Origin of the sequence: Enterococcus sp. FSL R5-0957, assembly GCF_038008005.1 — a bacterium.
GTDB lineage: Bacteria > Bacillota > Bacilli > Lactobacillales > Enterococcaceae > Enterococcus_B > Enterococcus_B faecium.
Window position 1 is genome coordinate 1 of record NZ_JBBOYG010000002.1, and the last position, 57671, is coordinate 57671.

The 57671-nt window shown below is 35.8% G+C and carries 58 protein-coding genes and 8 pseudogenes (1 of these 66 running past the window's edge); 59 read left to right on the forward strand and 7 right to left on the reverse strand.

What is annotated here, in order from left to right; genetic code table 11:
• From MKX69_RS12455 to MKX69_RS12655, 41 genes and pseudogenes are all read left to right on the forward strand, one after another.
• Complete coding sequence (locus MKX69_RS12455) at positions 1–1041, forward strand: replication initiator protein A (protein ID WP_149484509.1); 1041 nt, start codon at positions 1–3, stop codon at positions 1039–1041.
• Positions 1042–1880: 839 nt separating this feature from the next.
• Positions 1881–2213: a type IV conjugative transfer system protein TraE gene (gene traE / locus MKX69_RS12460; RefSeq protein ID WP_016177599.1), complete on the forward strand. Its 333-nt coding sequence runs from the start codon at positions 1881–1883 to the stop codon at positions 2211–2213.
• A 618-nt stretch (positions 2214–2831) separates the two neighbouring features.
• Positions 2832–3173 (forward strand): annotated as a pseudogene (locus MKX69_RS12465) (DUF5406 family protein).
• A gap of 18 nt (positions 3174–3191) precedes the next feature.
• Positions 3192–3314: a hypothetical protein gene (locus MKX69_RS12470; RefSeq protein WP_002293478.1), complete on the forward strand. Its 123-nt coding sequence runs from the start codon at positions 3192–3194 to the stop codon at positions 3312–3314.
• A 25-nt stretch (positions 3315–3339) separates the two neighbouring features.
• Positions 3340–3579: a hypothetical protein gene (locus MKX69_RS12475; protein WP_002347362.1), complete on the forward strand. Its 240-nt coding sequence runs from the start codon at positions 3340–3342 to the stop codon at positions 3577–3579.
• A gap of 65 nt (positions 3580–3644) precedes the next feature.
• On the forward strand, positions 3645–3884 hold the full coding sequence (locus MKX69_RS12480) for a hypothetical protein (RefSeq protein WP_002322851.1): 240 nt from the start codon (positions 3645–3647) through the stop codon (positions 3882–3884).
• A 354-nt stretch (positions 3885–4238) separates the two neighbouring features.
• Positions 4239–4888 (forward strand): annotated as a pseudogene (locus MKX69_RS12485) (EpaQ family protein).
• A gap of 81 nt (positions 4889–4969) precedes the next feature.
• A complete protein-coding gene (locus tag MKX69_RS12490) occupies positions 4970–5641 on the forward strand; it encodes a class A sortase (protein WP_016177598.1) in 672 nt (223 codons plus the stop codon).
• A gap of 52 nt (positions 5642–5693) precedes the next feature.
• On the forward strand, positions 5694–7670 hold the full coding sequence (locus MKX69_RS12495; protein WP_341010545.1) for a pilin N-terminal domain-containing protein: 1977 nt from the start codon (positions 5694–5696) through the stop codon (positions 7668–7670).
• Between the two features lie 14 nt (positions 7671–7684).
• Positions 7685–8437, forward strand: coding sequence for a class C sortase (locus MKX69_RS12500; protein ID WP_114634640.1), 753 nt, complete (start codon positions 7685–7687; stop codon positions 8435–8437).
• A gap of 15 nt (positions 8438–8452) precedes the next feature.
• On the forward strand, positions 8453–9208 hold the full coding sequence (locus tag MKX69_RS12505) for a pilin N-terminal domain-containing protein (RefSeq protein WP_073460891.1): 756 nt from the start codon (positions 8453–8455) through the stop codon (positions 9206–9208).
• 12 nt (positions 9209–9220) lie between these two features.
• A complete protein-coding gene (locus MKX69_RS12510; RefSeq protein WP_002314405.1) occupies positions 9221–9481 on the forward strand; it encodes a hypothetical protein in 261 nt (86 codons plus the stop codon).
• A complete protein-coding gene (locus tag MKX69_RS12515; RefSeq protein ID WP_002305225.1) occupies positions 9478–11568 on the forward strand; it encodes an isopeptide-forming domain-containing fimbrial protein in 2091 nt (696 codons plus the stop codon). The genes MKX69_RS12510 and MKX69_RS12515 overlap by 4 nt, the downstream gene beginning before the upstream one ends.
• Positions 11569–11594: 26 nt before the next feature.
• Positions 11595–12059, forward strand: coding sequence for a hypothetical protein (locus MKX69_RS12520; protein WP_002310966.1), 465 nt, complete (start codon positions 11595–11597; stop codon positions 12057–12059).
• Positions 12056–12298, forward strand: a complete 243-nt coding sequence (locus MKX69_RS12525) for a DUF5415 family protein (protein ID WP_070628995.1) — start codon at positions 12056–12058, stop codon at positions 12296–12298. The genes MKX69_RS12520 and MKX69_RS12525 overlap by 4 nt, the downstream gene beginning before the upstream one ends.
• A gap of 17 nt (positions 12299–12315) precedes the next feature.
• The gene (locus MKX69_RS12530; RefSeq protein WP_002295662.1) at positions 12316–12618 is read left to right on the forward strand and encodes a hypothetical protein; all 303 of its coding nucleotides are present in this window, start codon (positions 12316–12318) and stop codon (positions 12616–12618) included.
• A 69-nt stretch (positions 12619–12687) separates the two neighbouring features.
• Positions 12688–14751: a hypothetical protein gene (locus MKX69_RS12535; protein ID WP_172885899.1), complete on the forward strand. Its 2064-nt coding sequence runs from the start codon at positions 12688–12690 to the stop codon at positions 14749–14751.
• On the forward strand, positions 14751–17360 hold the full coding sequence (locus MKX69_RS12540; RefSeq protein WP_002331344.1) for a VirD4-like conjugal transfer protein, CD1115 family: 2610 nt from the start codon (positions 14751–14753) through the stop codon (positions 17358–17360). Before MKX69_RS12535 ends, MKX69_RS12540 begins: the two co-directional genes overlap by 1 nt.
• A complete protein-coding gene (locus tag MKX69_RS12545; protein ID WP_341010546.1) occupies positions 17357–19723 on the forward strand; it encodes a pLS20_p028 family conjugation system transmembrane protein in 2367 nt (788 codons plus the stop codon). Before MKX69_RS12540 ends, MKX69_RS12545 begins: the two co-directional genes overlap by 4 nt.
• Positions 19724–19774: 51 nt before the next feature.
• Positions 19775–20107 (forward strand): hypothetical protein, encoded by a 333-nt coding sequence (locus MKX69_RS12550; RefSeq protein WP_002295656.1) that lies wholly within the window; start codon positions 19775–19777, stop codon positions 20105–20107.
• Entirely contained in the window at positions 20108–20701 is a 594-nt protein-coding gene (locus MKX69_RS12555; protein WP_002318309.1) for a hypothetical protein, read from the forward strand. It abuts the gene before it with no gap.
• A gap of 162 nt (positions 20702–20863) precedes the next feature.
• On the forward strand, positions 20864–22888 hold the full coding sequence (locus MKX69_RS12560; protein ID WP_341010547.1) for a VirB4 family type IV secretion system protein: 2025 nt from the start codon (positions 20864–20866) through the stop codon (positions 22886–22888).
• A pseudogene (locus MKX69_RS12565) lies at positions 22888–24094 on the forward strand (glucosaminidase domain-containing protein). The gene MKX69_RS12560 and the pseudogene MKX69_RS12565 overlap by 1 nt, the downstream one beginning before the upstream one ends.
• A gap of 15 nt (positions 24095–24109) precedes the next feature.
• Positions 24110–24754 (forward strand): hypothetical protein, encoded by a 645-nt coding sequence (locus tag MKX69_RS12570; RefSeq protein ID WP_002321287.1) that lies wholly within the window; start codon positions 24110–24112, stop codon positions 24752–24754.
• A gap of 10 nt (positions 24755–24764) precedes the next feature.
• Positions 24765–25571 carry a hypothetical protein gene (locus MKX69_RS12575; RefSeq protein WP_010730954.1) on the forward strand — a complete coding sequence of 269 codons (807 nt, stop codon included), beginning with the start codon at positions 24765–24767 and terminating at the stop codon, positions 25569–25571.
• Between the two features lie 22 nt (positions 25572–25593).
• Complete coding sequence (locus tag MKX69_RS12580) at positions 25594–25824, forward strand: hypothetical protein (protein ID WP_002316063.1); 231 nt, start codon at positions 25594–25596, stop codon at positions 25822–25824.
• A 19-nt stretch (positions 25825–25843) separates the two neighbouring features.
• Positions 25844–26923: pseudogene (locus MKX69_RS12585) on the forward strand (hypothetical protein).
• A gap of 5 nt (positions 26924–26928) precedes the next feature.
• Positions 26929–27105 carry a hypothetical protein gene (locus MKX69_RS12590; protein WP_225851790.1) on the forward strand — a complete coding sequence of 59 codons (177 nt, stop codon included), beginning with the start codon at positions 26929–26931 and terminating at the stop codon, positions 27103–27105.
• Positions 27106–27396: 291 nt separating this feature from the next.
• Positions 27397–27693: a hypothetical protein gene (locus tag MKX69_RS12595; protein WP_002293513.1), complete on the forward strand. Its 297-nt coding sequence runs from the start codon at positions 27397–27399 to the stop codon at positions 27691–27693.
• Position 27694: 1 nt separating this feature from the next.
• The gene (locus MKX69_RS12600) at positions 27695–28117 is read left to right on the forward strand and encodes a hypothetical protein (RefSeq protein WP_002295642.1); all 423 of its coding nucleotides are present in this window, start codon (positions 27695–27697) and stop codon (positions 28115–28117) included.
• Between the two features lie 18 nt (positions 28118–28135).
• A complete protein-coding gene (gene mobP2 / locus MKX69_RS12605) occupies positions 28136–29728 on the forward strand; it encodes a MobP2 family relaxase (protein WP_002295641.1) in 1593 nt (530 codons plus the stop codon).
• Between the two features lie 11 nt (positions 29729–29739).
• A complete protein-coding gene (locus MKX69_RS12610; RefSeq protein ID WP_002295640.1) occupies positions 29740–30075 on the forward strand; it encodes a hypothetical protein in 336 nt (111 codons plus the stop codon).
• A 139-nt stretch (positions 30076–30214) separates the two neighbouring features.
• Positions 30215–30409, forward strand: coding sequence for a hypothetical protein (locus tag MKX69_RS12615; protein ID WP_002295639.1), 195 nt, complete (start codon positions 30215–30217; stop codon positions 30407–30409).
• A gap of 12 nt (positions 30410–30421) precedes the next feature.
• The gene (locus tag MKX69_RS12620) at positions 30422–32794 is read left to right on the forward strand and encodes an ArdC-like ssDNA-binding domain-containing protein (protein WP_139914323.1); all 2373 of its coding nucleotides are present in this window, start codon (positions 30422–30424) and stop codon (positions 32792–32794) included.
• A gap of 60 nt (positions 32795–32854) precedes the next feature.
• Entirely contained in the window at positions 32855–34324 is a 1470-nt protein-coding gene (locus MKX69_RS12625) for a toprim domain-containing protein (protein WP_002307527.1), read from the forward strand.
• 10 nt (positions 34325–34334) lie between these two features.
• Positions 34335–36539, forward strand: a complete 2205-nt coding sequence (locus tag MKX69_RS12630) for a type IA DNA topoisomerase (RefSeq protein ID WP_341010548.1) — start codon at positions 34335–34337, stop codon at positions 36537–36539.
• 15 nt (positions 36540–36554) lie between these two features.
• Positions 36555–36704, forward strand: coding sequence for a hypothetical protein (locus MKX69_RS12635; protein WP_002295632.1), 150 nt, complete (start codon positions 36555–36557; stop codon positions 36702–36704).
• A gap of 80 nt (positions 36705–36784) precedes the next feature.
• Complete coding sequence (locus tag MKX69_RS12640) at positions 36785–37381, forward strand: type IV toxin-antitoxin system AbiEi family antitoxin domain-containing protein (protein ID WP_002295629.1); 597 nt, start codon at positions 36785–36787, stop codon at positions 37379–37381.
• 12 nt (positions 37382–37393) lie between these two features.
• Entirely contained in the window at positions 37394–38293 is a 900-nt protein-coding gene (locus tag MKX69_RS12645) for a nucleotidyl transferase AbiEii/AbiGii toxin family protein (RefSeq protein ID WP_317548663.1), read from the forward strand.
• A gap of 2 nt (positions 38294–38295) precedes the next feature.
• Complete coding sequence (gene ssb, locus MKX69_RS12650; protein ID WP_002295626.1) at positions 38296–38781, forward strand: single-stranded DNA-binding protein; 486 nt, start codon at positions 38296–38298, stop codon at positions 38779–38781.
• 21 nt (positions 38782–38802) lie between these two features.
• On the forward strand, positions 38803–39060 hold the full coding sequence (locus MKX69_RS12655) for a hypothetical protein (protein ID WP_341010549.1): 258 nt from the start codon (positions 38803–38805) through the stop codon (positions 39058–39060).
• 158 nt (positions 39061–39218) lie between these two features.
• Here MKX69_RS12655 and MKX69_RS12660 read toward each other — a convergent pair whose 3' ends face one another.
• Positions 39219–39341: a putative holin-like toxin gene (locus MKX69_RS12660; RefSeq protein WP_002295624.1), complete on the reverse strand. Its 123-nt coding sequence runs from the start codon at positions 39339–39341 to the stop codon at positions 39219–39221.
• A gap of 153 nt (positions 39342–39494) precedes the next feature.
• Here MKX69_RS12660 and MKX69_RS12665 point away from each other — a divergent pair, with 153 nt between their 5' ends.
• From MKX69_RS12665 to MKX69_RS12685, 5 genes are all read left to right on the forward strand, one after another.
• Positions 39495–39755, forward strand: a complete 261-nt coding sequence (locus MKX69_RS12665) for a hypothetical protein (protein ID WP_002295623.1) — start codon at positions 39495–39497, stop codon at positions 39753–39755.
• Positions 39756–40203: 448 nt separating this feature from the next.
• Positions 40204–40410 carry a hypothetical protein gene (locus MKX69_RS12670; protein WP_002330430.1) on the forward strand — a complete coding sequence of 69 codons (207 nt, stop codon included), beginning with the start codon at positions 40204–40206 and terminating at the stop codon, positions 40408–40410.
• Complete coding sequence (locus MKX69_RS12675; protein WP_341010550.1) at positions 40410–40661, forward strand: hypothetical protein; 252 nt, start codon at positions 40410–40412, stop codon at positions 40659–40661. Before MKX69_RS12670 ends, MKX69_RS12675 begins: the two co-directional genes overlap by 1 nt.
• A 15-nt stretch (positions 40662–40676) precedes the next feature.
• Positions 40677–40808, forward strand: coding sequence for a hypothetical protein (locus MKX69_RS12680; RefSeq protein ID WP_341010551.1), 132 nt, complete (start codon positions 40677–40679; stop codon positions 40806–40808).
• 32 nt (positions 40809–40840) lie between these two features.
• Positions 40841–41113, forward strand: coding sequence for a hypothetical protein (locus MKX69_RS12685; RefSeq protein WP_341010579.1), 273 nt, complete (start codon positions 40841–40843; stop codon positions 41111–41113).
• Between the two features lie 290 nt (positions 41114–41403).
• On the opposite strand, the gene MKX69_RS12690 is transcribed toward MKX69_RS12685, so the two are convergent.
• Positions 41404–42530, reverse strand: a protein-coding gene (locus MKX69_RS12690; protein ID WP_094850654.1) for an IS3 family transposase whose coding sequence is annotated in 2 segments (ribosomal slippage) — positions 41404–42302 and positions 42302–42530 — 1128 coding nt in all. Because the reading frame shifts where the segments join, the coding sequence is not laid out codon by codon here.
• Between the two features lie 155 nt (positions 42531–42685).
• Here MKX69_RS12690 and MKX69_RS14105 point away from each other — a divergent pair.
• The gene (locus MKX69_RS14105) at positions 42686–42748 is read left to right on the forward strand and encodes a hypothetical protein (protein WP_225362175.1); all 63 of its coding nucleotides are present in this window, start codon (positions 42686–42688) and stop codon (positions 42746–42748) included.
• A gap of 117 nt (positions 42749–42865) precedes the next feature.
• Here MKX69_RS14105 and MKX69_RS12695 read toward each other — a convergent pair whose 3' ends face one another.
• Positions 42866–44107, reverse strand: coding sequence for an L-lactate MFS transporter (locus tag MKX69_RS12695; protein ID WP_002334583.1), 1242 nt, complete (start codon positions 44105–44107; stop codon positions 42866–42868).
• Positions 44108–44392: 285 nt separating this feature from the next.
• Between MKX69_RS12695 and MKX69_RS12700 the strand changes: the two are divergent.
• The 3 genes and pseudogenes from MKX69_RS12700 (at position 44393) to MKX69_RS12710 (ending at position 45823) form a co-directional block, all read left to right on the forward strand.
• Positions 44393–44927 (forward strand): annotated as a pseudogene (locus MKX69_RS12700) (transposase).
• The gene (locus MKX69_RS12705) at positions 44924–45712 is read left to right on the forward strand and encodes an IS3 family transposase (RefSeq protein ID WP_341010580.1); all 789 of its coding nucleotides are present in this window, start codon (positions 44924–44926) and stop codon (positions 45710–45712) included. The pseudogene MKX69_RS12700 and the gene MKX69_RS12705 overlap by 4 nt, the downstream one beginning before the upstream one ends.
• Before the next feature lie 48 nt (positions 45713–45760).
• Positions 45761–45823, forward strand: a complete 63-nt coding sequence (locus tag MKX69_RS12710) for a hypothetical protein (protein WP_225362175.1) — start codon at positions 45761–45763, stop codon at positions 45821–45823.
• Between the two features lie 62 nt (positions 45824–45885).
• Here the strand turns inward: MKX69_RS12710 and MKX69_RS12715 are convergent, their stop codons facing one another.
• On the reverse strand, positions 45886–48153 hold the full coding sequence (locus MKX69_RS12715; protein WP_341010552.1) for an excinuclease ABC subunit UvrA: 2268 nt from the start codon (positions 48151–48153) through the stop codon (positions 45886–45888).
• 276 nt (positions 48154–48429) lie between these two features.
• Positions 48430–49389, reverse strand: coding sequence for an IS30-like element IS6770 family transposase (locus tag MKX69_RS12720; RefSeq protein ID WP_002293280.1), 960 nt, complete (start codon positions 49387–49389; stop codon positions 48430–48432).
• Positions 49390–49506: 117 nt separating this feature from the next.
• Between MKX69_RS12720 and MKX69_RS12725 the strand changes: the two genes are divergently transcribed.
• From MKX69_RS12725 to MKX69_RS12765, 9 genes and pseudogenes are all read left to right on the forward strand, one after another.
• A complete protein-coding gene (locus MKX69_RS12725) occupies positions 49507–50130 on the forward strand; it encodes a recombinase family protein (RefSeq protein ID WP_341010553.1) in 624 nt (207 codons plus the stop codon).
• A complete protein-coding gene (locus tag MKX69_RS12730) occupies positions 50123–51475 on the forward strand; it encodes a nucleotidyltransferase (RefSeq protein ID WP_341010581.1) in 1353 nt (450 codons plus the stop codon). The genes MKX69_RS12725 and MKX69_RS12730 overlap by 8 nt, the downstream gene beginning before the upstream one ends.
• 1 nt (position 51476) lies before the next feature.
• Entirely contained in the window at positions 51477–52400 is a 924-nt protein-coding gene (locus MKX69_RS12735) for an SMODS-associated NUDIX domain-containing protein (RefSeq protein WP_025481241.1), read from the forward strand.
• Positions 52401–52498: 98 nt separating this feature from the next.
• On the forward strand, positions 52499–53458 hold the full coding sequence (locus MKX69_RS12740) for an IS30 family transposase (protein WP_000222573.1): 960 nt from the start codon (positions 52499–52501) through the stop codon (positions 53456–53458).
• A gap of 298 nt (positions 53459–53756) precedes the next feature.
• Positions 53757–54140, forward strand: a pseudogene (locus tag MKX69_RS12745) (recombinase family protein); the annotation flags it as partial.
• 72 nt (positions 54141–54212) lie between these two features.
• Positions 54213–54599 carry a hypothetical protein gene (locus tag MKX69_RS12750; RefSeq protein ID WP_341010554.1) on the forward strand — a complete coding sequence of 129 codons (387 nt, stop codon included), beginning with the start codon at positions 54213–54215 and terminating at the stop codon, positions 54597–54599.
• A 305-nt stretch (positions 54600–54904) separates the two neighbouring features.
• A complete protein-coding gene (locus MKX69_RS12755) occupies positions 54905–55177 on the forward strand; it encodes a hypothetical protein (protein ID WP_161843059.1) in 273 nt (90 codons plus the stop codon).
• 38 nt (positions 55178–55215) lie between these two features.
• Positions 55216–56093 (forward strand): annotated as a pseudogene (locus tag MKX69_RS12760) (DNA topoisomerase); the annotation flags it as partial.
• Positions 56087–56209, forward strand: a pseudogene (locus MKX69_RS12765) (zeta toxin family protein); the annotation flags it as partial. The pseudogenes MKX69_RS12760 and MKX69_RS12765, both read left to right, overlap by 7 nt.
• 668 nt (positions 56210–56877) lie before the next feature.
• Here the strand turns inward: MKX69_RS12765 and MKX69_RS12770 are convergent.
• Positions 56878–57279 (reverse strand): HAD family hydrolase, encoded by a 402-nt coding sequence (locus tag MKX69_RS12770; protein WP_341010555.1) that lies wholly within the window; start codon positions 57277–57279, stop codon positions 56878–56880.
• A gap of 4 nt (positions 57280–57283) precedes the next feature.
• A protein-coding gene (locus tag MKX69_RS12775) for a DeoR/GlpR family DNA-binding transcription regulator (protein ID WP_002345826.1) crosses the window boundary here: on the reverse strand, positions 57284–57671 show its 3' portion. 380 nt of this gene lie beyond the right edge of the window; only the last 388 of its 768 coding nucleotides appear in the window; its start codon lies beyond the right edge, outside the window — the gene reads right to left on this strand; it ends in the stop codon at positions 57284–57286.

Genomic DNA, 57671 nt, shown 5'->3' on the forward strand with positions numbered 1-57671 from the left:
ATGACTGATTTTAATTTTTTTAAGGCGGATAGAGTTTACAACGAGTTATTTTATCAATTTCCAAAAGTCTTTATTGTTTCTGACGAATACAAAAAAATGAAAGATTCAACTAAGATTGCCTATATGCTTTTAAAAGCAAGATTAGAGATCGCAATCAGCAAACGGCAAATCGATGAAGAAGGTAATGTTTATTTTACTTATACGACAAATGAACTATGTAGCGTATTAAACTGCCAAAAACAAAAAGCGATAGCAATCAAAAAAGAGTTGGAATCCTTTGGTTTATTATTACAAAAGCAGATGGGATTTAACAAACAGTTAGGGAAAAATAATCCTAATAGACTATATCTAGCAGAATTAAAAGTCTCAGAAAATGATATCTACTTACTCGAAAAATTTGATAGAGAGAATAGGGAAAACGTTGATAAATCAGAGGGTATGAAAATCATACCCACCCTCGACGAAAAATCAGACGCTGAATCCCTTGGGGCTCAAGAGGGTATGAAAATCATACCGTGCCAAAACGTTGATAAATCAGAGGGTATGAAAATCATACCAGAACTTAATAATAATATATTAGACACTAATAGACACAATATAGACACTGAAAAAGACCGCCTACAAGATCAATTGTTGTTAGACAATTTTGAGACAATTATGACAAACGATAGCATTGCTACGTTTGTCCCTGAACGAGTATTAAATTTGATAAAAACATTTTCTTCAAGTTACAGTGAAGCTCAAAAAACCGTCCAGACTATTCATAATGCAAAGAAAAAAGCTGAAATAGAAAGTGGTATTTCGATAGTTTTTGAAGAACTCGATAGTTATTATGTCAATGCAGAACAAGAATTATACACGACACTGTTAAAAGCCTATCAAAAATTAAAAACCGAAAAAGTCGAAAATATCCAGAACCTGATTTTTGTCTATGTAAAAAATTGGTTTATCGAAAAACCAATAGCTGCTAAAGTATCAAGTGAAAAACGTTTGAATTCTGAAAGCTTCCCAAAAACTATTACGAAAGACTGGTTAGAGTGAAATATTACTGACAAAGTGATTGTTGCTTCATGGAGTAGCATTAAAATTAAAAATTTTTTATTATTCTAATTATATTACAAATGTTACAAAGAAATAGCTATTTTAATAGAATTTATGAGTTAAAATATTATGATAAAAATCACAAACGTAGCTTTTTACGTCATAAGTGTTAATAGTTAATAATTAATTTCCAACACAAAAAAGAGAACAAACGTTTGCATGTTGCTGTTTTTTAGTTATAATAATACGCGAAGAGAGGTAATTTCATTTTTTAAAAAAGCTAAAAACCTTGATATTACTTCTTTTCAGGCAATACGAATATTATTCGCTTACATTTTTTTGTATAAATTTAGTTGTTTTAAATTTAATTGTCTGCTATGCTTGTGATGAATTGATTTTCGTTCTGCACTTTTGGACGATAAATTTGGACAATTGAAAATACAAAAAAAAGAAAGGCGGTATGAACTCGGAAGGCTGGTAACCTTCGTCAGCGTTCATACACGGCATTAAGATTTGGCCCTTAATGCGTTAACCTTTCAGTGTTACGGTATTACCCGCAACGGATTTAGTATAACAGATATTCAAAAGTGATACCACTTTTTTTGGCTGTGTTAAGGTTAAAAATACGTGATATTACGATGAATCTATGCCTAAGCATAATGTTATAAAAATGTCCGTGTGGCTCTTTGCCGTATGACGAACGCTGAAATTAGAGGGAACGCATGTTTGGATGCGTTCCCTCTTTTTTGTTTGTCATGAACGAAAATCAATTCTCTATTTTTGAAAAATAACAAGAAAAACTTGTTAAAAATATTTAAAGAAATTGGGTGGTTTATTTTATGTCATATACAGGAATTTTGAGTCTCAAAGATATTTGTCACTACGGTAAACGGTGTACCGCTACAGAGAAAATCACGAAGAAACTATCAACTGGCCAAAGTAAAACCGTTGTGCAGTGTAAGAAATATATAATCCAGAAAGACAAAGTCTCAGAGGAAATGATTTATTACATTGGGAAACAAAAGCAAATAATTTTAAAAGATCCTATCCCCTTAAAAGAGCTATATCCAACAATCAAACATGTTTATGACCAAAACGGTGTACTGATTGGTCGAAGAAAAAATGGAGTCTTGCGTTGTACCGCAAAAGGGATGGGGCTTTTGATCAGCTGAATTGATCATTCTCATAACTTGTATTTTATCGTTTTTCGCTTGCTTGAAAATATTGTCGAGACTTCTAAAGGAACTTAGAGTCACTAGAAAAATAAGGAGTAGACTTGATCTATCAACAATTCCCTTCGGGGAGTGACGGGGTAGGTTTTAACGATTGGTAACGTAAAAAATTGGTCAATCGAGTAAATGCGCTTGTTTGGATAGTGGTGAAATGAATTTGTGTAAATAATAAGCGCAGAGTAAACAAGAGGGAATTTAGAAGTTAGACAAGTTAGAATAGCGTCTAGATTAATCATGAGCAGCTACTAAGGGATCTAGACTTTAACGCAAACTCATGGAATAAGGAGTAGGTCTTCTCGTAATGGGGAGGACGCACAAGAAATTGTGTCGTGTGCTGCAGTACATGTAGATACTTGCGAGGACGTTGATTATTGGATCAATCGAGCATTTACCGCTGTCTACTAGGGTTTCTCGTTTCGGACGCCATAAACGAGTCGAAATTTTTTATGTATTTTTAAGTAAACGAAAAACGATAAAATATGAACAAGTCCTGAATAAAGTGAAAAAATTGATATAAAACATAGAGAAAATGAAATTTACGTAATGGAGGAATGACAAATGAAAAATTATGATCCGAATATACGATTGGGCACACATACTATTAAGGTTTCTTTCCAACGTTGGGATTACAAAGGATTTGTGACGTTTAGAAGAGGCGGAAATTGTAAAGGATTAGATGTTTTAGCATTAGACGAGGATGATTTATACGATTAAACATTGACTGATAATCCAATTGGATTCGGCTTGCTACCTGAAGATGATGAAGGCGATGAGTGGTTTAAAATGACGCTTACGAACGACAAAGGAGACGAATTGTCTGTAGAAGATACCTGGTCATATTTGAGTGATTATATTGTCAGTGTTGAAATCATTGACTTTGTAGCGGATAAAGAAGAATAAAAATTGGAGGAATAGATCATGAAATTTTTCGAAGTAAAATCACCATGCTATTATGCGTTAATCGCAGAAAATAATGAAGAAGAATGTGCAGAAATTACGACGAATAATAAAAAGCTAGTATTATCATTAGACATCGAGTAAAGAATTTATTTAGGAGGCAAATTAGATGGCGCGACCAGTTTTAGATGCGATGGATATGGATACTTTGACAAAAGGAAGGTATGTACAGCTGTTAGCTCGTGGTTATTCACCTAAAGATGTATTTAAAGCCTTATCCAAAGGAACAGATATGGAAAAAGAAAGATTACGAAAAGAGTTTGATTATTGGAGAACCTATAATGGAATCAAGGATTTGAAACCAGCAAGGCCAGTAGTTAAAAGAAAGAAAAAGATAACCCAAGAGTGAAGTGTAGAGCGTATGTGATCATAGGCTTTTTTATTTTTATCAAAACAAGGAAGGTAGGAAAACTCATGAATTGTAAAGAAATCGAAAATAGAAAAAAAGTGTCGAAAGAAATGGAAGAAAAGTTACTAAAAACGATGAAACAAAAACACCTTAAAAGGTTATCTGTCATGCAATATATCAGTGACATGCAGATAACAGGAAAGGAGAAAGCCTGTCTATTGGGATCAATGAAAAATTTTGAACAGTTGAGACGAACTTATGTGAAAATAAGTTCTAATTGCCAACTATTATTAGAAGTTTCTTGACGATTATGATATGAAAATGATCAATTATGATGTGGCATTGTTATTGAATAAAAAGAATAGTAAAATTTAACGTGGTTTATCTTGGTTAGATGTAGTTAAATTAATTCAAATATAGAAGGTAGATAGATGAATAAAAACAATAAAACTTTATTTAATCCTTACGTGGGCGTAATCATTGTTTTTCTCCTTTTTAGTTATTTTGCTTATCAAGGTTATCTAAAGGACAAAATCGCTGAAAAAGTAGATGGTGTAACAAAAACAATCCATATTCAGGAACAAGCTAAAACCTATCAAGATAATTTAACCAGTTTAACGGATATTTGGATCAATACAAATACGATAGGTAGTTCTTTAATGACATTAGCCCTTCTTATCACAGGATTTGCTAGTTCATTTGGAAAATGGTACATGCGATTGCTATCATTACCAGCGTTGATTCTTGCTGGGGCAACGATTTGGGTTTGCCAATCGAAAGCAGCATTATACGCGCTTGTTATCTTCGTTATCCTAGAAATTTTACCTAAGAAGATTTTTCGAAACACACACTTGTCCTTTTGGATGTATGCAGCAGTTTCGGTTCTAGCTTTACCGATTTCTTATTTTGCTGCAATGTCAGACAAAGTTCATTTATTTACAGGACGAGAAGAAATTTGGCGCAAATTCTATGAAACATTAGGCGAAAAAACAGGACAAATATTTGTAGAGATGAACCTTTCTTTTTCCATATAGGAAATCAGATTCTAGGTAATCATAATACGTATCACGCACTCGTCAATCACTATGGATTGATTGGTTTTGCTCTATCGATTATTCTTTTGCTTAGTTTTTTATGGTTGCTCGTAAGAAAATGTGAGCTGACAAACGGACAACTAACATTCTTGTGGGCTTTTTTAGCGATCATGTGTCAATCATTCATGGAAGAAACATTAACTACAATCAGTTGGGTGCCAATTGTATTCTTAATGTTAGCAATGGCTACACACCAATATAAAACCACCAGATAAATGAAATAGAATAGTAATAAGAGAAAACACTTTTTCGTTGTGAAAAAGTGTTTTTTGTTTTGTCTGAAAGGAGGCAGATGGATGAAAAAATGGTTATTTGGTTTTTTAGGAGTCGCTTTAATCGTCTTTTGCAGTGTGTTTGGCTATGTTAGCTACCAAAAACATGAAGGAGAGGTGTTTAAGCAAAATATAGAAAAAAAGATGCCCGTAGATCAAATCAATGCACACGCAAAGAGTTATAAGGAGGATGCAACGAACGTCAATAATGATATGTCTTTGGGGCAAATGTTGTCCATACAAAAAGAAGCAATCAAAATGGGCGTCAATAAACAAGTATTTGCACAAATTCAGATTCCTGCACTTGGTTTAGCATTGCCAATTTTTAAAGGGGCAAATCAATACACTTTGTGTCTTGGAGCGGCTACTTATTTTTATGAAGATGCCGAAATGGGCAAAGGAAACTATGTCCTAGCAGGTCATAACATGGAAATGCCAGGGGTTTTATTTTCTGATATTCAAAAGTTGTCATTAGGGGAGGTGATGGACTTAGTTAGTAACGATGGCGTCTATCGTTACAAGGTAACGCGTAAATTTATCGTACCTGAGTACTTTAAATTAATCGATGGCGTTCCTGAAGAGAACTCTTTCTTGTCTTTGCCAAAGAAAGGAGAGAAACCCTTATTAACGTTGTTTACTTGTGTTTATACGTCACAAGGAAAAGAAAGATACGTGGTACAGGGAGAGCTACAATAACAAGGTTTTAATCAACGCTAGTCGTTGAAATATGAAATGAGGAGATAAAAAAATGGCAATAAATCGGTATGTAAAAAAAGCTGGAATGCTTGTTGGAATGTTAGGAATCATTGCAAGCTGCTTTCAGGGGTATCAAGCATATGCAGAAGATGTCACACAAAAAACGCCACCAGAGAAGGTCAATATCACGGTTCATAAATTAATGTACGATCAAGGAACGCAATTGAATGTTGATATTGACGGGATCAAAAACGATGGTTATACGCACGATCAATATCCTACAGGTGTAACGAAATACAACAAGGCAGATTATGGTGATGTTGAGTTTACGTTAGGAAATATTACGGATCAAGTATTACTGACTGAAGATTCTGATCTAACCAACGCGAAAGTGGACGAAATCGTTAAAGATGTAGAAGACAAGGGATCTAACAGTGAGTACGTCAAGAATGCAACCAATAAAATTACTTCAGCTGTAGATGAAAATGGTGAGATCACTTTTGCTGATCAACCAGCCTATGTCAATTCCAAAGGGAATGTATATGTGGTTTATGAAAGTAAATCCGCTGCTGGATTAGTCACACAAAAAGCAAAACCAATGGTTGTGATTGCGCCAATGACTGATAATACAGGTTCAGGTTTTTTAAAAGACATTCACTTATATCCTAAAAATATTGTTTCTAAGTTGAGTTTTGAATTAACGAAATTTGGTGACGATGGCACAGCTCAAAGCAAACAAACACCTTTAAAAGGGGCAAAATTTGAGTTATACAAGGGCGAACCTGGAAAAGGAACAAAATTAGGAGATCTTGTATCGGATGATCAAGGAAAGCTGACTGCTACTGATTTGACGTTAGGAAAATACTATTTTGTGGAAGTTCCTTCAGAAGTTGTAGTGGGATCAGATAAAGAACCAACAGCAGATCAATATTTATTATGCGCAGACGCTCGCAACGATGCGCACAATAAATTAACCTTTGAAATTACGAATGATGGCGTGACAAGTGACTTAAAAGCTTCATACGTAAACTATAAAGCACCAGTGATCGATAAAACAGTAACAAATGGAACAGGACAAGAACATTCTTTCCAAATTGGTGACGCAGTAAATTATCAAGGAACGATTCATATCCCAACAGACATTGCAGGCGGAGCAGACGGTATCACAGTAAACGGAGTGAAAAGCGAAACTTCTCCTTACAGTGTATTTAAATGGGGGGATACAGCAGGACAAGGACTTTCTTATGTCGCTGCTAAAGCAAATATCAAAGTAACAAATAAAGATGGATCTGTGGTATTAAAAGAAAATACAGATTATAAAATCCAAAATTCAGAAAATGGCTTTGTGATCGATTTTATCGTGAATAATGGCCAAGTAAGTGATACTGTAGCAAGTTTACACGGACAAGATCTTCAAATGACTTATAACATGTATGTAAACGACAGCGCAGCTGTTGCCAATCCATTAACAAATAGCGTGGATTTCGTTTATAACAACAATCCATTTAATCAGGAAGAACACCACGAAAAAACGAAAGCTGACGTTGTGACTTATGGTGCAAAATTCTTAAAAGTCGATAGCGGACTATTTGGAACAGGAATCAAAGCAACACCGCTTGAAGGCGCAGAATTTGCTGCTAAAAACGCAGAAGGAAAATATTATGGTGGATTAGTTGATACGGATAAAGACGGTGTCAAAGAAGCAGTATGGGTAGACGATGTAGCAAATGCAGCGATCCTAAAATCAGATAAAGAAGGTCACTTTGAAATCACTGGTTTAACTGAAGGTGAATATTCACTGGAAGAAACAAAAGCGCCTGAAAACTATCAAAAATTAACGAAAGAGATCTCTTTCAAAGTAGACAAAGATTCATACAAAGAAGAAAACCGAATCACGATCAAAAACAATCAAAAAGCTTCCGTACCAATGACCGGTAGCAACGGTTTTCAAACGTATGTATTAATCTCTTGCTTGTTGCTAGGAGCAGGGGCACTTTCTGCAGTTGTTTACTTTAAGAAGAAAGCCTAGAAGGATCAAAACCAATGATTATCAGGAAGCCTAAGAAAAAGCGAATCATGGGTAAATGGATCATTGCTTTCTGGTTACTTTCAGCTGTAGGTGTCTTACTTTTGATGCCTGCTGAAGCGAGCGTGGCGAAATACCAACAAAATCAGCAGATTGCCGCAATCTATCGAACAGGAACGGCAGCAGAAACGGATTCTTCTTTGGATATTGCTAAGATTGAGTTAGGCGATCCTGTTGGTATTCTTACAATTCCAAGTATTTCTTTAAAACTACCAATTTATGACGGAACGTCCGACAAAATTTTAGAAAATGGTGTAGGTATTACGGAAGGAACTGGTGATATTACAGGAGGAAACGGTAAAAATCCTTTAATCGCAGGTCATAGTGGACTTTATAAAGATAATCTTTTTGATGATTTACCTTCAGTAAAAAAGGGAGAAAAGTTTTATATCAAAGTTGATGGTGAGCAGCACGCTTATCAAATCGATCGGATTGAGGAAGTGCAAAAAGACGAACTACAAAGAAATTTTGTCACTTACTTAGAACCAAATCCCAATGAAGATCGAGTAACGCTAATGACATGTACGCCTAAGGGGATCAACACACACCGTTTTCTAGTGTATGGGAAGCGAGTAACCTTTACAAAATCAGAATTAAAAGATGAAGAAAATAAGAAACAAAAATTATCTTGGAAATGGCTTTTAGGAAGTACTGTTTTTCTTTCAGTCATGATCATTGGTTCGCTATTTGTTTATAAAAAGAAAAAATAAAGGAGGGTAACCAACATGAGAAATAGAAAATGGCTATTTGTTTGTGCAGCCGCTCTTTTTTCTTTCACTGCCTACACACAGTTGACGTTTGCAGACAGACAAGAAAGCACGGATAGCACAGAACAAACAATCCAAACGTCAGATAGCAGCACGATTCAAAGCAGCGATGAAACCGTCGATTCGTCAACAGTTGATTCTTCAGAAGAACCTAAAATTGCTGAAGACGGTCAAATAGTCAAACAGACCATTCACGTTCAAAAGATTATTTCTTCAGAACAATTAGACAACCAGGGGCATGAAAAACAAGAAGGAGTAAATGGCGCGAAGTTTTCTGTTTATGATGTATCGGACATTTTACAAAAGATGGATGTTAAGGATCTCACTACTGACCAAATTGAATCCCAATTAAAAGATCGAGTGAAAAAACTATCCAGTGATCAATTGAAGCTAGTTTCTAATGGAGAAACAAAGACAATTGATCAACAAACAGGTGTCTTTGAATTCTCGGTAGAAGTACAGGCAAATCAGAAACAAGCTTATTATATTGTCAATGAATCAAGTCCTGAAAACATTTCTAATAGCGAGGATATTTTGCTATTAACACCTGTTTCTGATAAAAACGGTGAATTCTTAAAGGATGTGTGGATCTATCCTAAATCAGAAGCTTCGCAACCTAAAGAAGAAGTAAAAAAAATCGTTTCTACTGGCGTAAAGAAAAACTTCTTTGAGAATTGTTGGGATTTTGTTACTCACTTGTTTTCTAGAGATTAAGGAAGAAATAAAATGAAACTGATCAAATTATTATTATTCAATCTTTCTTGTTTAACCGCAGTCTTTTTGTACTGCGGTTTATTATTTTCTAAACTATCTATTTTGCCAAGCTACCAACTATACCTAATGAGGATTTTAAACATACCAGCTGCTTCCATGCCGCTAGATATTATGGAAAAGCTCATTAGGAATCCATTATTTACTACGATCAATTTGATCGTTATTGTCGGAATTTCACTAGTCATTTATAAAAAAGAGGGGATGAAGGGATGAATTTTAAACACTCGTGGACAAGACGGTTAAAATATGTTTTTCCCATAATGATGATGTTAGGTACATTGTTTGGGTTAAAAACAGCCAATGTCTTTGCTGAAAAAGTTATTGTCGATCCGTCAAATCCAATCCAGAACGTAAAGAATAATTTTATTATTCCAAAAGATGTTCCTAATGCAAAAACAAATATTACTGTAAACGGAGCGTCAAAAGTTTACAAATATCATGTTGATGCCAACAAAGGTGGTTTTACAGACGACTACGTAGGATTAGTGGAGGGAAACAAAAATATACGCTATCCTTCTTTCCAAAAAGAATACGGTGAAACAAACCTTGTTTTAGAAGGCGTAACAACCAACACCAAAGTCAATATTGACTATGGAAAAATCGGTACGTATAACGGGAAAAAAGTCAATATCAAGCTAGTTCTATCTAATATTCACTTATACTCGGATACGTTGCCGTGGAATCTACTAGATAACAACTATACAAAAACTCATTTTCGAGACGATGGCTATAAAAATACGAATGGTGCAATGAGTAAATCTAAAAAAAGAACAGTACTTTGGATCTCAGACAATCTTTTCTCAGGAATTGTTTACCATTCAACACAAATGAATGTGCAGCTAGTAGCCACATATGAGGACGGTAGCCCCGTTCAATTTTCAGGAGATACATTTATCAGTTTTAACTCTTTGAACCCTGCAGGAGGAAAAAGCACGGATCTTAAAGGAGAATATGCCCACTATGACAAAATGAATACGACAGATTGGTATGTCAGAAAAGATACGGTTCTTTCAGAATTTAAATCTTTCTACAACAATCTGAACGTGGTAGGTGGCCACCCAGGAGGAAGCTCTAAGCTGACACAAGCGGATAATGATTTCAATAATTTGCATGATAAATTAGGAGATCCGAAGTTTGGTCAAGGTACTGTGTCCTTTAAAATATCTGAAGCAAATCCGACGTTTGTGATTGGTTCTTCTAATGTTCAAACCTGGTTTACTTTATCTTCTGCGACAATCTTTAGTGTTGTTCCTGATCAACCTGAAAAAACAGGGGTTGATAAAAATGGAAATAACGTGAACGATAAAATGTTGCAAGTAGGAGACACGATTCAATATCGAATCAAACAGAAGGTGAATCGATTAGGAGTGGATTTACTAGCGGTTTACGATCGATTTGAGTTAATCGATAATTTACCAAAAGAAGTAAATTACGTCGATGCACACGTTGAAAGTGGTACAAATAAAAAATTCGATGTATCTGGTGAAGTGACCTATGACAAAACAAAACACCAGGTAAAATATGCAGCGAAAGCTGATACATTAAAAAATCGAATGAAGTATAACGGCGAAACTTACGAATTAGTGATCAATGTAAAAGTCAATGAATTGGCCAATCAAAATAGTGTAGCCAAAAATCAGGGAACGTCGATCATTAATAAAGTAGAAAAGGATACAAATATCATTACCGTTTATTTCCCTAAAATTCCAGTGAAAGAAGTACAACAAAATGGAAAAGATGTAAACGGACGAAATGACGGTAAGAAGGGTACGCCGACAGCTCCTTTAAACGCAGGATCTGAAGTACAATATCTAGTCACACAAAAATGGCACACAAAAGGCGTAGACGCTGCGTCAGATCACTACAAACAATTTAGTATTCAAGATCCAATTGAAGCTCGTTTGACATATAAAGAAGGTTCTGCGCAAGTAATAGATAAGAGTAAAGGAAAAGATATTACTTCTGAAGGCACACTAACCTATGATAGCAATTCAAGAACGCTGAAGTGGGAAGCTTCCGCTGACTTCTTAAGTAACAATCTTTTAGATGGACGAGAAATTCAGCTGATATTTACAGCTAAAACTCCATTACAATCAGAAAAAAATATTGATAACCAAGCCGTAGTAGCAGTAGATAATGTTTCTAATAAAACAAATGTTGTGACAATTGGGGTTGATCCTAACTTGCCACAGGTCATTGTTCCTAAAACAGGTTCTACACATTTAGTAACGATTTCAGCGGTCAGCTTACTATTACTTGTGTTAGCAACTTTTAGTTATGCGGTTCTGAGATACATTTAAAATAAAAAAACGAAAGAATGAATAAAATGAAAAAGTTAATAATAGTAGTTACTTCCTTGATTGCCATGATTGTTATTTTAGTCGGATGTAGTAATGAAAAAAATAAACAAACTAATCAAGATAATGGCGTATTGAAATCAGGAACTATGTGGAAAGAAGAAGTAGGTGGTCTTGTTTATAATTTGAAAATTATAGACGAGACTACCTGGGAATACTCTGAGAGTGTATGGCATCCAGATCCTGTACAAATAACAGTCAAGAGGCAAAAAGACTATAAAGGTTTAGAAAGATACAAAATAGTAGATTCAGCTGGTGTTAGGGAATTTATAAACAAATCTGATTCTTTATTTATTGTTGTTCCCTATGAGAAGAATGGCGTAAAAAAAATAATTTTTCTTGGATCTAGCAAGGATGAAAAGCGAACGAAAGAGAAATTGATTCACGATGGATCACAATCCAATAAATATAAGTTACAAAAGACTAGCGAGTGATTGCTAGTCTTTTTATTTGTCCTGAAGGAGGAATCACAGTGGCAAAAGCTAAAATGCCATTTGAAAAAGCCGCGTCTAAAATCTTAGAACGCCGCGGTGTATCTGAAACACAGTGGAAACAAGAAGTCCTTGAAAAAGCACAATTTGACCTATTACGGGGAAAAGACAAGGACTTAGAAGGATATATCTATCAACGTGAACGTGAAAAGCTTGTTTTCGACGAAATTATTAAACACTAAAAGGAGCGAACAATTTTATGTTTGAATCAATTACAATGAATTTTTTAACACAACCGAAAGTAGTAGCTGCGGTTGATATTTTTAGAGCATTACAAACTGCCGCAACTAGTTTAAAAAACAATCTGATGATTTTTGCTGCTGCTGCGGCCGTTGCTTCCATTGTTATTGGGGGTCTTTTCTTCCTATTTGGACGAAGAGGAGCTGAAAATGGGAAGATGCACGTAGGCTATGTATTGATGGGGGTAGGAGTTATTTTAGCAGCAGCTTCTATTGTGGTTTCGTTATTTGGATTGTTTGGACAAACACCTCAAGGATTATAAGAAAGTAAAAAAGTAGGAGTAAGAAGTAGTCGATACTTTTTACTCCTTTTTTATGAAAGGAGAATACTCATGTACTTTACGATTGCAGGCAATACCAAAACAGATAAAGAGTTAATAAAAAAAGCAACGAAGGAAGTAGGAAAGCGTACTTCTTTTTTACCGAAAACAATTAAATATTCTGTCATTGAAACGGAAGAACAGCTACATGTGTTAGGGAAAGTACTGGAACACGAAAGTCGATCTTCTGTTAAGTTGACTCTCACGTTACATGACACAGAAGGAAAAATAGAGAAAGCTGGTACAGAATACGTTTTTGGCCCACTGGATTATCAAATTTCAGAAGGTTTCTATCCTACATTGATGGATTTAATCCGCCTTGATGTGTTTAAAGAAACGGATGAAACTATGAGTGTGGAAGAGTCTTATCGAAACGAAAAACTTTTACAAGTTTTAGAAGAAGAGTTAGAGAGCGACCAAAGAAAAGTGAATCAAGGGAGTGAAGTCGAAGTAAATGAAGAAGTACCATGGGAACGACCAATATTTCCAAAGAAGGAGTCAAAAGAAAAAGAGACAGTCTATGTTGACGAACAAGCTGATATTCCGACTCAGAAATCGATATTTGAGGAAGAGAACGATGTGATGGGTCAATTGGAGGTAGATCCCTTTGAAGAAACAATGGAGGATGAAGAGACGGCCGAAGTAGAAGTTGATCCAGTTGAAGCTAATGAAGAGTCAACATGGACTGAAGGGGATTCTCAGGAATATATTGAACCACTTATCAGTGAAGAAGTAGAAAAAAACGAAATAGAGATACAAAAGGCAACTGTATTTGATTATATTTTGGATCAATATCCGCCAGAGCATGAATGGATGAAAGAAAAAAACAAATTATTTTTAAATGAGCTTTATTCGAAATATCAATTACCCCAAACCTATCAAGCATTTTTAGAGAGTAAAGAAGAATTAATCTCACAGGGTAAAGGCACACTTTTAGAACAGTTAGAGTCTGTCCAATCAACAAATTGGCATGAGCTTGCACAAGAAGATTTATTAGCCACCTTTGAAGAACGTCAACAAGAAACAGATCAAGAAATTAATGAGTATGCGACGGAACAGTCGTCTAATTGGGAGAAAGCAAAAGAGGAACTAAATAAAGAAGAACAGCGAGTGATTGAAGAAGAAGTACAAAAAATTAAAGAGCGATACGAAAAGAAACGCGACAATGCGTATTCCTTGTGTGTAGCAAAGATCAATAATTTTACTCAGACGAATCAAGAAGCGTTATCGAAAGAAAAAGAAAACTTGTTAAAAGAACGTATTAAAGAACGAAAAGAAGAATTTTACCGAGGTTTGCGTACAGATAAGCTAAAGATTAGCAAAGAATTAAATGAACAACTGAATAAGCTATATCAAACAACGACTGAAGTTCTTATGGAAAAACACGAACAGATCCAGCAAGAATTACAAGTACAAATTCCAAAATGGAAAAAAGAGTATGAAATTCAACAACAAGAATTGAAAGAACAAGAAGAAAAACAACGGCAAAAAGAAAAAGAGCGCGAACAATTAGAACTAAAAAAACGTGAACAGGATCTTGCGGAACAACAAATGGCAATAGAAAAACAACGGTTAAACCAAGAAAAGGAAAAAGAAGCAGCTGCTCGTAAGGAACGTCAAGAACAAATGGATACATTGCGACAAGCTCAGTTAAATTATCTAGCACAACCTCAACCAACGCCTTCAGTAGCTGCTGTTCAAACCCCAATGAACAACCAAACAAATCTAACTCCTTCACCACAGCGTTCCTTTAACGGATGGATGGTGGGATGTATTGCAAGTTTAAGCTTACTTCTAGGTGGAGGGACAGTATTTGCTTTTAATCATATCAATCAATCTTCACAGGCTGATTCTGTAGCCACAACGGCGTCAATCAAGGAAGAAGCCCAAGAACAAGCAAGAAAAGAGTATGAACAACAATTGGAAGAATTATTGAATCGTACCAATCAGTCAACAACAGAGTCAAGTATGGAAAATAGCAAAGAGAGTGATCCTAGTAAGGCTAAAGAAGGATCAAGCGATTCAACTGTACAATCAAACACTTCCGAAAGTTCAGAATCAAATGAGGTGAAATAATGCGTGTTAGAGAAACAACGAGACGAAAAGACAAACGATTCAATTTAGAAAAGAATAGGTATCTTTCTCATTTCTATCGCTATACTCCTTCAGGAGAAGAGCTACCAGAAAAACATGACAAACGTATTTCTCAAAAGATTTTTTATAGTGGATTAGCTTATCTTCCTTTAAACTATGTTGTTACAAGAATACCAGAAGCATTTCATCGATTTGAGATTATTCCAGGAAGTTTACAAGGAGTGAATATTTTTCAGTTACAAGAAATGCCGCAGTTATTCCATTTTGATTCAACTGGTTTTTGGAATCCTTTGACCCCAACAACAAGTTTAGGCACACGTTTAGTTGTTTCTACGATTTGTGTTGTTCCAGCTATACTTATGGGATTGAAAATGGACATGTGGTTTCGTCCTCTAGCAGATGGGCAAAAAGGAGATAACCGATTAAAAACGTTAAAGGAAATCCAACAAATTTATCCGCAAATACCAGAATCAAAGGGAGGTTTTCCTGGTTATGGCGGAATACCAATTACTCATTATAAAAAGTACTGGTATATTCAGACGGATACAGTAAATACTTGTATTGTTGGTACTTCCCGTTCAGGGAAAGGACAGATAGAAGTTTTAGCAACCATTGACAATTTGTCTCGTGCAGAAAGACAAAGTTCAATGGTTGTTAATGATCCAAAAACAGAATTATATGTTGCTAGTAAAGATGAACTAGAAGCTAGAGGGTATGATGTGTATGCATTTAATATCACCGATCCACTGCAATCAATGAGTGATAATCCATTGGCACTCATCGTGAAATACTGGAAGCGAGGAGACATAGATACTGCAACGCAGTTAACCAATACTTTTACGAATACGATTTATTATGATGCCAATGCTTCAGACAACAAATACTTTAACGAAAATGCGCAGAAAGCTGTAAATGCGCTTATTTTTGCGTTGTTAGAACAAGCCGATCAAACAGGGGATTACTCCAAATTAACACCCAATAATCTTGTTGAGCTTCTTTCTGAAATTGGCGGTTTTAATTATCAAGATCCTGAGAATGATTACAAACAACTCAATGCCTTAGATGAATTCATGAATCAGTTACCACCTGGAAACATAGCAAAAAAACAATATGGGGCAACAAAAATTGGTTCTGATAAAGCAAAAGGGAATATTTTATCGACGGCAATCACAGGATTGAATCCATTTACCCTAACGAAAATTGCGAAAATGACTTCTCAATCAACCATTGATTATAAGTCCATTGGTTTTCCGAAGTATTTGGATCTCAAACTACACGAGAGTCTGTTAAATCAGCGAATTGTTGTAGAGTTTTATCATCAAGGAAAAAAATTTCATGAGGAACGTGTCAAAGTAGGTTATAGAGGTTTTTGTGAAATCAACTTTGATTGTCATTTAGAGCAGGGAGATCATGTTTGCTTAAAATACGATCATCAAGGAAAAGAATATGTTGCTTGGTATGAGTTTTCTCAAAGAGTATTGAAAGACGAAGAGGGAAATATCGTTTATCGAAAAAAACGAGGAGAAACCCATTTACCAGAATTAGAAAAAGAAGCTGTTCTAACATTAGATGAGGATAAAAGTAACTTATTAGTAGAGTCTATTCGGATGCACTATACCGATAAACCAATGGCTATTTTTATGCTCACACCTGATTATGATCCATCTAACCATATCATTGTTAGTATTTTTCTTAGTCAGTTGTATAAAGAATTATCTACGCAATGTGTTAAGACTAAAGGAGATAAATGTCACCGTAGGATTCATTTTATTTTAGATGAATTTGGGAATATGCCACCAATGGATAATATGGAAGGAATCATGACAGTCACAGCTGGTAGAAACATGTTGTGGGATCTGTTTATTCAATCCTATCAGCAACTTTATGCGAAGTATGGGGAACAAAACGCAGCGATTATCAAAGAAAATTGTCAGACACATATTTATATTATGTCGACAGACGATAATACCATCGAAGAATTTTCCAAAAAAGTGGGGAATAAGACGGTTGAACAAGAGAACAGTACCACCAATTCATTAGGTATGAATACTCATATCAATCGCAATGTTGATTCAGATCGTATCTTAACTCCTGAAAGAATTTCTACTTTTTTAGAAGGTGAAACGATTGTACTCGCTCCTTTAAAACGACAAGATTTGAAGGGTCATAAAATACGGCCGTATCCTATTTTTAATCATGGGGAAACGAATCTTCCTTATGCTTATCAATATATTGAAGATTTCAATCCATCGTGGGATATCAATGATATAGACATACATTGTACACATGCGGACTTGGATCTTAAGGCTTTACAAATTGATTACGATTATTTTCTACCTGATATCTATGCACGTCGACTTTATCACAATATGCACGATCAAATAGAAGAGGAAGCTAAAGAAAACATTTTTATTAAAATCGTTCAATCTTTAGACAACTCAACGGCACAAAAGTTACTTATTCAATTTTATGAAGAGAAGCAAATAGATCGTTTGCAAGAATACCTTGAAAAATTGCATCAAAATGAAGAAATTACAGAGGTTATAAGGAAACGACTTTTGCTAGAAGCTGAAAAGGCGGTGAAAGAATGATCATTGGAGGAATATTTTCCGGCATTGCCGACTGGTGGTCAGGCTTATTTGGGGATGGGGATGCAGATCCCAAAACCGTAACGAAAGTCTTACAAGATTATGGTAATTATCTGCAGTATCAAGATGTATTCAGTTGGATTTGTAATACTTTTTTATGGGGTTTGATTAAAGGGTTATATAATCTCAATACTTTACTAGAAAAAACAATTTATCAAAGCTTTGATTTAAAAGACTTATTGAACGCTGCTGGTGTTAATGAACTGTTTCAAAGTTTGATTAGCAAGGTATTGGCTCTTTTTTGTGTCGTCACATTAATTTATTTAGGCTTAAAATTTTTTATGAGTAAACATCCACCAAAAATCAAAAATATCTTGGTTAATCTATTTATGGCCATGATTTTGATTTTTGGTGGTAGTTCTTTAATCGATGAAGGGCTAAATATTAGTAAAAACTTTTACGGAGACGTGACTGCAGCAAATAAAGCAGATAAAACTGGATCACCTGCTTTTCAAATTATTCAAAATAATGTGATCGATGTGAGTACGCTACTAGAAACTGATCCGAATAAAGTAGAATCCCTACCAACAGATAAAAGAAATGCTCTCACGGCGAAAAACTTTAAGACAGCAAATATTAATTCAGTGATTATTCCTAAGGAAGCCGCTAAGATGGCGGATGAAGATAAGAGTGGTCTATCAGATATACAAAAGGATCGGCTAAGAGCGTTACAATACCGACTGGAACTGGATGATAATGGAAAAGAAATCCCTGTAGAGATTAGTGATGAGGGGTTAGCAAAATATGTGTATACTTCAGGCTATCGCCGATACATTAGTAGTCCAGGGATTATTTTAGCTGGTGAATCTTCTTTGTCGGTTGCCTATTTATTTATCTTGTTTACGATTGTAACTTGCATTATTGAGCTGGTATTTAAAAAATTCTATTTAGTAATTGCCGCGTCAACGGACTTTGAGACAGGACAACGGATGAAAAGTGCTATAGAAGATATTTCTCAATCCTTCTTGTTATTGGCGTTTACGATTTTAGAATTACGAATCTATACATTAATGCTGTCAGGTATCGGTGATTTGCACGCAGCAGGCAAGATCAACGGATTTTTGTATGTTGTCGCTTTAATTGTACTAACCATTGCGCTATTCAAAGGCTCTCAATCTGTTACGAAGATTTTCGGTGTTGATACAAGTCTGAAAAACGGCAGCAATTCTCTTCTTAGCATGTTTGCCTTAGGAAATATTGCGAAAAATGTGGGTAGTGGGGCTAAAAACCTTGCAAGTGCTGGTAAGAGTGGTTTAAGCAATTTAAATGATATTCGTAAAAATGGATTTGGCAATCGAAAAGATGTTACCCCTGATAACGGGGAAGAACAATCAGACGATAAAGCTACAACTGTACCTAATAGTAAGAAAACAGTTTCCGAAATGTTCGGGAAAGCGAAAAATGGTGTTTCTAAAGCCGCAGAAGGTCTTGGTTACGTCAATGAACGTGGGTTAAAAGGAACAGCTGAAGATCTTACAGAAAAAGCCAAAGACACCTTAGAAGAGAAATTAGACGGCACGAGAGCTAAAGAATTGGCTGAAGCTGTGAAGAATCCATCCGAAGCACTAGAAAAACAAAAAGAAAAAGCTTCAGAAGTCAAAGAAGGACTAAAAGGTGCGTATGGTGAAGGACAAGTCAATGCAGCAGTAAAAGCTAATACAACAACCGAAAAAGAAAATCAAGAAGGTGCAGCGATTCCTTCAGCCAAAGATTACCAAGATGAGTTGGATTCTAACGAAAATTCAGAAGAAGGACAAAATGGTCAATTACCAAAAACAGATCCAGAACAATATCGTTATAAATCTAACATTAATTCTGAAAATGAAAAGCGCATTTCAGATTTACCAAAACGAAATCAAGAAGTACAAACGGATGATGATTCCATCGATCTGCCAAATGATAATGGAGTCGAAGTTGGAACTGAAAAATCAACGAAAATTGGTTTACCTAAGGCACAAAATTTACCAATGAAAGATAGTCGTTTGAATCAATTCAAGGAGAATGATCAAAGTTTTGTTCATCAATCAACTGCAGGTACTGTTCAAATGAAACCAAGTCGTTTGCCTGAAAATGGAAATCTGACAACTGTTTCTTACAATTTATCTGAAAGTGGTGAGACAGGGAATGCGTCCGTTCAAAATGTTGTGACAAGAGAAGCTGCACCAGAACCTATTCAAAAAGTTCACACAGGTTACAAACCAGCAAATGTGGCATTTACTGCACCAACAAAAATAAATGTAACAAGAGAAACTAAAAACAGGAACAATGAATTGAAAGAACAATTATTGAAGGATATCAAATCATAAAAGGCCTACGAGTTAGGCCTTTTTTCTATGTATGAAAAGGGGAAATCATTTATGGATAAATATATTAACATGAAAAATCCTCCAAGATTTAGTGGGGAATGGAAGTTTTTCGCATTTTTCTTTTTAGATCTATTAACGCTTGGTGGTTGCTTTTTTTGGGCGAAAATAGTCAATAATCTTGTCCACTTACCACTCTTTTTTGCACTCTTGAATTATGGCTTATGGATTGCGATAGCTTTAGTGATTGTTTGGCGCCCCTATAATAACCCTGGTCAACGCCAGATTTTTGCGATTATCGAATCTATTTTCTTTACGGATAAGAACCATTATCATGCGTTAGATCCTAACCGAAATTATCATGGCACGTATAAGGAGGATGAATAAATGCGAGTCAAAGGACAAAATTCAGTTGATAAGAAATCCATTTTTCAGTTTGGAAAACCAGAAGAACGATCTATCTTGGATTTATTTCCTTATAAATCCTGTACAGAAGAGGGAGTCTTAGTTACTAAAGAAGATCATTTTCAACGTTATTATCGTGTAGTTTCTACAGACGTGGAAGGATTAAATGAACAAGAGAAACTAGAACGAATGAATCAGTTGACCACCGTCATGCGTACGTATGTGCCAACAATTAAGTTAGTTAATTTGACCACAGAGACGGATCTAACGGAACAAATCGTGCAAAAGCGGCAGTTATTAGATAAAAATCGTATGGAACAATCCTTAGGAAGAAATCTACAGCGATTAAGAAAATATGAAAAGAAATTAGTAGAGGAAATCCAGGAATTGAAACGAGCAGAACAAGAACGTCCTGACTTAAGCTTCTTTTTCATCATTGAAGGAAAGACAATCAAGGATTTACAAACCAGAAACCGTCAGTTAATGCGATCTAGTGGCATTTTAGGGTTAAAACCACTCTACAAAAAAGAATTGATCAAGATTCTTTATCGAATGAATAATATGAATGATGAGTAGGAATGGAGAAGAGAGAATGAAATATCCGTTGATATGGTTAGAAAAAGATGTTCCGAAGGAAGAGACCACTAGAAAATTTCCTCACACTTTAAGCCTGAGTAAGTTGGGAAAAGGGCAATCTTTTCACCAAGTAAAGAATCAAACAAGAAGAGGTGACTGTACATGTTAGAAGCGATTAAAACAGCTTTTTCACCACAAAATGATCAAAAAGTACTTGATCCATTAAAGCAACTAGGAAATCGGGAAATCGAAATTTTAAAATCCAAAGGGTATGATTTAGATTTTTTAAAACAAGTGATGCCACAAGGTGGATTAAATTTCGATGAAGAGTATGTGACCTATGGAAATGGTTATTCACGGTGTGTGACAGTTTATCACTACACAAAAAATCCAACGCTTTTTTGGTTGGCCAATCTCATGAACAATCCTCATACAGTGGCCACACTCGATGTTAGCACAGATGAAAAGCAAAAAGTGATTGATCAAATCAATCGTGCCTTAGATGAATTAAATGATCGATCAGATAACGAACGAAAAGCGACTGACCGAAATAAAAGCGCAGAAGAATACCTGGAACTAGCGGAATATGCCCGAAAATTGACTTCTAATGGTGAAATTTCTAAACAAGTCAAAGTGAGAGTACATGTTTACGGAAACACGATTCAAGAAGTAGATGAACGAGCGCAGGAACTGATTGAAAATCTCAAAGGGATGGATTATCGTGCGGTGACCTATCTGCATAAAACCAAACGAGATTGGCAATCGATGTTTACCATGTTCGATGAACAAGCTGAATGGTTCGGAAATATCAAAGGGCAATCACTACCATCGTTAAACATTGGCGGAGGTTTCCCGTTCCACCACCAAACGCTAAAAGATCCAGGAGGGACACAATATGGGGAAACCATGACAGGCGGCCCATTTGTCTGGAATGCGACGTATAAAAATAGTGTACGGTTGTCTACTAATACCTTGCTTCTAGGAATGATGGGAGCTGGTAAATCGACCGTTCTTAAAATGATCGCGGAAGCCCATTTAGCTGCAGGAGACTTTATTTGGGGCTTTGAAAAGGGAAAAGACTTTATTCCTTTCTTAAAGGAATATAACGGTATTATGGTGCGCTTAGACGGATCTGACGGGATGATCAATCCTTTAGAAATATTTGCCACACGGACGTATGATGAAGCATCCAGTTTATATGAGGATGGATCAGTCAAAGATTTGAAGATCAATGAAGCAGCGTCCTATCAAACACACTTAGACAAAGTGGTCTATCAGGTACAGTTAGTGAGTCCTCAGCTAAAAGGAACGATGAAAGCAGAATTTAAGACCTATTTAAATCGTTTTTATGAAGAGTATGGAACAGTACCACGCGGCTTTACTTCCTCAAACTCGCGTTCAAATACTGATACGCAAGTCACAGGGAAAGATCCAGAAGCTTATCCGACATTCAAAGAATTTTTAGACTTCTTAGGACAACTGGAATTACCAGGTGCTTCCCAAGAGAAAAAGAATCGAAAAGAAGAAATGGAATCCATCGTAGAATCCTTATGTGAGACGTATGGCATGATTTTTGATGGTCATAGTACGATTCGACACCTTGACCAACAACAGTTGGTCTTTTTTGACATTGACTCTATTACTGGATTGGATCGTGGGGTGCAACAATGTCAAATGTACATGGCTATGACGTTGATTTGGAATCAGGCATTGATTCAAGGAAGAAGACAACGACGTTTAATTAAAGAAAAACAAATGGAAGAACAAGATTTCAAACGCTTCTTGGCGATGATTGATGAGTGCCATAATGCGATTAATCCAGATTTCATTGAAACGGTAAATTATGTCACAAACTTCCAACGAGAAATGCGTAAAGTAGAAGCAATGACTGTTTTAGCGACACAATCCCCACAAGAAATGGTGCCAGAAAATATGTCTTCTGATAACTTCTCGAAACTGAAGAAAGTCTTTGAATTTTCTTCTACGAAGATCTTTATGCGTATGGATGAATCTATTTTACGTCATATAGAAGGATTAGTTGGTAAATCAATGACGAACTCAGAATTAGAATCCATTCCTCAACAAAATCAAGGAGACGCTGTGATCAATTTTGGCTCAAAAGAAACCATTCGTGTTCATTTTAGTCCGAACAAACGTCAATTAAAATTGTTTGATGGAGGAAAATAATGGAAAACCAAAATGAAAGTTTAATCAAGCAGTATGTTAAGCGTCGTGCAAAGCGACGCTTATTTTTGTGGTTGTTTGGTACTTCAGCAGGTTTGATGACTATTTTGATCACTGTGTTCGTGACCCTTTTTCTAATACTTGCGGCGGGTTCGATTGATAATTCGGATTCAGATTCAAGCAGTGGTGGCGAAGCTTTTACAGGAGAATATTCGGAAGGATTACCGATTTATAAAGAAATCAAAGGGAGAGGCCCATTTTCAGATGAAATTGCGCAATATGCGGTAGGAGCAGCCGTAAAATACAAATTATTGCCAAGTGTGATCCTATCGCAATACGGGTATGAATCGGCATTTGGAACGTCTCTATCTGCTAAAAACGACTTGAATTTTTTCGGAATTACCTGGTTTGATGGTTGCTTGTTTCCAAAGGGTACTGCACGAGGAATTGGTGGTATTGAAGGTGGCTGGTACATGAAGTTTCCCAACTCAAAAGCCGCATTCTCTTATTACGGATTTATGGTAGCTACGCAGTCAAACTTTAATGCAAGCGTAGGAAATAAAAGCCCTGGCGCAAGCTTATTGATTTTAGGACGAGGTGGTTATGCAGCTGCAGGAATCACTGAAGATAGTCCTTATTATACAGGTTGTATGTCGATTATTACCTCAAATAAATTAACAGAATATGATGAATTTGCGATCAAACATTGGGGAGAAGGCGGAAATGACAACGGTACGATTACTGGTGAATGGACGAATCCTTTCCCTGGCAGCAGTTTAGATAAAAGTTCCTTCAGCGGTGGTCAATTATTTGGAACGAATCCAGGCGGTGAATTCCGTCCGAATGGTTTCCATGATGGATTAGACTTTGGTTCAGTTGATCATCCAGGAAGTGAGATTCATGCGGTTCATGGAGGAAAAGTCGTGTACGTTGGAAATCCTGGTATTTCAGGTTTGGGCGCGTGTGTGATCGTGATTAATTACGACGGCTTGAATATGGTATATCAAGAATTTGCAAATAGTACAGGAAATTCTCGTGTGAAAGTGGGAGATCAAGTGAAAGTTGGTCAAGTAATCGGGATACGAGATACAGCACACTTGCATTTAGGTTTCGCTCGAATGGATTGGCGTCAAGCACAAGGACACGCATTCACAGATGATGGTACATGGATCGATCCATGTACCATTTTTGAATAGCAGCAAAAAATAGATCAGGAGAAAAAATATGGAAAATAAAACGTTAAAAATCGTCTTAACAGCTGCACTCAGCATTAGCTTAATTGGCAATATCGCGCTCTTTTGGCAGCTGAAAGAGGAACAAGCGACAAATACCTATAAAATTGAAGAAGTGGCTAAAAACGCGTCTGAGAAGCTCAAAAAAAATTCCTCTGAGGCACAGGCGAAGATCGACAAGTTAAATCAAACCATCAATGAGAAAAACCAAGAAATCGATCAGCTGAAGCAACAAGACGGTACAAAAGCAAAAGAAGAAGTCACAGATGCCCAAAGAAAGACGGCAGAAGAGTTCGGTCAATTGGCCATTGATAAATCACTAAGCAGAAATGAATTAACGGAAAAACTAAAAGATGTCGCAACCCAAGAAGTGATCGACAAATTAAGTCCTGCAGATGATGATCACCAACATGATGATTATGGAAGTTACTCCTTTACATTAGGTGACGTGCAAACTTACGCTGAAACAAGCAGTGTAAAAGAGGAACAAAATTTTGTCGTATTTGTTGATTATACAATCGGCAATCCTCAATTCAAAGATGTCAAACCGCAAAAAATAAAAGGTGGATTAACTGTCACTGAAAAACAAGTAGATGGTCAATGGAAAGTCACAGACTTTAGTTATTTCACTCGTTAGGAGGAAGAAAATGAGTAAGAAAAAAGGAGCAAGACAACGTTTTAAAAAACGGAAAAGTTATCTTAGATGGCTGGGAATCTTTACGATTCTCGGCTTTTTGATTCTTGCTAGTCCGATTTATACGCATAAGAAGGTAAACATACCAGATGAGGTAAGCACGAACGCTTTTTTAAACACGAAAGAACTGACAATGGTATCAAAAGAAAAAGGAGCGAATCAGCAATTAGTTTTTGAATTTGCGATTGACGATGAGGATCAAGGCTTATTAAAAGAACTGGCTAATCTTGATTATCGCGTAGAAGTAAAGACAGCTAAAGGTGATTATCAAGCAATAAAAGCCAAAGTGATCAAGGTGTCTGATGATTATTTTGTAGTGAAATTAGCACATGTACCAGAAGAATATATCGCCATGCGTTTAACCATTGTTCCTGAAAAAATTGATCCAAAAGTGGATATGCAAGAACCACAAGATCTGATTTATTACGTTCACGAAGATAAGGTTAAGGATCAAGTGAAAGATGATAATTATGAACAACATGCGATCAATTACAAAGTGAAAGGATACAAGAAAGAACAAAAAGCAGCACAAAAACAGATTGAATCCTTGCAAGCAACCATTGATTTGAATGAAGAATTAGTGAATAAACTAAAAGACCAATTGCCTTATCAAGTCGCAGATGATCAGGAAAATACTGAAAATAAGATTAATGGTTACCAGCAAGAAATTGAAACATCAAAAGCGCAAATGAAAGATCAAGAAGAGATCATTCAAAAACTTCAAGAAAAAATTGATCGTATTAGACAAGAAAATATTTAGAAGAACAGGTGGAGTGTAAGAAATGAAGCGAGCGAATTTGGTCGGCAAAGATACTTTCGCTGAGCAGAAAGTATTGATTAAAGCCTATCTTAAAGTTGTAAAAGCCAAAGAAATAAGTCAAGAAGTGAAGCTATCTAACACGACAATATCTGAGTTGAAGAATGGTAGAAAGAATTTAGATACCTTAAAATTCAGATCATTTGAAGCTTTGTATTTAGCTGCTAAAAAATACTTTACAGCTGATAGCAAATAAAAACACAGGAGGATTTTATGTGAAAAAAGTATATCAAAAATGTTTATGGATCAGCTATATCACCTTAGGTATAGCTGCTTTTTTATTTAGTTTAGCTGTTATCGTCGGTACAATTTTTCTTTGGTTTACCAATGAAGATTTATCATTTAATTGGTTCATGAGTCTACTATCGTTTATTATGTTGATCTTTTTATGTTTAGAAATACGCGAATTCATGCCTTCTCATTGGCAAGATAAGAGGAAAGAGTTTAGGGAAGAAATCGAAATGAAATCGGACGACTGGATTGAACACACCTGGTTTCCTCTGAAAAGAAACAGCAAACGGAAGGAATTTTGGGTGCTGCAATTATGGCCAATAGGAAAACTTTTTAGTTACATGGCTTCACTTATGGTTACTTTAATCGGTTATTTGGTGGTGGTCTATGGGGGGTGGCCTATTACTTGTTAAGTGAGCCAAAACAGATTGCGGCGTCAATTATATTCACGGTAGTAATAACATTAATGTGTGTCATGTGCTTTTCTATTTTTAGTTACTTACTCGTTCAATTTGTCAGGAAAAATTTAACAATGAGTAATCTTTTCAAAAGTTTATTGGACTTACTTATCTTAGGCAGTATGTTAACGACTCTAGCAGATTGGTCCGAGCAATCTGGAAGAACGGTAGAGGGGATAAAGAACTTCTTAACGACGATCGATCAATTTATAAATCGATATATGTATTTGTTTGAAGTAGGACTTATTCTCGCTTTGTTTGGTTATGTATTCATGAAACTTATTAAAAGATCAATCGAAAAAGAAATGGTTATTGATCTAATTCCGAAGCTGAGTGGCTATGAGTATTACGTTGATTTTGGAAAGTATGAGGAGCTGATCCATACGGATGTTGTTCATACGAGTATTCAAGAAGCGACCGTTAAGGGCATCAGATCTATTTTAAAAGATGGCCAGGAAATGAAAGCAATAGACCGAAGAAAAGAGGTCTACAATTTTTATGAAGTCGAAGCAAGCCTACGATATGGCATTGGGAAATTATGGTTAGATGGGAGTAAAAATTCAACAAAATAAACCATATGTTTTCAGGAAAAGTGGTGATTTATAGCTGGCATGGAGTTAAAAATCTTAAAGAAGGAGCAGTTATTCAAAGTGAAAGAACGTCATAATCAGTTACTATGTAGTAAAACGGGTACGATGAACATTGAATACCGAACAGAATATTTAGAATTAACGAATCAAACTGATTTTTTGTTGATTCGAAAGCAACAAGAGCAAGAAAAAAATTAATGGCTACTTATAGCCAATTGATTGATGAATGGGAACAATTCAAGGAATCTGAAATTCCAGAACGTCTCTAAAAGCCTTTATTTGTAAAGAGCATAAGGAAACGTGGGAACACTTTTTAAAAAAAGTGTTCCAATAGGCTGTGCCTATTACGTTTCTCAAAAATAAATGTGGGAACAAAATATTTAAAAATAGGATAGTGAAAGGATAGTGAAGGATAGTAAAAGGAGGGTAGTAGGATAGCAAAAAGGATAGGCTCCTTTTCGCTATCCTTTTTAAATTGGAGGAATTAATATGGAAGTAAGAATAAGAAATGTGGATGAGAAAATCGTAAGAGAAATTGATCGAAGATGTGACGAACTAAGTAACCGTACGGGTAATAAATGGAGTCGTAACGATTATTTAAAATTACTAATAGAAAATGATTTTGATCGTCCTTTGATGGAATATAAAAAAGAAAAGTTTGATCAGTTATTAGAAAAGTTTTCAGAAATTCAAAGCTATAACACAAAGATATTAGAAGAATATGTTAGCCAAAACAATCGTATTTTAGAAATCTTGATCGAGCAAAATAGAGGAAGTGAACTTTGATATGGCAAAGGTTATAGACAAACACATTTACTTTCACCAAACACATATCGATGTGTTGGATGAGATTATTTCTACTCATGCAGAAGTTAAAAACTATAGTGAAGCCGTTCGGTTTCTATGTATGAATTATGATCCAGAAATGGAGAAAAAAGTAAATTCCAATCAAGCAAAGTTGAATGGAATGAGTAAAGAAATTTCTATTTTAACCGAAATGGTTTCAGAGTTTGCAGATCTTCATTTGAAAGATACAGGAATACTAATTGGTACAAATTCAACGGTTTACCAAGAAGCAAAAGAACGTGTGGAAGGAAAAATTAAATCTAATCAAACCAAAAAATATTCCCCTCAGTTGAAGAAACCTGTGAATGAATCTGTTTATGCCAGAGTAGATCCATTTGATCCAACGAAGATTCTAAAAAGATAAAAGTAGAAGGGGAACATGATGAATAAATCGCCTGCAGTCATTCTCACTTGTCAATTTACCTTGCCCAATAAAAAATCTTTTTCAACATACATTGATTATATGACAAGAGAAAAAGCGCTGGAAGAAATGGAACGACGTACGCCTGAAGAAGAACAGGAACTGCAACGAATCAAGAATGCTTTAGAGGATTTTTATATTCCTGAAGGAGAAACTTTTTCGGAGAGTAAGACGGATAAAGAATTCAGCGAAACGTCGAATGAAGCTCAATCTTTGATGGGAAATGGAATCAACTTTGACAAGTTAGAGGAACAAGATTTTACCAAATATCTTTCTTATATGACCCGTCACTATGCGTTAGAACAAAAGAAAGAACTGACGCAAAGTGAACAAAAAGAATACCAACGCTTGAACCAAGCAATAAAAAAATATCAAACAGAGCCACACAAAAAAGCTTCAGGAAACCTTCCTGGAGTTTTTTCTATGGCTTCAGACGAAGTGAAAGGAAGTGATCTGAAGGAGATTAAGCAAATCTTCCAAAGAGGACAACAAAAAGGCTCAATCATTTATCAAGATGTTGTCTCTCATGATAATTCGTATCTTGAAAAAATAGGATTGTACGATCCCAAAACAGATACTTTAGATGAAGAAGGATTAAAAGCAGCTGGAAGAAAAATGATGGAGACATTATTCGAGAAAGAGCAACTGAATGAAACAGGCTACTGGATGGCAACGATTCACCGCAATACTAAACATATCCATATTCATTTTGCAGTTGTTGAAAAAGAAAATACGCGTAAACCTTACACTGAGGTTGAAAATGGTGTGAGTTATATCGTACCGAAAGGTAAGAGAAGACAAGCAACATTAGACGCAATGAAGACCAATTATGTACATGAGTTAGAACGTTTTTCTTATGAAAAGGATCGAATGATTGGTATGGAGAAACGAAATTTATTGACACGAAAAAGTGATTTGCGTAACAGCTTAACAAAAGTGGTAAAAGAGCCAGTACGTTATGATCGACACGCAATGAACTTATTAAATGAAGTATATAGAACCTTACCTGAAAAACGTTCGGAATGGAATTATGGGGATGAAAATCGAACTAAACTTTCACCATACACAAGAGAGAAACTCGACGAGTTAACCCAATATGTGTTAACAAAAGAACCTGAATATCAAGAATATATACAGATTTCAAAAGCATTGAAAGAAGAAGCAGAAAGTCTTTATGGGGAAAGCAAGAGAGAATCAAAGGATGCAGAGAAAAATGCTCTCTTTGATTTAAAAAAGCGCACAGGAAATGCCATCCTAACAGAGCTGAAGAGACAGGATAGTCAAATAAAACCATTAATAGAAAGTGTTGATCAGATGCAATCTATTTACAATGAACGATCCTTTCGAACGCTTAAACAATTGCCAACGAATGAATACAAATATAGTTACGAAGAATTCATGAAGCGCAGGAAACAATTCCAACAAAGAGTTGTCACGCAGCGGAGTTTACGTCAATTAAATCGAACTATTAATGCCCATGAAGAAAAATACCACGCAAGTAAAGCATACGAAGAGCAACAACGAAGAATTCAAATGGAACAAGAAAGACAGTAGGAGGAAGAGAAATGAAACGATATTTGAATCAATGGAAAGTCATAGAAGGATCACTAAAAAAAGAACGAATCGAACAACTTCCCGATTGTTTGGAAAAAGAGCATTTGTTCCAGATAAGAGAAATGTTGAGAAACGAACAGTTTGATCCAAATCAATTTTTAGTCGTTGAGTACCCAGCTACTGGTGTGTATTGTTGTAATCATGTGAATGGTGAAAAATATTTTATCATTCAAGAATATGAGGGCAAGTTAGCACCTTATTATACTACTTGGGAAATGAATGAAGAGGGAATCAATAACTTTCCATGTAAAAGCATTGAAGAGTCCATTTCACTCACAGAGTGTTAGTTGTTAAGTGAATAAAAGAAGTAAAAGAGTCCTGAACGTGATTGTCCAGGACTCTTTTTTTCAATGAATTGTTTTCCGCCAATTTATTGAGTGGTGCGATTTCCGACTACATTATATCAAAAGAAAGGAGGAAGAAGAAATGGCTTATTCAACTATTGGAGTTGTTGTTGAAAAAAGCAGAGACAATCTCGTTTTTGTGACAGAAATTCAAACAGGCAGATCTTTTGTCGTCACAGACAAAGCGGCAAAAGCTTATCAAAGTGGCGATATTTTAACGTTAAATCTGACTACGAAGACGTTCGTCGATGCGACAGAAGATTATCCATTTGTTTAGGAGGAAACGGACATGGCAGAAGAAAAAGAACCACTAGACAATAGTCGTTTGGGAAAATCCAAAAGAAAATTAGTACGATTGCAAAATGAATTAAACGAACAAATTGAAAAGATGTTTGAACACCAGAGAAAGACCAACGGTCAACCAATGAACGATAAGAGAAATGGGCATTCTTGGTTTAGGCAACAAGAGCGAATCGAAAATAAAGTGCATAGTCTGAGAGAAGAGATCAAGCAACAAGAAAAACAAGTAGAAAAACTTGAAAGACAAGAAGAGATAAAGGAAATGGGCTATAACAAGTACGGCGGACTGGATATGACGATCGAGAATATTCCAAGAATCAAAGAAGAAATCGAACGCTTTGAAAAAGGTGAATCGACTTTTTCAGCCGCTACGATCCGAAAATACCAACGGAAATTGGAAACATTAGAACAGCTGAAAGAAAGATCGGAAAAAGGAAAAGAAAACCTTCTTCCTGAAGTACAAGCAATCATTGACAGCGGACGAGTGACGCAATGGAAAAAAAATCCGACCATTTATTTTCTGAAAGGCTATCGAAAAGTCGCTTTAGAACTGAATGAAAACGGGGAATTTGAGGAATCTAAAAAATACCAAGCCACGTCGGAAGAGGAAAAAGCAGCTGTTCGTGAATTACTTGAAGAGGCTGTACCAACTGATTCTTTGAAGGAGAAAGAAAACGATCATTTTTATCGAGTAGAATTCAACGAAAATGATCCAGAAAAAGGATTGAAAAGTTATGGTGGGGAGATCGTAACATTCGAATTGATCGATCAACTCAAAACGTTGGATAACCAATACGCCGCAGAAGCAGGTTATTATAAATTCTATTTTGAAGAAGTGAAGAACGGAGAAGTAGTCGATCAGATCCGAATGGATCTAGGGGATGGCGTCAACAGTAATCAACCCATCTATTTAGAGTTAGCAAAATTGTGCGAACAAGTACCTGAGAAGGAACAAAAACAATCGGTCAAAAATGAACCTGTTTCGAAAGAACAAATGCAGTCGAAAGAAACAAAAACAAAACAAAAGGGCTATCAAAAACGAACGGCAGAAGAGATTAAACAAGAAGTTAAATCCCTTTCGCAACAGGCACTGGATGCGGTGAAAAAGCATACTCATTCTCCTGAAGACGTCAAAGAACTTTTGAACTTTATGTCTCGTTTTCCAGAACGATCCTTTAGAAATCAATTATTGATTGAGGAACAATTTCCAGGTGCAACGGCTTGTTTAGGTCGTGCCGCGTTGAAAAAAGAAGGAATCTATATCAAAAAAGGGGAACAAGGGAACAAGATCTTTGTCAGAAAAACGGTCAAAGGATTTTATGAGAAAGGACGTGGCTTTGTTCGAGAAATAGAAGCTACACCAGAAGATAAAAAACGAATCGAAAGTGGTCAAATCGAAGTGATCAAAAAAACTTACTACACGATTGAAAAAGTGTTTGATATCACACAAACACAGTTAAAACCTGAAGACTATCCGAAAATCTTTCCGAACCGTGTCTTTGATTTTCAATTGGATAAAAAAGGACAGTCAGAACTTCAAGCTGGGATTCAAGCGGTAGCCAACAATATTGGAATACAAATTCGAGATATGACAGAAAGTGAAGTCTATCAAAGAGAATTAGGACAAGCACGTGGGGCGTATGTTCGTAACGAATTTACTGGCGAAGAAGAAATCGTCATGAATACTCGAAATACTCCTACGCAGCATTTAGCTACAAGTATTCATGAATTAGCCCATGCAAGAATGCACAAATTTTCAGAATTAGATACCGCAACTAAAGAATTGCAGGCAGAAATGACTTCTTATATTGTGTGCAAACATTTTGGAATGGACACGTCGGAGAAAGCTATTCCTTATATTGCAGCATGGACGAAGAATGGTCAGACGTTGGATGATAAGGAAGCTGCGGAACGTGGGAAAATCATGAATGATGTCAGCCGTGTCGCAAATGAATTCATTCAAACCATTTCTAATGAAATCAATCAATACAGAGAAAGAGAACCAGAGATCCAACCAGCAGAAGTGAAGCAGGAGCATAAAAATACTGTAGAAACGGCAGAACAAAAGAATATTGTTCCTGTTGGTTCACTTTGGATCGACAAGAAAGACGGGAAAGTAATGGAAGAAGATACGGGTCGAACGTTACATTTGAAGGATGCGGCGTTTATTGAAGATCCGCAGCATAATCAAGTAATTTTAAAAGGAAAAAGTTATGGAAAAGAGATCCAAACGGCGTTACCTTCAGAAGAATTTGCGCTAGGAAATCCATTCCGATTTTCACTTGAGACAGTGTCAGAAGTGGCAAAACGAAAAAATGAAATCTATTATGAACAACAATTGTCACAAAAAGAACGTGTATAAAACAAGTAAAAAAGACTATCTGAAAAACGGATAGTCTTTTTTCTTTTGGGAGGTTTTAAAATGACCGAGAAAAAAATGAGTCTTATTGATCGATGTAAACAGATCGATATAGTGGATTTTGCTCGAAACAATGGAATGGCTGTAGTCAATAAAGGACGAGACTATCGCTTAGAAGACCATGATTCATTTGTTTTTGATCGAAGAAAACAACGTTTTTATTGGAACAGTCAAAATATTAGTGGCGACATTATTGAATTAGCTAAACTTTTTTTCATAGACAAAGAGATCCAAGACCCTAAGCAACAATTTAAAGCAGCCACTGATTTTATTCTAAAGAATGAAGACAAAACAGAACGAGTGGAAAATCTTCATTTTGAGACAGAAAAGTACAAAGATCACCCCGTTGATTATCAACCACTCACAGAAAAAGGAAGGAATTATCTGAAGGAAGAACGAAAACTACCAGAGTGGCTGATTGATTATGCAGAAAAAGAAGGGTTAATTGCTGAACTAAAGCCGAAACATGAACGGCAAAATTTTTTAGTTGGAGACGACCGTTTAGATCATGCGGTTGCTTTTTTATGGAAAGATCCACTGACAGGAGAGACAGTAGGGGCAAGTTATCAAGGAACGATCGTCGATTTTAATCGTTTCGGTAAACGGGGAACGTATAAACACATTGACAAGAATCCTACGCCAAATCACGGATTTAATTTAAAAATAGGCGATCCGAAGCATTTAAAATTCTTTGAAAGTAGTATTGATCTGTTAAGTTACGCTGCATTGAATCGGGAGAAACTACAAGATGCCTGGTTAGTTTCGATGGACGGGTTAAAACATCATGTAATCAGTCATTACGTTGAAGAGTCGATTTCTGAATTAAGTCGAAAACAAACATTTCCTCAATCGATTGAAGTATGTGTGGACAATGATCGTGCAGGACATATTTTTTATGAAAAAGAACAGATGAAGGGAATCGTTGATCCTTTTACCAATAAGAAAATCCGTTGTGAGCGAGGAATTCCAAATGATTGGCAAGTACCTAAAGAATACAAAGCTACTTATGAAGCAGTCGCAAAAGAAATGAGTGTTGAACCTGAAGCAATTATGGCCATACACAAAACTGAAACTAATTTACAGCTGACAAATCAATTGGTGTCTGCTCATGATGTTCAATCTACGTTTGGAAAGATGTTGGCGAAGGGCGAACCAGTAGAAACAATTGATTTGAAAGAAGCATGTACCACGGTCGCGAAGGAACTGAAAGTATGTGAACGCGCAGATGGAACATACAACTTTGATCGTTTTTATAGTAGAAAAGCCAACATAAAAGACGTTAATGCAGGAATCCTTCTTTCCTATAAAGCAGAACAATACTACAAAGGCTATAAAAAGCATGAACATGAATTTGTACCTGAAGTGAAAAAGGATTGGAATGATCAATTGAAGCATGAGATCCAGCAACAAGAAATCAGAAAGCAAAAACGTGCGATGTTGTTTCAACAAGGCAGACAACAAGAAAGGGAGTGAAGTCGTCACTATGAAAACCGTCATTTTAGCAGAAAAACCGTCACAAGCGAAGGCTTATGCCGATAGCTTTTCTAAAGCTACCCGAAAAGATGGGTATTTTGAGATCCAAGATCGATTGTTTACAGGAGAAACTGTGATCACGTATGGTTTTGGTCATTTAGTCGAGTTAGATTCGCCCGATATGTACGATGAAAAATGGAAACAATGGGCATTAGAACATTTGCCTATTTTCCCCAATCAATACCACTATCATGTTCCTAAAGATAAGAAAAAGCAGTTTAGTGTCGTCAAACGACAGCTGCAGTCAGCTGATACGATTGTGATCGCGACTGATAGCGATCGTGAAGGGGAGCTGATTGCCTGGTCAATCATTCAACAAGCAGGCGCCAATCAAGGAAAAACCTTTAAAAGACTTTGGATCAACTCCTTAGAAAAAGAAGCCATTTATCAGGGATTCCAACAGTTACGAGACGCAGAAGAGACCTATCCAAAATTTGAAGAAGCACAAGCACGTCAGATCGCCGATTGGTTAATTGGGATGAACGGTAGCCCACTGTATAGTTTACTCTTGCAGCAAAAAGGCATACCAGGAAGTTTTTCTTTAGGTAGAGTCCAAACCCCAACACTCTATATGATTTATCAATTGCAGGAAAAGATTAGAAACTTCCAAAAAGAACCATATTTTGAAGGAAAAGCCCAAGTAATCGCTCAAAATGGCGCATTTGATGCGAAGCTTGATCCAAATGAAACCCAAGCGACACAAGAAGCATTTGAAGCCTATTTAAAAGAAAAAGGTGTTCAATTAGGAAAACAGCCAGGTACGATCCTTCAAGTCGAAACAGAGAAAAAAAGTGCGGCTAGCCCACGTCTTTTTTCTTTATCGAGCCTTCAGTCTAAAATGAATCAACTCATGAAAGCTAGTGCCAAAGATACTTTGGAAGCCATGCAAGGGTTGTATGAAGGAAAATATCTAAGCTATCCGCGAACGGATACCCCTTATATTACGGAAGGGGAATATGCGTATCTGTTGGATCACTTAGACGAATACAAGCATTTTTTAAAAGCCGAAGCGATTCCGACTCCTATTCATACACCGAATAGTCGGTATGTGAATAATAAGAAAGTCCAGGAACATTACGCGATCATTCCTACAAAAACGGTTATGACAGCAGCGGCTTTTGAACAACTAAGTCCACTGCAGCAGGCTATTTATGAACAAGTGTTAAAAACAACGGTGGCCATGTTTGCGGAAAAGTATACCTATGAAGAAACAACGATCTTGACGCAAGTTCAGCAGCTTCAGTTAAAGGCAATCGGAAAGGTGCCGCTAGATCTAGGTTGGAAGAAGTTATTTGGAAAAGAGAGCGACGGAAAAGAGAAGGAAGAAGAGCCGCTACTTCCTAAAGTGACAAAAGGAGAAATGGTGACGGTGGATCTACAAGTTCTTGAAAAAGAAACCAAGCCACCACAACCTTATACCGAAGGTACGTTGATCACTGCAATGAAAACAGCTGGGAAAACCGTGGATAGTGAAGAAGCGCAATCCATATTGAAAGAAGTGGAAGGAATCGGTACAGAAGCGACACGGGCGAATATTATTGAAACCTTGAAACAAAAGGAATATATCAAGGTAGAGAAAAATAAGCTCGTGGTGACGAATAAAGGGATTTTGCTTTGCCAAGCCGTGGAAAAAGAGCCGCTGCTTACGAGCGCCGAAATGACCGCCAAATGGGAAAGCTACTTGTTAAAGATCGGTGAACGAAAAGGAACACAAACCACTTTTCTAGCCAATATCCAAAAATTTGTCTCTCACTTATTGGAAGTCGTACCAGGGCAAATCCAATCCACTGATTTTGGATCGACGTTACAAGAAGTGAAAGCAGCCAGTGAAAAGCAAGAAGCCGCGCGTCATTTAGGAATTTGTCCAAAATGCCAGGAACAAGAAGTCTTGCTCTATCAAAAGGTGGCAGCTTGTACGTCTGAAGCCTGTGATTTTAAATTATGGACAACGATTGCCAAAAAGAAACTCACAGCGACACAGCTGAAGGAGATCATTCAAAATAGCCGAACAAGCCAACCAGTGAAAGGGTTAAAAGGTCAGAAGGGTTCATTTGAAGCAACGATTGTTTTAAAAGAAGACTTCACTACAGGCTTTGAATTTTCTGAAAAGAAAAAAACGAACTTTAAGAAAAGAACACGATGCACTGCAAAATAATGGAGGGTTAATCTTATGCGTAATACCACACACAAACAACAAGAAATCGAAAATCAAAAAGCCAAAATTCGTTCAGAACAGGAAAAAATGCGTGCCAGCAAACGAAGACTGCAGCAATTGAAGAACCAGCAGAGGATTCAAAAAGAAATCGAATTAGATCGATAAAATCTTCCTAACTATTGTATACGTATAAACTTATGTTATACTGTTTTTATAAGTTTATACGTATACAAAGGAGGGAGAAAATGACAAAAGCAATGGTATACAAGCTGCTAGAAGAATTTAATGGAACTTTGGCTTTGAAGGATGCCAAAAAAGCGGGCATTTCTCCTGTAACGATCAAACGTATGGTAGATCGAGGGGAGCTGGATCGAGAGTATCCAGGTTTTTTCACCTTACCTGGTCAATTTCCTGATGAATTGTTTATGGCGCAAAAAAAATATGAACGCGGCATTATTTCACATATTACCGCGTTAGATTTGTATGATTTAACAGATATGATCCCTAGACAGATCGATCTGACTGTACCTTACGGTTATCACGTTTCTGAAAAAGGATTGAAGGAATTCGCAGTTGAGCTACACTATACAAAAGCGGAATGGTATGAATTAGGTAAGATTGAAATAAAAAGTCGCTATGGGAATCCTATTATAGCTTATGATACAGAAAGAACTTTATGTGACATTTGGAATCCCTGGTATACCGTTGAGGATGAAATCAAAGTAAAAGCAATCAAAAACTATATGGAGTCGGACAGAAAAAATCTTAGAAAATTGAATGAGTATCGACGAATTTTACCAACAGACAAAACGATGCGTTCTTATATTATGGCTTTAAATTAAAGGAGAAGATACATGACACCTACGCAGTTAAAAGCAAAAGTGAAGAATATTTCTAGAGAAAAAGAAGTTGATCCGCAGCTTGTTTTAAGACATTTTATGATGGAAAAATTCTTGGAAAAAATCTCAGAGTCTCCTTATCGTGAAAATTTTGTGTTAAAAGGCGGCTTCTTGATTGGCTCAAAGTATGGCATTGAAAATCGCACAACCAAAGATATTGATACGACTTTACGGGAAATGAAAGTAACCAAAGAAACATTAACAACGGTTCTAAACGAAATTTTTTCAACGCCGACGAAAGAAGGCATTCAATTTGAGATTCAAGGAATGAAAGAAACGAGAGAAACCGATTACTATCCAGGATTTAGCTTACGTGTGCTGGCACATTTGGAAAACATGCGGCCAGATTTTAAGGTAGATGTGACTACAGGTGACTCGATCTATCCTGCAACGATCACTCACAGTCATAAATTGATGTTTGAGGATCGAACGATTCCTTTGGAATCCTATCCTACAGAACAAATTATTGCTGAAAAATTAAGTGCAACCTTTGATTTTTTAACAGATAATTCGAGAGGAAAAGATTTTTATGATCTCTATACTATTCCTAAAATGGAGAAGATCGATGAGAAGACCTTGAAAGATAGTGTGAGAAATACATTTACACGTCGAGGAAAAACTGATCCGTTAAAGATATACTATGAAAAGGATATGGATGTACTGAAAAATAGTCACGAGCTAAAAGATACCTGGAAGAAATATCAAAAAAGCAATCCTTATGCTGCATCGATCACGTACGATGAGACAATGGATTCGATTAGTAATTTGATGGAAAAAGTGATTCACGTCGAAGAAAAAGAGCGAAAACTAGCTTATCAAAGACACCAACAGATGAATAGAGAAATGGAGAGATAAAGATGATTAATAATGTGACATTAGTAGGACGCTTAACCAAAGATCCTGATTTACGTTATACCGCAAGTGGTACTGCAGTAGCGACTTTTACCCTAGCCGTCAACCGAAATTTCACGAATCAAAACGGCAATCGAGAAGCCGATTTTATTAACTGCGTGATTTGGCGCAAACCAGCAGAAACAATGGCGACATTAGCTAAAAAAGGTAGCTTGATTGGTGTAGTTGGGCGGATTCAAACGCGGACTTACGACAACCAGCAAGGACAACGTGTATATGTGACTGAAGTTGTAGCAGATAACTTTCAACTATTAGAAAGTAAAGCAGCGACAGAGAGCCGTGCGCACGCTGATCAATCGTCCACCAGTCCAAGCACCGCCACCTTTGAACAACGGGATACAGCGACGCCTAACAACAATGGATTGAACGCTTCACAGAATCCATTTGGTGGACAATCAATCGATATTAGCGATGATGATCTACCGTTTTAGTTTGAGAAAGAAGGAGTAAGCATGGCAAAAAAAATTAGTCTGAAGATGGATCTATTGATACCCCTAATTGCATTTATAGACGGGATTTCTTTGGGCGTCACTGAAAATCCTTTGGTAAATAGAATTGCGAAAGGATCACTATTTCTTGTATTCGTGTATCTTGTCTGTTCTTATCTTTTAAAAAGAGCAGGAAAGGATAATTCCTTTTGGCGATTGACTAAAGTCACAGTAGCAGCGACAGCTGTTATACTTACGGCTATTCTACCGCTTTATATGTAGAGTTAACGGGAAATCGTTGAACTTCTTGCGAAATATTGCTATAATGAACATGAAAAAGAGGAGTTGCGCTAACAACCCCTCATTAACAGCACCGATTAAAGAACGGTGGCAGAATATTAGTTATTTGGAAATAACCGCTGACCTGCTAAAGTAGACGGTTATTTCTTTTTGTCATTTTTAAGCATATTTACAATCAAACTAATCAAAGCAATGGTAAACATACCAAAACCAAGAATGGTTTGAATTGTCTCATATGCGGACAAAAGGCTTACTCCTTTCATAGATTTTAGCACTTACATTCATAAGCACCACCACCTTTCCAGAAGTCGCACCGTCTTCAAACTTTACTGTCTTGACTATTATAGCATATCTAAAATCGAATAAAAATTCTCAATTTTAACTGTTTTTGCTATAATTTTAGCGAGGTGATCGTGATGAACAAATATGTTGGTTTGCTTGATAAAATCCGAGTAATAAAAACACAACCATTATTGGTTCGCTTTACTTTACAAACAATTCATGAATCGATTAATTGTGTAGTTGCAGATATTGAAATTATCGATAAATTGTTAATTATGGATGATGGAAAATACAATATTGCCGTCACAGGTCATTTCAATAAACGGAATCAATTAGTCATTGAATCGATGCAAATTAGAAACCCTGATCATTTTACGCGATCAATGGGCATATAAATAAAAGAAGAGCTGCAATCCTAATGTAGGACTGCAGCTCTTTTTGTTTTACATAGAAACAGGAAGAAAGGGAAAGGCCTGTTTAGGAAGGCACAAGCGCCTTCTCAATTGAAAAACCTTTCTCTCACTCCAACCGCCACCGCCGTTCGAGAAGAAAGGAAGTGAACGTTGCACGTTCACTAAGATAAGGGGTCTTGCTTTGTAAGACAAAATAGGAAAAGCTTCCTCTCACCAAAAGGTTCGTTCCTGTTCGCTATCTCTTTATTGATTTGCCAGACCGGCAACAAGTTGCCTTTTATCACCAAAAAGCGACAAGGACAAGGGTAAATGGCACGCTGCGCGCCCTTGTCCTTGTCGCTTTTCGTTGATTCATTCTGGCCAACAAATCAATAAAGAAAGAACTAACGAAAGGAAGTAAAACCTTTCCTAAGAGGAGGCAGAATCAATCATGCGAAAGAAATTTGATTATTGGGGTGTTCCCTTCAGCGAATTATTCCCAAACTATCATGCACCACATACTGTCGAATGCGATTGTGGAGAAAGAGCGAAATGTATCAAAAGCTATTGTTTGTATCAATGTCCAACATGCGGGAAAAAATATACCTTGTCTTATGGCGATTATATTTTGATTGAGGAGAAAGGAAAGAAACGCTGATGAAAACACAACACAAATTATTGACTGTAAAAGAAGTCGTTCAAATTTTGGTGGACAAAGAAGTCATTTCTGAAAAAGTAGCAGAAGCTTTACTTATTCCGCGGTACTGGACGATAGAAACTCCTTTAGTAGAGGATGCACCGACTATGCTATTTGAAGACCTAGTGAAGGTTGCAGGATGTGAACTGCATTATCAAGAAAACTTGGAAACTTATGAAAACGAATATTGGTTAACCAAATTAGAGAACTAAAAAGGAGAAAAAAATATGGCTCAAAATTACTATGACGAATTTGTCAAATTACCTTTGGATAAAATGGCACAAAAAATGGAGGATATGACGTTCCTATACAACGAAACACGTGTCCAAAAAAACATTATAAAGAAAAATTGTCGGTAGCTGTGGAAGAAATGATTGAATTAGGTGTCGAAATGAATCTTATTGCGACGTACTATCGAACACTGGAAGAACTGAAAAAGCAAAATGCAAAATGGTTTTTCCAAGCCTTACTATGCTTGGAAATAGGTGTCAAACCAAGCACTATTAAACCTTCTGAATACCAAGCTTTAGAACTAACGTATGCGAAATTTATCGAAACGAAAAAAGCCAAGACTGTTTCAAGTGAATGGTTAGATTATTTTGAAAATATCAATAAGTATGGCGCATATTACACCATGAAAAAGGAAGACAACGAAAATGAATAAGGTGATTTATCAACTAACAACGGATTCCATATCAACGATTTGAAAGAAAAAAAGGTCAATAATCATTTATACCGAAAAGTGAGAATGTGTGAAATAAGGACAAAAAAAGCCTAGTAACTAAGGGAATGGTTCTTATTTCGCACCAACCGCCCCCGCCGCTTAGGTGGTGCGAAATAAACGGGCAAAGCCCGATAACTTAAGAGAAAGAAGGTGATCCATTTGAACAAGATTATTCCCTTATTGTTAGTTGGATTTGAGTCAATATCTTGGACACATTTTAGTAGAGACGGTTAAGCCATTTTTTCTTTTGCTAATTCTTCAAATTCCTGTGGGGTTAGATAGTGAATCGAGCTATGGATTCGATTTCGGTTATAAAATCCTTCAATGTAGCTAAATAGCGCTCGATTTGCTTCTTCAAAATCTGAGTAGCTAGTCGTGTAGACTTCTTCTTTTTTCAATGAGGCATGGAAAGATTCGATTCCAGCATTATCATAAGGTGTTCCTTTTCTACTATAAGAATGCCTTATTTTGTTGGTTTTAAGCCATTGTTCCACTTCTCTTGCTGTGTATTGGCTGCCCAAGTCAGTGTGTAGAATCATTCCTTCTGGAATGTGATAATGTATTTTTGCTTTATTCAATGTTTGAATGACACAATCCACAGTCATTCGTTTTGAAAATGTATAACTAATAATTTTTTTCGTGTGTAAATCCATGATTGAAGATAAGTAACACCAACCATTTTTCTTAGTAGGAATGTACGTAATGTCAGCTGCCCATTTCTCACAGATCGTTTCAGTAGAAAAGTCCTGATTTAAGAGATTCTCTTTTGAAATGATCGGTTTATTAGACCTTTGAGGTCTATATTTTTTAACTACAATCGACCTTAAATTTAATTGTTTCATTAGCTTTTGGACATGTTTAAGAGATACTGAAATCCCTTCTTTTAATAAAACTTGATGGATCTTTGTGGCACCATAGCGTTGTTTATTCGTAAAAAAAATTGTTGAAATCTTCTTTTTCAACTTATTATTTCTGATTTCTGTAGCTGTCAACGGTTTATTCTTATAAAAATAATAGACACTTCTAGGGATTTCTAATAACCGACACAACAAAGAAACAGTGTAATCCTTACACCATTTTTCAATAAATTGAACAAGCGAATTTAGGTTTTCCGAGAGAATATGGCTGCGGCTTTTTTTAAGATTTCAAGTTCCTCATTTAAACGAGCATTTTCTTTTCTCAGTTCAGCTACTTCTTTTCCAGTCAGTCCTGTGGACTGATCAGGTAAATATAAATTCTTCCATTTGTAAATCGTTGCTTCAGATAAGCCATATTCTTTCGCTAACCCTCGAACAGAACGTCCAGTTTGATTCAGTTCAACAATCATTTGTTTAAAATTTTCTTCATATCGGGTCATAAAAATTCATCCTCTCGTAGATAAGTTTAATTTATTCTTGTCTCTACGAAAAGCTGTCTAAGATTTGATACTAACACCAATTTCCACAGTGTAAAGATATTGGATAATTCAAGGAAATCACAAAGAATTACGTCGATTGGTTTAACAATCGACGAATATCACAGAAAACAAAAGGCATGACTCCCTGCGAATACAGGGAACATGCCTTAGCAGTTTAAAAATATTCAATTTTGTCTAACTTTTGTGTTGCACTTTACGGCTCATGCTGTTTTAGACTCTTTTTTATGCAATTTTGTCTTAGTTTTTAATAATTTAATGCGCTTTAAAGTAGTTTTTTATGATTTGCTTTTTATTAATTTGCTGGCTTTAATGAAATCTCGTTGTATCCAGAATGAGATTAGCAGTGCCAATAGATCAATCAAAATAAAGGCAGCTAATGTCAAAGTATAATTGTGGAACAGTTGATGTGTTAATGATAATAGTAATGGTCCAACAACTCCGGCAGCAGCCCATGCTGTCAGTACATATCCATGAACAGCTCCTAATTCTTTAGTACCAAAGACATCACCTAAGTAGGCTGGGATGACAGAAAAGCCTGCTCCATAACAAGACATCAACAAGCATAATGCAATGACAAATAGGAGCGGTAATTTGAAGATGAGCATGGCTGAAAGCATTACAATATCGAGAATAAAAATGGCACTGAAAGTAGCAGGGCGCCCGATATAATCAGACAAAGTTGCCCATATCAAACGTCCAAAGCCATTGAAAAGGCCTATGATTCCAACCATAATTGCGGCTGTTTGGACAGACATGCCGGTCATACTTTGAGCCATGGGGGATGCAGCTGAGACAAGGCCGATCCCGCATGTAATATTGATAAAGAACATTATCCAAAGAAAAGTGAAGGATTTAGTTTTGAGGGCTTGGTTAGCTGTTAGCTCCGGTCCTCGGGTTAGACGTGTTCCCTTTTTTTGAGAAATGCTATTTTCAGTAGTGCTTGATAGTGCCAGATTTGGACGAACAATAAACTGTGCAGCGAGCAGCATAATAACAAAATAAAATGTTCCTAAGAGATAGAATGTTTGTTCAAGACCAACACTAGCCATTAGCTGTTGAGCAACAGGACCAGTCAGCATTGCTGCAAAACCAAATCCCATAATAGCTAACCCCGTTGCTAAACCGCGTTTGTCTGGAAACCATTTAATAATTGTTGATACAGGGGTAACGTATCCTGCTCCCAGTCCTAAGCCGCCTATGACACCATATGAGAGATATAATAGCCAAATTGAATTTTGATGGATAGCCCAACCAGTCATAATGGTTCCAGTTCCGTAAAGAAAGCTAGCAATAGTTCCCGTTAGTCTAGGGCCTATTTTTTCAACGACTTTGCCCATAAAGGCGGCTGACATTCCCAAGAAGAAAATAGCGATACTAAATGCAAGAGCGACTGAGGATTCTGCCCAACCATTTTGTTTTGCAATTGGATTAGTAAAAACACTCCAAGCATAAACGGAACCAATCATTAAATGAAACATGACACCTGCAAACGCAACAACATAGCGATTTGTTTTCAACAACAATTCCTCCATTTTTGATAGTATACGAACAATTTAAACGTTGTTCACAACCATTGTTGGCATATAAGAATAATATCACATTTATTATCACATTTAAACAATTAAATTTTAGTATAAGACGAATTTTAACGTTGGCTAATGAAAAGTACATTTAAGTTAGCTATAGTACTGGGAAAAAACAAATTACGGTTGCTGTTTTTGAACAAATAAAAAAGCACAGGGAACCTAAAGTGCTCCATAATTGTTAGACAAGAAATCTAACAGTTATGGAGCACTTTTTCTATGGTCAAATATAGTTCAGAATTAAAAGCAGAAGTCGTTAGTGAATATCTTCAAGGTGACATTAGTATCAGTCTTCTTTCAAAGAAACGTAACTTGCCTCGAATACAAGTAGGTAGATGGATACAAAACTTTCGTTTGAGCGGCGCAGACGCTCTTAAACGAAGAAGAGTTAAACGAAGTTTCTCAGTTGAGTTTAAAGTTGATGTGATAAACTACTATCAAACTCATGATGAAACTTTAGCCGAAGTATCCGCAAAATTTGATGTTAATTCTTGTCAAATCAGTCTTTGGAGGATAGCCTTCAATCAGTATGGTATAGAAGCCTTGAAGCCTCATCCGAAAGGCAGAAAAACCAAAGTGAAACATAATAAGAAGAAATTACGTAAGTTAGTAAACAAGAACGAAATCGATCAACTTCGTGAAGAATTGACGAAAAAAGAATCAAGAATTATATGATGCAAAATTGGAGAACGAAATCTTAAAAAAATCAATGACCCTGTTCGGAACCTCAAAGGACGAAAGAAAACACAAATAGTTGATCAGATCAGGGTCGAACAAGAGTCTCTTCCGAAATCTAACCGGTATAAAGTCGGCGATATTCTTAAGACCATTGGACTTAAGAAAGCGACTTATCATGATGAACGTAAACGTATCAAAAATTATGTAGATAAGTATGAAGATGTAAAAGTAGAGATACTAAAAATTGCCGAAAGCGGAAGATATCGCGGACGTCTAACCTACGGTTATCGTCGCGTTCAAGAAGAGCTCATTAAATTAGATATCCATCTATCAGACGCCGTAGTGCGTCGTTTGATGGATGAATTAAATGTTCAAGTAAGCCTTTATAACCGCCACAGAAATGGTAGATATTCATCTTATAAAGGTACAGTTGGAAAAGTGTCCCGTAACGTTCTACATCAGCATTTTAATGAAACCGTACCTTTCAAAGTATTACATACCGATGTTACACAAGTACGCTTGGCCGATACTAAGTGGGCTTACGTTTCAGCTATTACTGACGAAGCAAGTAAGGAAGTTTTAGCATTTCAAGTAAGTAATAGTCCTAACAGTAAACTAATTATGGATACACTCGATGAACTCACAGAAAATATTCCGGAAGGAATAAAACCAGTAATTCATTCAGATCAAGGTTGGCATTATCAATTGAATTACTATACCGATAAACTCTCTGAAAAAAAATTTATACAAAGCATGTCTCGTAAGGGAAACTGTCTTGATAATGCGCCAATTGAAAGCTTCTTTCATCTTCTTAAAACAGAATGCCTTAATGGATTTCCACAGTGTAAAGATATTGGATAATTCAAGGAAATCACAAAGAATTACGTCGATTGGTTTAACAATCGACGAATATCACAGAAAACAAAAGGCATGACTCCCTGCGAATACAGGGAACATGCCTTAGCAGTTTAAAAATATTCAATTTTGTCTAACTTTTGTGTTGCACTTTAAATGAGGTGATCTTTTTGAATCTTTTAAGAAATTATAGCTGCTAATGCAACACCAGTCCGAGAGTTTTTATCGTTTAGGCTATCTTTTGGATGACCTTCAAAACAAACTTGACCGCCGAATTTACCAGCATCGGGTCCCATATCGACTAACCAATCGGCTCGTGAAATTAATTTCAGATTATGTTCAATCAGAATTAATGTATTGCCCTTATCAACCAATCCTTCAAATAAATCGATCAATTGTTGAGTATCCTGTAAGTGCAATCCGGTTGTTGGTTCATCTAAGAAATAGATTCGGCCGGTATGATTCAATTCCATTGCTAACTTAACACGTTGCACTTCACCACCAGATAAAGTGGTCATCGACTGGCTAAGATTCAAATAACCAAGTCCAACTTGGTGGAGTAGACTAACCTTTTTGTAGATATCTGGCACATCTTTGAAAAACTCTAAAGTGTCGTTGATAGAAAGACTTAGAACCTCAGAAATATCTTTGCCATGATAAGTGTATTGTAGTGCTTCTTGGCTATAACGTTTCCCATGACACAACTCACATTCTTGAACGATTGGATCCATGAATGCCATCTCGGTGATCATCACACCTTTACCTTTGCAACGGGGACAAGCACCTTTACCGTTATAACTAAATAGTTGTGTTGAAACGCCATTGTTGGCTTTACTGAAAAGCTTTCGTAGAGGATTTAAAATGTTCAAGTAAGTTGCAGGTGTAGAACGAATATTCAAACCTACAGAATCCTGAATCAAATCAATATAGTCTTGATCAGAAACTTGTTGTTTGAAAGCTTGGACTAAAGTACTTTTTCCAGAACCTGCTGGTCCAGATATCACGGTCATTACACCTTGAGGGATTCTGGTAGATACGTCTTTTAAATTATGAGAAGTTACATGATTAACATTTAGCCAAGATTGAGGTTCACGAGGCTTTGGGAAAGTGATTTTTTCTCGTAACATTTTACCCGTAATCGTATCTGACCGTAATAGTTCGTCGTAGGTACCAGTGAAAGTTACTTGACCACCATTTTTGCCGGCTTGTGGTCCCATTTCCACGACATAATCTGCTGTCGAAATAATGGCAGGGTTGTGATCAACTAGGATAATGGTATTGCCATGTTCCTTGAGCTTTTTTAAGGATTGGGTAATTAATTTAATATCGTGAGGATGGAGTCCTACACTTGGTTCATCGAGTACGTAAACTAAATCGGATAGGGAACTCGTCAAATATTTGGCAATTTTAATTCGTTGAGCTTCTCCACCAGATAGAGTATCAGTTCCACGGCCAAGGGAAAGATAACCTAAACCGATGTCGACCAAAGCTTGAACTTTACTATGTAGTTCACGCACCATTGTTTTAGCCTTGGGGTCCGAGATATTATCCAAAAATTTTAGGACACTTACTAAATCCATATCGCTGACTTCTGCAATATTTTTGCCAGCAATTTTACCAGTTAGAGCCTTTTTGTTCAGACGTGTTCCATGACATACTGGGCAAGGTTTTCGAGTGACAATCTTTGATAAGGCAGCTTCATGATGACGACCTGAGGCACTATGAATAACAGAGCGAAGCATACGTGGAACTAGTCCTTCATATAATGCCGTACGGCCCCAATTTGCCGGTGGATTTTTTAATTTTTGTTGCGGAGCGTGCATGAATAAATCATATTCTTCATCGGTGTAGTCTTTAATTTTTTTGTCTAAATCAAATAATCCACTGTTGCCATATTCCTTCCAACGCCAAGTTCCCGGTTGAAAACCGGCAAAAGTCATTGCACCTTCATTGAGTGATTTATTAGGATCAATTAATTGACGTTCATCTATGTCGTCAACAAAGCCTAATCCCTGACATTCTGGACACATTCCCTGAGGTAGGTTAAAGGAAAACCATTCAGAATACCCAACCCAAGGCTGTCCAATTCGAGAAAACATCAAACGTAAGACGGAATAGATGCCGGTGTAGGTTGCCAGAGTAGATCGAGAATTACGACCAATAGGCTTCTGTTCAACCACAATTGCCACTGGTAAGTTGTCGATTCGGTTCACTTCAGGTTGACCGTATTTAGGCAAATATTGTTGGGTGAAACTAGGAAAAGTTTCATTCAATTCACGTCGGGAAACAGCGGCTAATGTATCAAAAACTAAAGAGGATTTACCAGACCCAGAAAGACCAGCAAATACAGTCGTTTTATGCTTAGGAATATCTAAACTGACATCCTTTAAGTTATTTTCTTGAGCTCCATGGATAGAGATAGTCCCATCTGCAAATAAATCAGTCATAAAAACCTCCAACAGTAAATTTATAATTCCATTATACATAGAAATCTCGTTTAACAAAAATAATCGGGTCTAGAATTTTTGGTGTTGGAAAGTATTTCCATTCCAAAAGTACTAGGCCCTAATTTAAAAAGCCATTGATAATGGATCAAAAACGGCCACTAGGGTATACCCTGTTGGGCTTTTTGTGTGTTCATGATATACTTGGATTTCTAAGGGGTCAACAGAGTTGGGCAACAGAATTTTAAAAATGATCCAAATTTTTGAATTTATGATTTGTCAAATTAAGCTAGAATAAAATGCTTCTTGTACATAGCTCAAAAATATTTCGATTGGTGTTCTGTAATTCAATGATTTTCTTGGAATATGATTACGTTGATTGCTGACACTGGAAATAAATGTCTGATTCACTTCTCTAAAATCCATTGATTTCGGCAGTCCATTACGACGCAGAATCCCGTTAGAATTCTCGTTTAATGGGCGTTGAGAAGGTGTTCCAGGGTCCGCAAAATATATATCAATATCATGTTGGTTACTAATGGCTTTCCAGTTAGAAAATTCTTTTCCACAGTCAAACGTAATAGATTTAAAGAAGTTTTTAGGGAAGCGAGAAAACCATTGATTAAGGGCAGTTTCAATATCTAATGCCTTACGGCCGTTGGGTTTAATCGTGATAATGACTTTAGATAATCTTTCAACTAAAGTAATGACGGCACTTTTATGATGAATGCCAACGATCGTATCACCTTCAAGGTGACCAAACTCAGAATTGAAATCAGGATAATTATCAGGTCGATCATGGATTGAGCGCTGATACTGTTGTTTTCCCCGTTTTTCCTGATGGCCATTGGGTTTTCTTTTACCTTTCATCGGTAGTGTGTCAATATCAAATATTCCTTTAGAAAATAAACGATAAAGTGTTCTCATACCGCATGAAACAGGTCTTTCTTTTCGCCCGATAATGACGTCAGGCGTCCAACCAAGAGTGACTTTCTCTTTAATGTAATCTACTTCATGAGCAGGTAATTGAATGACTTTTCTCCCACATTTTTTCTTATTTTCTTTATACTGGTGCCAATAATCAAGAGCAGTCTTGCCTTGCTTGAACTTATTGACTACATTATAAATAGTTTGTATAGCACGTCCCATTCGGTTAGCGATTTCAACCGGCTTATTATGTTGAAGATAATATGATTCTATCATTGTCAGTTCGTCTATGGTAAGATGTTTGTAGGTCATTTATGGTTACACTCCTTTGTTTTCTTTCGTCGGAAATACAATTTGAGTGTACCATAAATGCCTTTTTATTTTTCTAACTTAATTTTACAATTCGCGATTTTAAAGGAGTTTTTTTCTATGGCTAAAATTGGATATGCTCGAGTAAGCAGTATTGATCAAAATTTAGATCGACAGTTAGAATTGCTATCAAACTGTGATAAAATTTTTACTGACAAGGCAAGTGGGAAAGATACCAATCGTGAAGGATTTCAAGAAATGATGAAATTCATACGTGAAGATGATATCGTCGTTGTGACAGAATTAAAACGTCTTGGACGAAATAATAAAGAGCTAACAGAAACGATGAATTTGATTCAGTTGAAGAAAGCTACCCTGGAAGTTTTGAATTTACCAGCGTTAACAGGTATAACTGATGATAATTTGCGTCGATTACTTAATAACTTAATTATTGAACTGTATAAGTACCAGGCTGAAGAAGAACGTCGATATATTCGCGAAACGCAGCAACAAGGAATTGCACTTGCTAAAGCCAAAGGAAAATATAAAGGTGGGAAGCCAAAGTATAGAGAAGATGATAAACGTCTGCAATTAGCATTTAAATTATTTTTTGCTGGATCTACAGATAAAGAAGTAGAAGAGCAAACAGGGATCAATCGAAGGACATTTAGAAGGTACAGAATGAAGTATGGTGTTACTAATGAAAGTAGGAAGAAAACAAAGAAGGGTGATAGTGATGTATGATTGTTCCAAAGAATTAGAAAAATTCTATAGAAAAAAAGTTGTACTTTCAGCAAAAGAACAAAATGAATTGAGAGAAAAACGTAAACTTAATATTAAAAGATTAAAAGAGGGATTATCAGAGTATAACTCAGAAAAAAATAAAGATTATAAGATTGCAGAAGAAAGAATTCAAGGAAGTATGGCCATGCATACTATCACTCAAAATGATAAACAAGACTACGATATTGATGTTGGGATAGTATTTGAAGAGGATAACTTAAATGAATTAGGTTCTTTAGCTACCAGAAATATGGTAGCTAATGCTTTAGAAAGAAAAACTAAGCAATTTGCAGAAGAGCCTGAAGTAAAAACAAGTTGTGTACGTTTGAAATACAGTGCAAAAGGGTACCACGTTGATTTTGCAGTGTTCAAAAGATATAAAAAAAATCCTGATGATGATTACATTTATGAGCATTCTGGATCAGAATGGTCAGTAAGACATATAAAGGACTTAGAATTATGGTTTAGTGAAAGAATAAAAGATAAAGGAGACAATTTAAGAAAAGTTATCCGCTTATCTAAAATGTTCTGTAAATCAAGAGAATCATGGAAAAATATGCCAAGTGGCTTGATTCAAACCGTTATATGTGAAGAAAATTTTAATGAAAGTTATTCAAGATTAGATGAAATATTTTATTATACAATGAAGAATATTGTAAATCGTTTAAATGTTTATTTAGAGGTATATGCTCCAGTTGATAATGGAAGGCCATTAGTAAATCGTGACATAGACTATCAACGTATGAAAAATTGGAAAAATAGACTTGAAACTCAACTTGACAGTCTAAATATTTTATTTGATGATGAGTGTACTTTCGAAGAGGCAGTAAAAGCTTGGGAAATATTTTTTGAGCATTCTTATTGGAACGAGTTATCAAATACAGTTAAAAAACAAAGTTTTACTGACACTGAAGAATTTATAGGAGATTTATATCCTGTTTTGGAACAATTTGATGTAACAATCGATTGTAAAGTATCAGGAAACGGGTTTACTTTAATGTCTTTGCAGAAGTATTTGGACAAATATGCACCACGCCTAAATAAATTCATTCCACCTAAATTTAAAATTGAATGTAGTATTCAAAGTACTAATTGCCCTGCATACGATAAAATTTTATGGAAGGTATTAAATGTAGGACACGAAGCTGAAAAAAGAAATGATATTCGTGGGCAAATTCAAGATAGAGGTAGCCAAATAACTGAAAATACTAATTTTCGTGGTAATCATTTCATTGAGTGTTACTTAATAAAAGATGACGTATGTGTAGGAATTGGACATGTAGATGTTCCAATTGGAGGTGTTTAGCTTGGGAAATTATAATTATAAAATGATAGTATTAAAAATATTGTTTCTTTTTGTTATCTCATGTGTATTTTTAGGCGGAATATTTTATTTTGAATTTATAAAAAATTCTATTGGATCAATTCTAAGCGGCACTTTTGTAGGTATTACAATTCCTTATTTTTTATCAAGCATGATAGATTTAAGTGATAATAAAAGTTGGAAAAATTCCCAACGGAAATTAAAAAGAGCTGGATTGATACACAAGGACACTAAAATAAGAATTTCTTTTGCATATTTATTTAGGATAAAAGTAGACGGAAAATATTTTTTAGTACAGAATGTACGGACAAAAAAGTATCAACCAGTAGGTGGCGCATATAAATTAGAACCTAAAGAAGCACAGTATTTATCAGAAAAAATACCAGTTGAAGATGATGATCGAATTCCTATAGACACTACTACAAGGGGAGATTACCGATTATACGTCAAAAATAAAGATTTAAGAAGATTTATAAAAAGATTTGATAAAACTCCTTATAGGGAAAATATAAATAATCTCAGCAGGGAATTTATTGAAGAATTATTTACAACAAATATTCTGGACAAAGATACATTTGGAGATTTAACATATAAATATTGTGGAAGACATATAACAGATGTAGAATATGGTGATTTTTTTGAATGCTATGAATTGCTTTTAGCAGACATTATCGAAGTTAGATTGACTGATAAACAAGAAGAATTATTCCGAAAACTTATGGAAAAAACTGATAACCAATATATTTTTGCTACATTTAATGAAATTAAAACAGGTGGGGTAAAGCATGGAACCAGTGATCTGAAGGATAATATTGCTAATCACGCTCCCAAAATTCTAAGTGAAAACTCGGATATCTTAATAAATAAAAGTAGATATAAAAATGTTATCACAATTAAATTTGACTAACATAACGCCGATTGTAAAATTAAGCTAGACAACTAAAAAAGTCATTTGTGCTACACTCAAAATAGTTCCGTCCAAAGAATTATAAGGAGTGAGTACAAATGACCTATACCCATCTTACAACGGATGAACTTGTAATGATAGAGTCTTATTTCAAAATAAATCAATCTGTTGCGAAAACTGCGCATTGCTTGAATCGTTCAAGACAAACGATCCATAAAGTATACCTGTTCTTCAAGCAAGGAAAATCAGCCTTAGAGTACTATCAACAGTATAAGAAAAACAAATCAAACTGTGGTAGACGCCCGCTTGTTTTACCTGAGGAACAATCAGAATATATTCAAAGAAAGGTTGTTCAAGGATGGACACCCGATGTGATTGTTGGTCGTGCAGCGTTTCCTATTCGTTGTTCTGCTCGTACCATTTATCGTATGTTCAAAAAGGGGCTATTTAATCCTTCTGACTTACCGATGAAAGGCAAGCGTAAACCAAATGGACATCAAGAAAGACGTGGAAAACAAGCTTTCCGTCGCTCTATTCATGAACGTGAAAAAGATTATAGCCAATTCTCAAATGAGTTTGGTCACCTTGAAGGTGACACTATCGTAGGTTTGAAACATAAAAGTGCTGTAATTACCTTAGTTGAGCGATTATCAAAAGTTATCATCACATTGAAACCGTGTGGTAGACAAGCGATTGATATTGAAAACAAATTAAATCATTGGTTTGAATCTGTACCGAAAAATCTATTCAAATCCATCACTTTTGATTGTGGAAAGGAATTTTCAAATTGGAAACAGATCAGTAATGCCAATGATATTGCCATTTATTTCGCTGATCCAGGAACGCCGTCTCAAAGAGGCCTAAACGAGAATTCTAACGGATTGTTACGTAGAGATGGTTTATTGAAATCTATGGATTTCAATTCAGTAGATGAATCTTTTATTCAATCTGTCGCATCGAAACGAAATAATATTCCTAGAAAATCACTGAATTATCGAACACCTTTGGAAGTATTTTTGAGTTACGTAAGTATTGATGATTTGTCTAACTTAATTTGACAATTAAGATAATATTTTACAGGATTAAATATTTAACTATTTGATTCTTTTTTATTTGTTTTGTCTAATTACGGTACACTCAAAATTAACACTAATTTTTTTATACACTATAAAGCTGTCATTTTTCTAGATAAATGGCATAAATTTTCAGCGCTAAGTGACAAAAGCAACTAATTTTTCATGATAAATTTTTAAATATCTCAATCTATCTCCAAAATTAGTTGCTTTTGTAGCTATAGTTGACTATGAATATGACAAATAATTAGAAAAAACTGTACCAATTAAATATAAAAATGACAAATTGATGAATCAAATTCAAATTAAGGGGGCAACCCTGGAAGTCTTAAATTTACCCTCAATGAATGGGATTGAAGATGAAAATTTAAGGCGTTTGATTAATAGCCTTGTCATTGAATTTTACAAGTATCAAGCAGAATCAGAACGAAAAAAAATTAAGGAACGTCAGGCACAAGGAATCGAAATTGCTAAGAAAAAAGGCAAATTCAAAGGTCGGCAACTGAAATTTAAAAAAAATGATCCACGTTTAAAGCATGCTTTCGATTTGTTTTTGAATGGTTTATCCGATAAAAAAGTTGAAGAAAAAACTGGAATCAATCGCCGAACGTTTAGAAGGTATCGACAGCGGTGTGGCATTTCAGTAGCTGATAGGCCTTTAGATTAATATGAACGTGGTGAAGATAGCATAAAAGAGAAAACAAGAAAGTAATAGTAATAGAAATGAGGGATAGACATTATGAAGAAATTGTTTGCAAATGAGAAGATAGACCTTTTATATTCAATTATTTTAGTTTTAATTTGGATTATTTTCCTACTTATCAGTAAGTTGCTTCATTTTCACTCTGAATGGGTTATTTCTATCGGAGTGTTTGTTATGGGATGCCTCAACTTACTAACGATTTTACGAAGGAAAAAACAGTATAAAAAAATAGATGAACTAAGAAAAGTGTTAAACCTATCCATTAAAGAAGTAAGGGAAATTGCCGACATTGGTAGGTATGATTTAAGTGATTGGAACTGGGATAAAGCGTATATTTCTCCAAAAAAATTATACTTACTGGAGGACACCCTAGAAAAAATGTATGTTAAACAGTTTGGAAAAGAATTTGAAATGAGAAAGTAGTTTTTTAAGGAAATGTTCCAAGTGGAGGTATTCAAAGCTATTCAAGATCGAAAGGTTCTTTTGGTTATATTTTTGTTGGTTCTGATTGTCTGTGTGGTGTTAATCATTGGTAGTTTTAAAATAAGGAAACAAAGTAGGGGAACGGCTTTATTTTTGCTTTTATTAGGAATAGTTGGCATTATCGCAAGTCTGTATGGTTTCTTTTTTACAATGTTTTTTGGGATCAACTTCTAGGAACTACTTGGATTTAGAAAAATATCTTAAAAAAGGAAGTTTAAACAAAAATAGAAAAGAGTGTGTGAGGAATGAAAAAAACAAATTTTATCGTTGTGTTTTGGTTATTGCTGTCTTTAATTGCGTTTATTGTTTTTGTATTGAATTTTGCTAGTTTATGGCAAGATATTGCTTACTGGATTGTTCCAAGCAAAGCCCTTTATATGGACAAACCTGAAATCATAAGAGATTTAATCAAGGTTGTTCCAATGATTATTTTAGGAATCGTAGTTTTTGTCATTGGTATTAGGCAAGGACTGAAAAATTACTATGGCGATTATTCAGGTGACACGAAGCAACAATAACTAAAGCTATCTAAAATTAGGAAAAAAGGAGAGAATGAATGAGTACGGTTATTTTAGCTGAAAAACCAAGCCAGGCATTAGCCTACGCAAGTGCTTTAAAACAAAGCACCAAAAAATGTTGCAGAACTTCTCAAAAAGGCAAATACAATTATTGTTGCAACAGATAGCGACAGAGAAGGTGAAAATATCGCCTGGTCGATTATCCATAAAGCAAATGCCTTTTCAAAAGATAAAACATTTAAAAGACTATGGATCAATAGCTTAGAAAAAGATGTGATCCGAAGCGGTTTTCAAAATTTGCAACCAGGAATGAATTACTATCCCTTTTATCAAGAAGCGCAAACACGCCAAATTGCCGATTGGTTGATCGGCATGAACGCAAGCCCTTTGTATACGTTAAATTTACAACAGAAGGGCGTACAAGGTACATTTTCACTAGGACGTGTTCAAACGCCCACCTTATACCTTATTTTTCAGCGCCAGGAAGCCATAGAGAATTTTAAAAAAGAACCTTTTTTCGAGGTGGAAGCTAGTATAAAAGTAAAACAAGGGTCATTTAAGGGCGTTCTAAGCCCCACACAGCGTTTTAAAACCCATGAGGAGCTTTTTAGCTTTTGTTTCTTCTAAAAAAGCTAAAATAGGCAATCAAGAGGGGATAATTGCTGATGTTCAAACCAAAGAGAAGAAAACGAATAGTCCGAGTTTGTTTTCTTTAAGTAGTTTGCAATCAAAAGTCAATCAGCTTTATAAAGCGACAGCGAGCCAAACTTTAAAAGCTATGCAAGGACTGTATGAAGCAAAATTATTGAGTTATCCAAGAACAGATACACCATTTATTACAGAGAACGAATTTGCTTATTTAAAAGCGAATTTTGGCAAATATAGCGGTTTTTTAGGACTTGATCTTGAAATGTTGTTATCATTGATAATGATACGTTCAAACAACAGCACCCAAATTTTGACGAATTAGTGAAACTCTATGAAAAAGACGTAGTAAAACATGCAACATCCTATTCTAATCAGCTGGTAAAGCTTAATTAGGTTATATAAGCTTGAAAATAAAGGGTTTGTCCAATATGGACAAGCCTTTTTCTTATGTTTTGCCACAGATTTGCCACACTTATTGTGTAAGAGTATCAAGGATAGGTATAATTTGATCCTTTGTTTTTTTAGTGATGTGCAAATAAAATTTCTGTTACACGACTACCTCTAGAATGCCCTACACGGTCTTGAATTGCTTCTAGGGGTATTCATTGCTCTGCTAAGAAACTAATATGCGTATGACGGAATATATGGGTCGTAATATGTTTATTAAAACTAAGTTTATTATCAATATCAATTCCTGCTCGTTTTGGATTACCTTTTCGATTTAATTTTCCATTTTCAGGTGAGTTGAGGAAATTGTTAAGGACACTATAATGAAGAGGTGTTCCATTATAGTCGGGTTTATGACGACTTTTGGAAGTAAAAATCCATCCATTATCTTTATAATCAGGATTGAATCTTATATGTTGGTGATTTAACTCAATTTCCTCTTTAAGAATTTCTATAGCCCTTTTAGATAATTGGACATTTCGGTAACTTTGTAAGTTTTTTACATTACCTTCATAGCTATTTTCTGCAGCTCCTCCGTGAGTGGACTGACTAATGATGATATTTTGCTTTTCAAAATATTGATAGGCACCAATATTTTGGAGTTTTCAACTCTGTAAGTCAACAGGGCCATTAGTTAGAATACCTATTGGGATGCGGTTTTTATGTAGAGCCAGCAGTAGTTGATGTATCTCAGGAATCATCGTAATCTGATCGAGTTCATATTCATAGTCAGCTTGGAAGTCTAGAGATTCTGTCCTAGAAATACTATCGATGCCAAATTCTTCCATAGTCTTCTGACAGCGAAAAATTCTAAGCTGCTCAATACTGATGAGTTTTTTCGTGTATTTAGGAAAAGCAACATCAGACCAATATCTGAAACGTTTGTAAATGTTATCTATTTGTTGGATATCAATCGTTGGAAAACATTTCTCAACGCTACGTTTAAAGGGGAGTTGATGGTCATAAAGAGTGTCATCAAGGTCAAAAACAATATTTTTATAAGTCATAATTCTAGTCCGCTTTTAAAATAGTAGTGTACTGGCTAAATTCCTCTAAGTGTTGAGGGCTAATCTGGTTATCTGTAATGATGGTATCGAGTTGATCTAGATTATAGAAGTTAAAGAAATCGTATCGATCGAATTTAGTACTGTCTACTAATAAGAATTTTTCTACAGCATTGTTTAGGGCAAGTTGTTGAATCACACCTTCCTTGTCACTATATGTAGCAATAGAATTATGGGTAACAGCATTTGCACTAACAAAAGCTTTGGCAAATCTCATTGCTTTTAAATTTGTCGAAGCCATTGAACCTACAAAAGCTCCAGTTATTTCTCTATATTCACCGCCAAGAAGCAATAAATCAATGGTTTCGCTATCATTTAAAATCAAGAACACAGGG

Coding starts and splice junctions, on each gene's coding strand:
- MKX69_RS12730 (WP_341010581.1), top strand. CDS start 50,123: ATGTATGATTGTTCCAAAGAATTAGAAAAATTCTATAGAAAAAAAGTT.
- MKX69_RS12505 (WP_073460891.1), top strand. CDS start 8,453: ATGAGAAATAGAAAATGGCTATTTGTTTGTGCAGCCGCTCTTTTTTCT.
- MKX69_RS12635 (WP_002295632.1), top strand. CDS start 36,555: ATGCGTAATACCACACACAAACAACAAGAAATCGAAAATCAAAAAGCC.
- MKX69_RS12680 (WP_341010551.1), top strand. CDS start 40,677: ATGGCTCAAAATTACTATGACGAATTTGTCAAATTACCTTTGGATAAA.
- MKX69_RS12520 (WP_002310966.1), top strand. CDS start 11,595: ATGAAAAAGTTAATAATAGTAGTTACTTCCTTGATTGCCATGATTGTT.
- MKX69_RS12470 (WP_002293478.1), top strand. CDS start 3,192: ATGAAATTTTTCGAAGTAAAATCACCATGCTATTATGCGTTAATCGCA.
- MKX69_RS12755 (WP_161843059.1), top strand. CDS start 54,905: ATGAAAAAAACAAATTTTATCGTTGTGTTTTGGTTATTGCTGTCTTTA.
- MKX69_RS12615 (WP_002295639.1), top strand. CDS start 30,215: ATGGCTTATTCAACTATTGGAGTTGTTGTTGAAAAAAGCAGAGACAAT.
- MKX69_RS12490 (WP_016177598.1), top strand. CDS start 4,970: ATGAAAAAATGGTTATTTGGTTTTTTAGGAGTCGCTTTAATCGTCTTT.
- MKX69_RS12600 (WP_002295642.1), top strand. CDS start 27,695: ATGGCAAAGGTTATAGACAAACACATTTACTTTCACCAAACACATATC.
- MKX69_RS12640 (WP_002295629.1), top strand. CDS start 36,785: ATGACAAAAGCAATGGTATACAAGCTGCTAGAAGAATTTAATGGAACT.
- MKX69_RS12685 (WP_341010579.1), top strand. CDS start 40,841: ATGAATCTTATTGCGACGTACTATCGAACACTGGAAGAACTGAAAAAG.
- MKX69_RS12570 (WP_002321287.1), top strand. CDS start 24,110: ATGGAAAATAAAACGTTAAAAATCGTCTTAACAGCTGCACTCAGCATT.
- MKX69_RS12530 (WP_002295662.1), top strand. CDS start 12,316: ATGTTTGAATCAATTACAATGAATTTTTTAACACAACCGAAAGTAGTA.
- MKX69_RS12660 (WP_002295624.1), bottom strand. CDS start 39,341: ATGAAAGGAGTAAGCCTTTTGTCCGCATATGAGACAATTCAAACCATT.
- MKX69_RS12580 (WP_002316063.1), top strand. CDS start 25,594: ATGAAGCGAGCGAATTTGGTCGGCAAAGATACTTTCGCTGAGCAGAAA.
- MKX69_RS12625 (WP_002307527.1), top strand. CDS start 32,855: ATGACCGAGAAAAAAATGAGTCTTATTGATCGATGTAAACAGATCGAT.
- MKX69_RS12630 (WP_341010548.1), top strand. CDS start 34,335: ATGAAAACCGTCATTTTAGCAGAAAAACCGTCACAAGCGAAGGCTTAT.
- MKX69_RS12725 (WP_341010553.1), top strand. CDS start 49,507: ATGGCTAAAATTGGATATGCTCGAGTAAGCAGTATTGATCAAAATTTA.
- MKX69_RS12510 (WP_002314405.1), top strand. CDS start 9,221: ATGAAACTGATCAAATTATTATTATTCAATCTTTCTTGTTTAACCGCA.
- MKX69_RS12560 (WP_341010547.1), top strand. CDS start 20,864: ATGTTAGAAGCGATTAAAACAGCTTTTTCACCACAAAATGATCAAAAA.
- MKX69_RS12515 (WP_002305225.1), top strand. CDS start 9,478: ATGAATTTTAAACACTCGTGGACAAGACGGTTAAAATATGTTTTTCCC.
- MKX69_RS12675 (WP_341010550.1), top strand. CDS start 40,410: ATGAAAACACAACACAAATTATTGACTGTAAAAGAAGTCGTTCAAATT.
- MKX69_RS12720 (WP_002293280.1), bottom strand. CDS start 49,389: ATGACCTACAAACATCTTACCATAGACGAACTGACAATGATAGAATCA.
- MKX69_RS12475 (WP_002347362.1), top strand. CDS start 3,340: ATGGCGCGACCAGTTTTAGATGCGATGGATATGGATACTTTGACAAAA.
- MKX69_RS12575 (WP_010730954.1), top strand. CDS start 24,765: ATGAGTAAGAAAAAAGGAGCAAGACAACGTTTTAAAAAACGGAAAAGT.
- MKX69_RS12495 (WP_341010545.1), top strand. CDS start 5,694: ATGGCAATAAATCGGTATGTAAAAAAAGCTGGAATGCTTGTTGGAATG.
- MKX69_RS12555 (WP_002318309.1), top strand. CDS start 20,108: ATGCGAGTCAAAGGACAAAATTCAGTTGATAAGAAATCCATTTTTCAG.
- MKX69_RS12645 (WP_317548663.1), top strand. CDS start 37,394: ATGACACCTACGCAGTTAAAAGCAAAAGTGAAGAATATTTCTAGAGAA.
- MKX69_RS12655 (WP_341010549.1), top strand. CDS start 38,803: ATGGCAAAAAAAATTAGTCTGAAGATGGATCTATTGATACCCCTAATT.
- MKX69_RS12595 (WP_002293513.1), top strand. CDS start 27,397: ATGGAAGTAAGAATAAGAAATGTGGATGAGAAAATCGTAAGAGAAATT.
- MKX69_RS12715 (WP_341010552.1), bottom strand. CDS start 48,153: ATGACTGATTTATTTGCAGATGGGACTATCTCTATCCATGGAGCTCAA.
- MKX69_RS12500 (WP_114634640.1), top strand. CDS start 7,685: ATGATTATCAGGAAGCCTAAGAAAAAGCGAATCATGGGTAAATGGATC.
- traE (WP_016177599.1), top strand. CDS start 1,881: ATGTCATATACAGGAATTTTGAGTCTCAAAGATATTTGTCACTACGGT.
- MKX69_RS12590 (WP_225851790.1), top strand. CDS start 26,929: ATGGAGTTAAAAATCTTAAAGAAGGAGCAGTTATTCAAAGTGAAAGAA.
- MKX69_RS12665 (WP_002295623.1), top strand. CDS start 39,495: ATGAACAAATATGTTGGTTTGCTTGATAAAATCCGAGTAATAAAAACA.
- MKX69_RS12545 (WP_341010546.1), top strand. CDS start 17,357: ATGATCATTGGAGGAATATTTTCCGGCATTGCCGACTGGTGGTCAGGC.
- MKX69_RS12670 (WP_002330430.1), top strand. CDS start 40,204: ATGCGAAAGAAATTTGATTATTGGGGTGTTCCCTTCAGCGAATTATTC.
- MKX69_RS12610 (WP_002295640.1), top strand. CDS start 29,740: ATGAAACGATATTTGAATCAATGGAAAGTCATAGAAGGATCACTAAAA.
- MKX69_RS12740 (WP_000222573.1), top strand. CDS start 52,499: ATGACCTATACCCATCTTACAACGGATGAACTTGTAATGATAGAGTCT.
- MKX69_RS12620 (WP_139914323.1), top strand. CDS start 30,422: ATGGCAGAAGAAAAAGAACCACTAGACAATAGTCGTTTGGGAAAATCC.
- MKX69_RS12770 (WP_341010555.1), bottom strand. CDS start 57,279: ATGACTTATAAAAATATTGTTTTTGACCTTGATGACACTCTTTATGAC.
- MKX69_RS12550 (WP_002295656.1), top strand. CDS start 19,775: ATGGATAAATATATTAACATGAAAAATCCTCCAAGATTTAGTGGGGAA.
- MKX69_RS12750 (WP_341010554.1), top strand. CDS start 54,213: ATGAAGAAATTGTTTGCAAATGAGAAGATAGACCTTTTATATTCAATT.
- mobP2 (WP_002295641.1), top strand. CDS start 28,136: ATGAATAAATCGCCTGCAGTCATTCTCACTTGTCAATTTACCTTGCCC.
- MKX69_RS12540 (WP_002331344.1), top strand. CDS start 14,751: ATGCGTGTTAGAGAAACAACGAGACGAAAAGACAAACGATTCAATTTA.
- MKX69_RS12480 (WP_002322851.1), top strand. CDS start 3,645: ATGAATTGTAAAGAAATCGAAAATAGAAAAAAAGTGTCGAAAGAAATG.
- MKX69_RS12535 (WP_172885899.1), top strand. CDS start 12,688: ATGTACTTTACGATTGCAGGCAATACCAAAACAGATAAAGAGTTAATA.
- MKX69_RS12455 (WP_149484509.1), top strand. CDS start 1: ATGACTGATTTTAATTTTTTTAAGGCGGATAGAGTTTACAACGAGTTA.
- ssb (WP_002295626.1), top strand. CDS start 38,296: ATGATTAATAATGTGACATTAGTAGGACGCTTAACCAAAGATCCTGAT.